A 57,671-nucleotide genomic window follows, 5' to 3' on the forward strand; every position below is an offset into this window, starting at 1 on the left:
CAGTGAGATCATGGCGAATACGGTCCCTGCCCGGCGGGTCGAGAAACTGCCGATGATGAAAGCAAACACCAAGCCAAACAGACCGCCGACTATCGGCAGCAGAGGCAGGGGCAGCCACAGGCCGTCCTCGACCATATTCATGACGTGCATAGCAAAGAACCCGCCCAACCCCATGTAGACCGCATGGCCGAAGGACAGCATCCCACCCTGCCCCAGAAGCATATTGTAGCTAAGCGCAAAGATGATAGTGATTGCCATCTGGTTCATGATCGTCAGCGCCGAACTGGTTTGGAAAACAAACGGCAGGCACAGCAAAAACAGGACGGCAAACGCCCAGGGCATCGTGTTGGACAGCGACACCAGCCGGGTTGTGCCCGCTGTCAAAGGTGTCTTGCTCGCAATACTCATGATTCACGGTTCCCCATAAGACCCTGCGGGCGCAGGACAAGCACGATGATCATCAACAGATAGGGCAGGATCGGCCCCAACTGCGGCAGTGTCAGCGTCCAAAGATCCTGCAGCGGGTGATCCCAGATGAGCTCGGGTTTGGTAAAGCCGATGGCGGTCAGCACCTGCTCGGCCGTCACGTCATAAGCGGTTGCGAAGGTCTGCATCCAACCGATTATCAACGAGGCTACAAGTGCGCCCCAAAGCGACCCAAGCCCGCCGATCACAATGGTCACGAACACGATTGAACCCAATTGCACGGCCATACCCGGGAAAACCCCAAGGACCGGGCCCGCGATCACACCGGCCAGACCAGCCATCGCAGTGCCGACACCAAAGACACACATAAAGACCAGCGGGACATTGTGACCAAGGTTCTGAACGGTCTCAGGGTAGCTGAGCGCCGCTTGGATGGTCATGCCGATGCGGGTCTTGGTGAGGATGTACAACAGTGTCAGGAAGATCCCCATGGCTACGGCGATCATGAAAACCTTGTAGGCCGGGAAGGCGTTACCGGCGATCGAGAACGCTGCGAAATCCAGCGCTGCGGGCTCGGAGAACGGTAGTTGGCTTTTACCCCAGAAAAACTGAATTGCCTCTTCGATCAGCAGGGCCAGACCAAAGGTGAAAATCAGTTCGGGAACGTGGCCGTATTTATGGACCCGCCTCAGACCGTATCGCTCGATCAAGGCTCCGATGATTCCAACGATAAGCGGCGCAATGATCAAGCCCGCCCAAAATCCAGTGACGAGGCTGATCTGATAGGCGAAGTAAGCACCCAGCATGTAAAAACTGGCATGGGCAAAATTCAGAACGCCCATCATGGAAAAGATCAGTGTCAGACCGCTGCACAGCATGAACAGCAGCAATCCGGTGACGAACCCATCCAACACGTTCACGAGGAACAGCGCCATTGTTGTCTCCCTGCATTGATAAAGTGGTGGCCTTGCGGGCCATCTGTTGCCAGAAGGCCCGCAAGATTTGTCAAAGGGTTAGGGGCGCTTCATTTCGCATGATGTGGCCGAGTCCTTGGACGCCATCTCAACGATCGTTTCGGCATTCATACCGCGACCCGATTTGTCATACTGGAACGCGACGTCTGGCGTCTGGCCCTGAACAGTCACTGTTTGGATCGCTTGGTGATCGCTTTCGCGCATGACTGTTTTTCCGGTGAGAATGCCGTCGTGCTCCATACCTTCAAGCGCGTATGCAATCGCCTTGATGTCCGTGGCATTGCCAACTTCGTTGATTGCGGCAGCCAGCATCGGCGCGACATTCGCCATCTGAGGTTGCCCGAGGTCCAGATCCGGGAAGCTTTCGTAGAAAGACTCGATAAACGCCTGAGCATCCGGAGACGGCGCAGGGTTCACCTGGCCCGCACCAACCAGCTTGACGATGCCGTCGCCTTCTTCACCGAAGGCCGCCGTGATACCCGAGGTTGCGCCATAATAAGTGTAGATCGGCTTGTCGAAGCCGGCCCCCATCACGGCCTTTCCCAGACCAACCATATCGCCGCCCCAATTGCCGGTGATCACAGCATCAGCGCCCGAACCAACGATCTTGCGCGCGTAGGGCGTGAAGTCTTTGACCTTTCCGATCGGATGCAATTCGTTCCCGACGATCTCGATATCAGGGCGTTTTTCTTTCAGGAAGCGTTCAGCAGCGGCTGCGACGGCTTTACCAAAGGAGTAGTCCTGCCCGATTACGTATACATTTTTGATGTCGGGATTGGCGGCGATATCGTCGGTCAACGCGTCCATCTTGATATCCGAGTTGGCGTCGAACCGGAAGTGCCAGAACTGGCATTTGTCATTCGTCAACGCCGGATCAACGGCCGAGTGATTGAGGAAGATGACCGGGTCATCCGGGTTACGCCGGTTGTGCTTGGCAATAGCCTCGGTCAACGCACTGGCCACGCCGGATGACGCACCCTGAGCAATGATGCGGATACCTTGGTCCATGGCAACTTGCAGCTGGATGAGAGATTCCTTGGCACTGATCTTGTTGTCGAAAGGCACCATTTCGAACTCGGCCTGCCCATCCAACAAAGCGTCGGGCTCGTTCACCAGTTCGTTGACCGTGTGGCGATAGATGGCCAATCCCTGCGTGCCGGTCGTCGCAAACGGGCCAGACAGCGGGTCGATAAATGCGATTCGCACTTTTTCTTGCGCCGCTGCCGTCCCTGCAATCAGACCAGCAGCAAGCGCGGTCGCCATCATAAAGTTCAGTTTTTTCATTTCTTCCTCCCTATTGTCACCAGGCGGTGGGTTTCAGCCTGCCAATCGATCCACATCGAGGTGAGTGATCGATCACTATATTCATGGGCGCTCGTTAGTGTGTCAACGAATTACTGCAGATTTTGAAAACTTCCGGTCGTGTTTGAAAACAAGTCCAGCAAAGTGATGAAAATCTGCCCGAACGGCTCGACCGTGACGCTGCCAATCAAAATTTTTCTTTGAAAATAAAGCCAAAGCCTACGGTCAAGTAGCGTTTCGCCCAAACCAATCTTCCTGCATTTCGTTTACAGAAATCCGGGAAAACAAATCGTTGACATTTTTTTTGGTCACGTAATACCATTAGTGTACTAACGAGAAATTTCTCTGTAGGAATAGACACTTTGCGGTATCTAACACCCAGCACGCTTGACGACGCATTCAATTTGCTGACCACCCATGATCTGGCGATTGTCGCGGGTGGCACTGATTTTTTCTCATCCAGACAACGTCATGAGCTGTGTACAGACATTCTGGATGTCACCCGTATTGCCGGACTTTCAGGAATCGGAATCACTGAAAACCGCTGGAAGATCGGAGCTGCAACAAGCTGGACAGATATCGCACGGGCGGAACTACCCGCAGCCTTTCGAGGACTGCAAATGGCGGCCCTCGAAGTGGGCAGCCTGCAAATTCAGAACAGCGGCACGATTGCAGGCAACCTTTGCAACGCGTCACCGGCCGCTGACGGTGTGCCCCCCCTGCTGACGCTCGAAGCCTCAGTCGAGCTCGGTTCTGCGCGCGGTTTCCGGGAGGTTCCGTTGTCGGACTTCATAACAGGCGTGCGGCAGACACAGCGTGCGAGCGATGAGATCGTGACTGCAATCTATCTGCCTGCCCCACCAGACGGGGCTATCGGGCATTTCGAGAAGCTGGGCGCGCGCCGGTATTTGGTCATTTCGATCACAATGACTGCGGCTATTATCAACCTCGATGCGCGGGGCTGTATCTCACATGCGCGGATCGCGGTGGGGGCGGCTTCGGCTGTTGCACAACGCTTGAAAGCTCTGGAAACGGACCTGATCGGGCAAAACCCCGAAACCGTTGAAATATTGCACCGGCATTTGGCACCGCTCAGCCCGATTGATGATGTACGCGGCAACGCGGATTTCCGGCTTGAGGCCGTTGCAGAACAATGCCTACGGGCAGTTAAAGAGGCGGGCCAACGTCATGGATAAGCGCGCGGACGAGATAACGACACAGTTTACTCTGAACGGGAATCCCGTCAGCGCGGCCCCACGCGCTGGCGAACGCCTGTCCGAAATGCTGCGCGAACGGCTGGACACTCGCGACGTCAAGATCGGCTGCAATGCGGGCGATTGCGGTGCCTGTACCGTTTTGCTTGATGGCGCTCCGGTCTGTGCGTGCCTTGTGCCCGCGCAACAGGCTGCGGGACGGTCCGTGGAAACGGTTGCCGGGCTAACTCGTGACGATTATATCGCCCAAAATCTGGCCGACAGCTTTCAGAACCACGGCGCGGCGCAATGTGGGATCTGCACACCCGGCATGATGACCGCTGCGGTCGCGTTACTGCGCGAAACGCCTCAGCCGGACATAGAGCAAGTTCAGGATGCCCTTGGCGGCGTTTTGTGTCGCTGTACCGGGTATCGCAAGATCATCGACGCTGTCGTTGCTGTTGGTGCGGCCACTCAGCCCGCTGCAACAGCGGGCCATGCCGGAGAGGCCATCTGGCGCGTGGACGGGCTGGACAAGGTGACTGGGGCAGAACGGTTTGGCGACGACGTGGCCCCTGCGGGCACTTTGGAAATTTTCGTCATTCGATCCCCCTATCATCGCGCAGGATTCACGTTTGGCGATCTGGACGCATGGGCGCAGACAACCCCGAGTATCGAGGCTGTTCTGACTGCAGCGGACATTCCTGGACAGAATGTTTTTGGCGTCATCCCGGATTTTGCGGATCAACCTGTATTTGCCGAAACCGAGACCCGGTTCCGCGGCGAAGCAGTCGCTGCCATAGTCGCCCCGCCCGAGTTTGTCGCGACATTTGATCCGTCCAGCTTCCCGGTCACCTGGGACGAACGCCCTGCTGCACTGGAAACTCATAACGCCCTGACGCCCGAGGCGGCGCAATTGCACCCTGACCGAAACAACAACGTAATGTGCGGTGGTTTCGTGACCTGCGGCGCCCCAGAAAGCGCGTTGTCCAGCGCGGATGTCGTTGTCGAAGGCCGCTTCCGCTCGGGGTTTGTCGAACACGGCTATATCGAGCCCGAAGCGGGCTTCGCTGAAGTCGTCAATGGCCGGGTCGAAGTACATGCCTGTACGCAGGCCCCCGTGATGGATCTGGACGCGCTTGAGATCATGCTCGGAATGCCCCGTGACCAAATTCGCATTGTGCCAACCGGCGTCGGTGGTGGCTTTGGGTCGAAACTAGATGTGTCGGTACAGCCTTATCTGGCGTTGGCCACGCTCAAGACAGGCAAGCCTGTTCGACTGACCTATTCACGAACAGAGTCGATGCAATCGACCACCAAACGCCACCCCTCGGACCTGCGGGTTAAGATAGGGGCAAACAAAGACGGCACGATCAGCGGAATGACTTTTGACGGGCTGTTCAACACTGGCGCCTATGCCAGTTGGGGGCCGACCGTAGCTAACCGGGTGCCGGTTCATGCCTCGGGGCCGTACAGAATTGCCGATTACCGCGCTGAGGCCAAAGGCATCCATACGCATTGCCCGCCGTCCGGCGCATTCCGCGGGTTCGGCGTGCCGCAATCATCCATCGCTCAGGAAAGCCTGTTTGACGAACTGGCCGATCAACTGGATATCGACCCGCTGGATTTCCGCATCCGAAACGCCCTGGAAAACGGCGTGCCTACGGTTTGCGGCCAGGTCTTTGACCAAGGCGTCGGCATTCGCGCCTGTCTCGAGGCGCTTCGCACTGCATGGGTCGAGGAAAACGAAGCAGCCAACGCCTTCAACGCTCACAGCGATGCATTGAAACGCGGCGTCGGGTTGGCGGCAGGTTGGTATGGGTGCGGCAACACTTCTCTGCCCAATCCATCGACCATTAAGTCTGGTATCAAGGCGAATGGGACATTGGTGCTGCACCAAGGCGCGATGGATATCGGCCAAGGCGCCAATACGGTCATCACGCAAATATTCGCCACCGCGCTTGGCATTCCGGTTGGTCAGATTGAACGGATCGGGGCCGATACGGATGTAACGCCAGACGCAGGAAAGACCTCGGCCTCGCGGCAAACCTATGTCTCGGGCAGCGCAGCGCGTCTGTCGGGAGAAGCGCTGCGGGCGCAGATTTTGTCCCGCGTGAATGCCGGACCAGAGGCGGTGATATCGCTGAAAGCCGGTGCATTGGAGGTAAACGATCAGGGTCAGGCTCATGTTATCGATCTGGCCGCGCTGGAACCCGACGCCGAAGGCTATGTCCTGCGCGCCGAAGAAACCTATGACCCGCCGACAAAACCACTGGACGAAAACGGTCAGGGCGTACCCTACGCGCAGTTCGGATATGCCGCACATCTGGCCGTGGTCGAGGTGGATACCAAGCTCGGCACGGTGAAACCGATCAAATTCGTAGCCGCCCATGACGTCGGCAAGGCGATTAACCCGATGCTTGTCGAGGGTCAGGTACAGGGTGGCATCGCGCAAGGCCTCGGTATGGCGTTGATGGAGGAGTACCTGCCCGGTCGCACCGAAAACCTGCATGATTACCTGATCCCGACCATCGGCGACATCCCTCCGGTCGACACTATCATCGTCGAGGAAGCGGACGCCCACGGTCCGTATGGCGCGAAAGGTTTGGGAGAGCATGTGCTGATCCCTACCGCTCCAGCTCTTTTCAATGCAATCAAACGCGCCTGCGGCGTCCGGCTGACACAAGGTCCGGCCACGCCTGCCAAGCTGCGCGCGGCAATCAAGGAACAAACAGATGCCAACTGAACGCACAACACCGGAGAAGATCCGCTGCGACGCCTGCCCGGTGATGTGCTACATCGCGGAAGGCAAAGCCGGGGCCTGCGACCGCTACGCCAATCATGGGGGTGATCTGGTCCGTCTGGACCCGCTGACCATTATCGAAAACGCACAAGACGGGCAGCTTGTACCGTTTTTGAAAGATGGCAAAGATCCCGAAGACTGGGACGGTGACATCGTGCAGGGCACCCGCCCATTCGTCACCGCGGTCGGCGCGGGGACGACCTATCCCGACTACAAGCCTGCCCCCTTCATCGTCAGTCAGGACATCGAAGGCGTGGACATGGTTACTGTCGTGACCGAGGGGATATTCTCGTATTGCGGCGTCAAGGTGAAGATCGACACCGACCGCCATATCGGCCACGAACGCGATGTGGTCCGCGTGGATGGCGAGCCGGTCGGGCATGTGATGACATCCGAATACGGCTCGAAAATGTTGTCGCTGGGTGGTGTCGAACACCTGACCGGCGGCACCAAGAAAGAGGGCCGCGTGACTTGTGACGCCCTCTTGCGGCTGTGCAACCGCGAGGCCGTCGAGATGGTGATCGGCGATGACGGGCACGAGACGACCGTCATCGTACAAGCGGGCAAAGCACCGATTATCAACGGGGTCGAGGAAAAGCTGATGCGGGTAGGCTGTGGGTCGGCCACGATCGGTATGTTTGCCAAGCAATGGGTCGACCATGTGGACGACGTAGTGGTAGTAGACGACCACATCACCGGCGTTCTGTCCGAGCACCAGGCGGGCAAGATGCTGGATGTCGAACCTACAGGAATCAAGATCAACGGGCGGCGATCCACGCCCGGGCGTTACTTTCAGGTGGCCGAACCCGGCACCGGCTGGGGCGGTACGGATATCGAAGACCCCCTCAAAATTCTGGGCGATTTCAACCCAAAATTCGCGCGCGAAGGCCTGAGTTTGCTCATGGTCTCAACCACGGGCGAGCAGTATGGCTATTTCGAACTGGACGCTGACCTAAAGCCGCAACCAGCCGCGATACCTGCGGCGCTCAAGGCGTCGGCCGAACTGATTGCGGAAAACTGCGAACCGTCCGTCTGTTCGGTCCTGTTCATGGGTGGCGCTGGCGGCAGCCTGCGGGCGGGTGTGACCGAAAACCCGGTGCGGCTGACGAAATCCGTCAAGGACTCACTGACTTTCGTGTCCTGCGGCGGGGCCGAGGCCTATGTCTGGCCCGGCGGCGGCATTACCGTGATGGTGGACGTGATGGACATGCCGACGGGCTCTTTCGGATACGTGCCCACCCCGGCGCTGGTCGCCCCCATCGAGTTCACAATGCGCGTCAGCGATTATGACACCTTGGGTGGGCATATGGATGAGATCAAGCCGGTCTCTGACGTCGTCTCTGACGAGACGCGCAAAGTGGATCAGTTCGAGAACCAGCCAAACCCCATGGCATCCGCCAATTACCGCTGGGCAAAAGGAGCGTAACGTCCCTTGCATCCCACTTCCGCCATATCGCCTTGTGGTCGCAGGCTACACCTGCAACACGGCCCCATCGACCTGATCGTCGAGGCGGAAGGCGCGCGAGAGGTCGCGTTTGAGGCCGCACTGGCTCGGTTCCAGACCATCCTGCAGGGTTTGGTCGACGAGCTCCCACTGCTGAAAACGCCCATGACGCCAGACAGCCCGCAACCGCAAGGGCCGGTGGCGCTGCGCATGGATGCGGCCGTGCGCCCGCATTCGGGCGTATTCGTAACCCGTATGGCCGCAGTTGCAGGGGCAGTTGCTGACGAAGTTCTGGCGGCAATGTTACAGGCCACGCCGCTGGACCGCGCTTCGGTCAACAACGGAGGCGATATTGCCCTGCATCTGGGGCCGGGTCAGACCTTCTGCATCGCTATGAGTAGTCTCGACGGGCGTGATCTTGGCCGCATCGCCATTTCCGCTGCGGACGGGATCGGCGGCATCGCAACCTCGGGTCGAGGTGGGCGCAGCCTGAGCCTTGGTATCGCCGACAGCGTCACTGTACTGGCAAAAACAGCAGCGATGGCCGACGTTGCCGCAACGCTGATTGCCAACGCGGTTAATCTGCCGGGCCATCCCGTAATCCGACGCCGACCTGCCCACGACCTGCGCGATGACAGTGATCTGGGCGCGCTGCTTGTACCCGTTTCAATCGGCCCTCTCGCAGCCGAGGACACAAATCTCGCCCTGTCACGGGGCCTGAATACCGCCAAACAGATGCAAGCGAGAGGGCTAATCACCGCCGCCCATCTGTCGCTTGGTTCTCAATCCTGCCAGACGGGTGCCGCTCGGCTGGTGACCTCTTTTACTCAAAAGGTTTCTGAATATGCCTGATGTTCAACTGCGAAAAAAGCTGTTTTCGCTAGAAGAAATTTATCATGAGGGCGGGCCGGTCTCTGATAAGCCCCTACAGCGTGTCGCGGCGCTTGCTGTGATCGCAAACCCGTTTGCTGGCCGGTACGAACCTGAAATTCAGGGCTTTATGGACGACCTCAAACCGCTAGGGCTGGAACTTGCGCAGACCCTGATCGATATGCTGGGCGGGCCTGAGAACGTCGAAGGCTATGGTAAGGGCTCTTTGGTCGGCGAAGGCGGCGAGCTTGAGCATGGTGCCCTTTGGCACGCGCCCGGCGGTTACGCGATGCGGCAGCTTTTGGGCACGGCCAACGCGATTGTGCCATCGTCCAAGAAGGTCGGCGGCGTAGGCGCGCGGTTGGACGTACCGATCACGCATATCAATGCTTCGTACGTGCGCAGCCATTTCGACAGTATGGAAGTTGGTTGCAATGACGCTCCGCGCGCGGGCGAGTTGGCATTTGCATTGGTCATGACAAGCGGACCGCGGGTGCATTCCCGGTCTGGCGGGCTTGAGGCCTGGGACATCAAAGGAGAGGACGGTCTACGATGACAAAGATCCGCAAAATTGCCGTCAATGTCGAAGAAACACATATCGAAGCGGGCCGAGAGATATCACCCGCGACCCGCAAAGCCGTGGCCGTTGCGGTGATCGAAAACCCCTTTGCCGGGCAATATGTCGAAGACCTGACACTGTTGATGGACACCGGTGCCGAACTGGGGGCCTTGCTGGGACGCCGCTGTGTCGAGGCTCTGGGGATTACACCTGAACAGGCCGAAAGTTACGGCAAGTCCGCCATGGTCGGCGAAAATGGCGAGCTGGAGCATGCCGCCGCCATCCTGCACCCCAAACTTGGTGCCCCTTTGCGCAAAGAGGTCGAGAAAGGGGCCGCGTTGGTGCCTTCATCCAAGAAGATGGGAAGCCCCGGTCAGGTGTTAGACGTACCACTGGGCCACAAGGATGCCGCATATGTGCGCAGCCATTTTGATGGGATTGAGGTGCAGTTGAACGACGCCCCCCGCGCGAACGAAATCATGGTTGCTGTTGCGGTCACGGACAGCGGCAGACCCTTGCCGCGTGTCGGCGGTTTGACCACCAAAGAGGCAGAAGGCAAGGACGGGCTGCGCTGAATGAGAAAGGTGCGCTCTTTAGGGCTGACAATACTTTAAGAAGCCGGGATAACTGGCCGTGAAAAATGATCATCGGGAGGAATTTGAAATGAATCTGATCAGACGCACGGTTCTCGGTGCGCTTGCAGCGTTGCCTCTGGCCGGAATTTCGGCAGGGACCAGCTTTGCCCAAGACACAATCGTGCTGGGCGAAGTAAACAGCTACACCCGCCTGCCCGCCTTCACAGAGCCTTACAAGAAAGGCTGGCAACTGGCCGTTGAACAGATCAATGCGGCTGGTGGGATCGATGGCAAACAGCTTGAGGTGATCAGCCGCGACGATACCGGCGATCCTGCTACAGCCATTCGGATCGCCGAAGAGCTGGTGTCAAAAGACGGTGCCGTTCTGATCTTTGGCACTTTCCTGTCCAATATCGGCTTGGCGGTTTCGGACTTCGCCAAGCAGAAAGAGGTTCTGTTCCTGGCATCGGAACCCCTGTCCGACGCTATCGTCTGGTCCAAGGGCAACAAGTACACCTATCGCCTGCGCCCCTCGACCCATATGCAAGCCGCGATGCTCGCTGAACAAGCGGCCAAACTGGACGCGGTCAAATGGGCCACAGTCGCCCCGAACTATGCCTATGGTCAGGATGCGGTGAAGGCGTTCAAATCCGAGCTGACCAAACTGCGCCCGGATGTGGAGTTCGTTGAAGAGCAATGGCCGCCTGTTTTCAAAATCGACGCAGGTTCAACCGTTCGCGCGCTTGAGGCCGCGAAGCCCGACGCGATCTATAACGTGACGTTCGGAGGTGATCTGGCGAAATTCGTCCGCGAGGGCTCGCTACGGTTCCTGTTCGAAGACCGCGATGTGGTGTCTCTGCTGACGGGTGAGCCCGAGTATCTGGACCCGCTGGGTGCCGAAGCACCCGTGGGCTGGATTGTGACCGGCTATCCATCGACAGATATCGAAACGGATGAGCACAAGGCCTTTGCCGACGCCTATATCGAAAAATTCGGCGAAGCGCCCAAGACCGGTTCCATTGTGGGCTATAACTCGATCCTCGCCATTGCCGCTGCCCTTGAAAAGGCAGGCTCCACCGACACGGAAGCTCTGCTGGCGGCTATGGAAGGATTGGCTATCGACAGCAGCCCAACCGGGCCGTTCACCTTCCGCGCGGCGGATCATCAGTCCACGATGGGCGCTTATGTCGGCAAAACCGGCATGGTCGAGGGCAAGCCCGTGATGGTCGGCTGGGCCTATGCTAATGGTGCGGACTATCTGCCCAGCGAAGACGAGGCTGCAGCCTTGCGTCCGGCGGAATAAGCCGAACCGGCGGGGCAGTTCATGCCCCGCCGCCCAAAAAGAACAAGGGACGGTGGCCCGATGGGGTTCTATTTTGCACAGCTTCTGACCGGACTGGCGAATGCGTCTTCGCTGTTTCTGATCGCCTCAGGGCTTTCGATCATCTTCGGCGTCACGCGGATCGTGAATTTTGCCCACGGGTCATTCTATATGGTGGGCGCGTACCTCGCCTATACGCTGGTCACGCTTTGGAGCGGCAGTATCTTAGGTTTCTGGATCAGTGTCATTCTGGCCGCTGCCATCGTCGGGCTGATCGGTTTGGTGATCGAACTGACCATCCTGCGCCGTATTTATCACGCACCCGAACTGTTCCAACTGGTCGCCACGTTTGGCGTCGTTCTGATCTTTCAGGATGCGACGCTGGCCATCTGGGGGGCCGAAGACCTTCTGGGACCACGTGCACCGGGGCTGGATAGCGCTGTTCGCATCATGGGCGAGCCGATCCCGGAGTATGACCTCGCCCTGATCGCCATCGGTCCGGTGGTTCTGCTGGCCATCTGGCTGTTGTTCCACAAGACACGCTGGGGCGTTCTGGTCCGCTCCGCGACCCAGGACCGTGAAATGGTCGGAGCACTTGGCGTCAATCAGGCCTGGCTGTTCTCGGCGGCTTTTGTGCTTGGCTCATTCCTCGCAGGTTTGGGCGGCGCGCTGCAAATCCCGCGTGAGGCGGTGTCGTTGCAGATGGACCTATCGATCATTGGCGAGGCTTTCGTGATCGTCGTGATCGGCGGCATGGGCAGTGTATCCGGCGCGTTTGTTGCCGCCGTCTTGATCTCGGTCCTGAACGCCTTCGCCATCCTGATCTTCCCTCAGATCTCAATCGTTTTGCCCTTCATCATCATGGCGATTGTCTTGATCTTCCGCCCGCACGGCCTGTTTGGCAAACCCGGCAGCGAAAAAGGCGCGCCGGAAGAGCCCGAGCAACCACTGGCGCTCATGGATCAGAAATCTGCCATGGTTCTGATGGCAGCGCTGCTGGTTCTGGCGCTCAGCCCTCTGTTCACCGCCGACTTCACCTCGGTACTGATGGTGGATGTGATGGTTGCGACCCTGTTTGCGGTGTCCCTGCACTTTATGATGGGGGTCGGCGGGATGGTCAGCTTTGGCCATGCCGCCTATTTCGGCGTCGGGGCCTATGGCGCTGCGATGGCAGTCAAGCTCCTTGGGTTCGGGATGATCTCAGCGATGATATTTGGCCCGATCTGCGCGGCCACAGCCGCGCTATTTTTCGGCTGGTTCTGCGTTCGGTTGTCAGGTGTTTATCTGGCCATGCTGACACTTGCGGCGGCCCAAATCCTGTGGGGTGTCACCTTCCAGTGGCAGGAATTCACCGGCGGTGATGACGGCATCCTTGGCGTCTGGCCAGCCAAATGGGCCAGCGCGGACAAGGTCTATTTCTACATAGCCTTCGTCCTGTGCATCGGTGGCATCTGGGCTTTGCGCCGGGTCGCGTTCTCTCCGTTCGGGTATATCCTGCGCGGCGTCCGCGACAGCCAGACCCGAGCCGAATCCATCGGCATCGACACACGGTTTCATCAATGGATGGGCTTTGTGCTGGCCGGTGGGTTTGCAGGACTTGCGGGGGTCGTTTTCGCCTTTTCCAAAGGCAGCGTCTTTCCCGACAGCCTCAGCATCGCGCTCAGCATTGATGGCCTGATCATGGTCCTACTGGGCGGCATCCACGCGTTGGCCGGACCGATACTTGGGGCCGGAGCCTTTGTTTTGATCGAAGACTGGGTCACGCGGCTAGACTATTGGCGCTTTATCTTCGGAGCCATGATTCTGATCGTCGTGCTTCTGGCACCTGACGGGATCGCGGGCGGCGTGCAGCGTCTGTTCCGTGTGCTGAAAGGAGGGCAGGCATGACCAATGTTCTTGAGGTGCGGAACCTGTCCAAATCCTTTGGCGGTGTTCAAGCGGTCAAAGATGTAAACTTCGATCTCAAGGAAGGAGAGTTCCTGGCACTCATCGGGCCCAACGGTGCGGGCAAGACAACGTGTTTCAACATGCTGAACGGGTATCTGAAGCCCAATTCAGGCTCGGTTTCGCTGCGTGGGCAAGCTTTGATCGGACAACCTCCCCGCAAGATCTGGCGCTTGGGGGTTGGTCGCACGTTCCAGATTACAGCGACATTCCTATCGATGACCGTTGTCGAAAACGTCCAGATGGCCCTGATCTCGCACCAGCGGCGGGTGTTCGACCTGTTTTCGCGAGCAACCCGTTTGTACGTGGACCAGGCGATGGCGTTGCTGGAATTGGTATCGATGCAGGATCAGGCAGGCCGGGCCTGTTCAGAACTTGCCTATGGCGACTTAAAACGCCTTGAGCTTGCAATCGCGCTGGCCCACGAACCCGCTCTGCTGTTGATGGACGAACCGACCGCAGGCATGGCCCCGTCAGAACGGCTTGCCCTGATGGCCCTTACAGCAGAAATCGTGGCCAAAGGCGGCGTCAGCGTCGTGTTCACCGAGCACGATATGGACGTGGTTTTCGCACATGCACACCGTATTCTGGTCCTCAACCGGGGTGAGTTGATCGCCGAAGGAACAGGGTCGGAAATCCGCACAAACCCACTGGTCCAGGAGGTCTATCTGGGCGGCGGCACAGTCTTTGAAGCGGAGAGCGCCCATGCTTGATGTCCAAAATCTTGGGGCCTGGTATGGGCGCGCGCAAATCCTCAACGGCATCTCGCTGAGCGTGGGTGAAAACGAGGTCGTTGCTCTAATGGGTCGAAACGGTGCTGGGAAATCGACCACCATGAAGTCCATCATGGGGTTGGTGCGCCATATCGACGGCACCATCCGCTATGCTGATCGTGATATTCAGGGCAATGCGCCCCATGTGATATGCCGCGCTGGCATGGGCTACGTCCCGGAAGACCGCCGGATTTTCGGCGACCTGACCATCGAGGAAAACCTTGAAGTCGGGCGGCGTGCACCGCGCCCCGATGCCCCTGAATGGACACAAGAGCATCTGTTCGAACTGTTCCCCAACTTGGCCGAGCGACGCAAGAACCTGGGCAAGCAACTATCCGGCGGAGAACAGCAGATGCTGACCATCGCCCGGACCCTGATGGGCAATCCAAAGCTGGTTCTGCTGGATGAACCCTCAGAAGGCATCGCGCCTGTGATTGTCGAGCAAATGGCCCGTGTCATTGCCGAGCTAAAGCGCGAAGGCTTGTCTGTTTTGATCAGCGAACAGAATCTGCACTTTGCGCGGATCGTGTCGGATCGTGCCTACATCATCGAAAAAGGTGAGATGCGGTTCGAAGGCAGTTTTGCGGATCTTGATGACAATCCCGATATTTCAAACACTTATCTAGCGGTCTGACGGGTTGGTCTTGTGGGGCGCGCGCCTTTGTTTATTATAGTACAAACAATTAAATCAGGCAGGACGATTCATGACGGAGTCCATTGAAAGCTACGCGCTGGACGAACAGGTCGGCTATCTTTTGCGACTGGCAAACCAGCGCCATGCGTCGATCTTCCAGTCGCATACGCTTGAGGGGCTGACACCCACACAATTCGCTGCGTTGATCCGCATCGCCGAACTGGGCAAATGCTCGCAAAACCGGCTGGGACGGCTGGCCGCTATGGATGTGGCGACAATCAAAGGGGTTGTTGACCGACTTCGTCAAAAAGGGCTGACCGTGGTCGAACCGGACCCGGATGATAAGCGTCGCACGCTGATCTCTCTTTCCGCCGAAGGCGAAGCTTTGGTGAGCCGGATGAAGGACGTGGGTCAGAAGATCACCAACGAAACACTCAAACCTCTGACAGCTGCGGAACAGCGCAATCTGATCCGCATCCTACGCAAAATCTCATGAGCGCACCGGCCGCTTGGCCGATGCTTTATCCAAGCTCAACGCGGACCTCGAAAACCGAATAGGTGTCCGCAGACCCGGTACGCCTTCAGGGGAGATCTGCATGCCCCGATGTTGAATCTGCGGATCGCTAAGCGCCTCTTGAACCGAGTTGATGGGACCACCGGGAACGCCGTTCTGTTCCAAGGCTGCCAACAGATCCGCTTTGGACCATTTCTGACAGGCCTGTGTCAGCGCATCAGTCAATTCAGCGCGATTGACCACGCGATCCGCGTTTGAGCCGTATCGCGCATCGTCAATCAACTCGGTCAAACCCAGAATCCGGCATAGGCTGGCATATTGGCGGTCGTTGCCACAGGCGATGATGATATGACCGTCGGCCACGGGAAACACTTGGTAGGGCACAATATTGGGATGCGCATTGCCCAAACGCGTCGGGCATTGGCCTGAGGCAAGGTAGTTCATAGCCTGGTTGGCCAAAACGCCGGTCATGCAATCCAGCAAGCTCAGATCAACGTGTTGGCCCAGGCCCGAACGTTCACGCTCGGCCAATGCTGCCTGAATGCCAATCACTCCGTAGAGGCCAGTGAAAATGTCGGCGAAGGCAACACCAATCTTTTGTGGCTCACCCTGCGGGTCCCCGGTCAGGTCCATGATCCCGCTCATGCCCTGGATCAGAAAGTCATATCCTGCGCGATGCGCGTAGGGTCCATCCTGCCCGAAACCCGTGACCGAGGCATAGATCAATCCGGGATTGATCTCTTTGACGCTGTCGTAGTCCAAACCAAACTTTTTCAGCCCGCCGACTTTGAAGTTCTCGATCAGCACATCTGCTTCACAGATCAGCTCCAGCAGCTTGGCTCGGTCGCCCTCCTCCCGGAAGTCCAGAGCTATGCTGTCCTTGCCCCGGTTGGCGGCGTGGAAGTAAGCGGCGGTTCTGTCTCCGTCACGCTCAATGAACGGAGGACCCCATTTGCGAGTGTCATCGCCTTCGGGGCTTTCGACTTTGAGCACCTCGGCGCCAAGATCGGCCAATGTCTGCCCGATCCATGGCCCGGCCAGAATGCGGGCCAGTTCGATCACTTTCAAACCTTGCAAAGGTGCGCTCATGGGCTGAACCTCTCAAAATTCTCCGCGCTGGACCGGCCTGCGGAGGGGACAGTTCGGAACGTAATAGTATCAGCTGACGACGTTTGGCAATCGGGTCGCAGGGGGCGTATTGCGGCTGCGTTCGGATCGAACCACCCCGTCGATGATCGTCATCCCGACGCCCGGAAGATTGCCCAGTTGCACTGATTCCAGAATGTTCTTACCCGGCGCATGCTGTGCCTGATCCATCAGGACAAAATCAGCGCAATACCCTTTTTCGATCAGACCCGTATCCAGCTCGCGTTGGCGCGAAGTGTTGCCGTTGGCAAAGCAGAACGCGATTTCGGCCGGGACATTGCCCAATGCCGACAGCATCGCCACCATCCGCATGATGCCCAAAGGCTGCACGCCTGAACCCGCCGGGCCGTCAGTACCCAGAATGATCCGATCCATCTGCTTTAGCTCGCGCGCCGTGTTCAACGTCAAAAGTGCGGCGCGTTCGTTGCCGTTATGGACGATCTCAAGACCCGCGGTGCAGCTTTCGCATAGGCACATGATCTGATCGTCGGGGAGTGCCGAATGGCCGCCGTTGATATGCCCGATCACGTCCGTCCCGGTTTCCAAAACCATATCTGCGTCGATCAAACCCGAGCCCGGGATCGAGGGTCCTCCGGTATGGATCGTGGACTGAATGCCGTATTTTCGCGCCCAGTCGACCATCTGCTTCGCAGTCTTGCCGTCCTTGACGGTGCCCAGACCCACCTCACCCAGCAGTTTGACACCGGCATCGGCCATCTCTTTGAAATTTTCCTCGACCATGCCGTGTTCGATGACCGGTGCACCGGCATGAACCTTGACGCCCGAAGGGCGGAAGTTCTCGTACCAACGTTGCGCCGCGATCGCCATCGCCTTGAGCCCCACCACATCCTTGGGGCGGCCAGGCATATGCACCTCACCCGCTGAAATCAGCGTTGTCACCCCACCGTGCAACGTGGAATCGATCCAATGAAGCTGTTGCTGACGGGGCGTGTAATCCCCGACAACCGGGTGGATATGGCTGTCGATCAAGCCCGGTGCCAAGGTAACGCCATTGGCGTCCACTACGGTATCGGCACCTTCGCAATCCAGGTCCTTTTCATATCCCCACTCGGCAATCTTCCCGTCTATTGCGATCAGGCAATCGGCCTCCAGAATCGGCTCCTCCATCTTTCCTGACAGCATGAGCCCGATGTTTTTGATGACCAGTTTTTCTGCCATTTCGCCCTCCCGACGCAGCACGGATATTGTTAGCACACTAACTTGTTATGGTATTTGGTCAAGTCCCGACAATCGCGAAATTTCATTCGTATAGAAACATGTTGACAGGCCTGGCACTTCGGTAATACTCATTCGTATACTAACAGTTAGGCCGATCCATGACCTATGTCGTCACCGAAAACTGCATCAACTGCAAATTCACCGATTGTGTGGAAGTTTGCCCCGTGGACTGCTTCTACGAAGGGGAAAACACATTGGTCATCCATCCCGATGAATGCATCGACTGCGGTGTGTGTGAACCGGAATGCCCCGCTGACGCAATCCGACCGGACACCGAGGATGGGATGGCGAAATGGGTCGAGCTAAACGGCAAGTACGCAGAGGCCTGGCCTGTCATCACCGAAAAGAAAGACCCGATGCCCGACGCAGACGACTGGAACGGCAAGGACGGCAAACTGGAGCTTCTGTCCGAAGCCCCGGCAGAATAGGAGATCAAGATGTCGCTGGATGCCACGACCAAGACCGAGTCCCCCATTCCGGCGGGTGTGTTCGCCGAAACCGTGACCGAGGTGAAGCACTACTCCGACCGGTTGTTCAAATTCCGCATCACCCGCCCGTCATCCTTTCGGTTTCGATCCGGTGAGTTTGTGATGATTGGCCTGCCCAACGCCGAGAAACCCGTGTTCCGCGCCTATTCCATCGCCTCCCCCAGCTGGGACGAAGAGATCGAGTTTTACTCGATCAAAGTCCCCGGCGGCCCACTAACCGAACACCTGCAGAAGATTCGCGAAGGTGACACGGTTTTGATGCGCAAGAAGCCGACTGGGACGCTGGTCAATGACGCGCTATTGCCGGGCAAACGGCTATGGATGTTCTCGACCGGCACCGGCATTGCGCCTTTTGCTTCGCTGATGCGCGATCCCGAAACCTACGAGAAGTTCGACGAGGTGATCCTGACCCATACCTGCAGGGAGCTGGGTGAGCTGGACTATGGCAAGGAGCTTGTCGCCGCGCTCAAGTCGGATCCGCTGGTCGGCGAGATGGCGCAGAATTTGCGGCACTATTGCACCCTCACGCGTGAGGATTATCCGTTCAAAGGCCGGATCACCGATCTGATGGCATCCGGCAAAGTGTTCGATGATCTGGGCCTGCCGCCGATCTCACCAGAAACGGATCGCGGGATGATCTGCGGCTCGATGGCGATGCTGCAGGATACCAAGGCCGCGCTGGAAAGGTTTGGGCTGGAAGAAGGCGCGAACAACAAACCCGCAACTTTTGTGGTCGAACGCGCCTTTGTCGATTGACCAACCGGGGCTCTGCCCCGGCCCGACACCGGGATCTGGTGAAACGCTCTCACACCGGATCCCGCGTGTCTCGGGACTTACTGATTGTCCCGCTTTCCCGTCTTGTTCAGAAATGCCTCCATCCCAGCCCGCGCTTCGGTTGAGGATTGGGCAATCGCCGCCGCAAGGCTTTCGGTAAAGAACCCATCGCTAGCCGACATGTCGTTGATGCGCGTAATCGCCTGCATCATCATGTAATTGGACAGCGGCGCATTCTCGGTCACTCGCATAGCCAGTTCCATCGCCTTGTCGAACACGGTTCCGTCCGGCTCGACATAATGCGCCAATCCCAGTTGCAACCCTTCGTCCGCGCCGTATCGGCGACCGGTCAGCATCATCTCCATCATCCGGCTGGCTCCGATGATCCGCCCAACGCGAACTGTTGCGCCGCCGCCGACAAAGATCGCACGGCGGCCTTCAGGCAGCTCATAGAACGTGTCCTGCTGCGAGACCCGGATATGCGCGGTCATCGCCAGTTCCATCCCGCCACCCAGCACACCGCCGTTCATTGCAGCCACAACCGGAACCCGGCCATATTCGATCTTGTCGAAAATCCGGTGCCACAGGCGGCATTCGTGCATCGCCCCAGCGGCATCCCGCATCGAGTGCTCCAACAGGTCCAGTCCGGCGCAAAAATGCTGACCAGAACTACGGATCACCACCGCGCCGATCTCATCAGGAAGGGTGTCGAAATAGTGCTCGATCTCGAACAGGAGCCCGTGATTGATCGCATTGAACTTGGCAGGTCGGTCCAGTGTCAGGACGCCGATCGCACCGTCGATTTCCGTACTTATATGTGTGTATTCCATTGCCTAGCCTTACTTGGGTTCCAGACGGATCGCGCCATCCAGACGCACGCATTCTCCGTTCAGCATTGTGTTTTCGATCATATGCCCTGCCAGCCGTGCAAATTCGGCGGGCTGTCCAAGACGGGACGGAAAGGGCACCTTGGCCCCAAGACTGTCCTGAATTTCTTGCGGCAGCAAATCCATCATGGGCGTAGAAAATATGCCCGGGGCAATGGCCATGACCCGCACGCCCGAGCGGGCGAATTCCCGCGCTGCGGGCAAGGTCAGGCTGGCCACGCCCCCTTTTGAGGCCGAATAGGCCGCCTGCCCGATCTGCCCTTCGAACGCTGCCGCAGAGGCGGTGTTGATGATGATTCCACGCTCATTGTCTTCCAGCGGGTCGTTCTGCATGATCCGTTCGGCTGCAAGGCGCATCACGTTGAAGGTCCCGATCAGGTTGATTTGAACCGTCCGCGCGAACCCCTCCAACGAAGCCGGACCGTTACGCCCAACAATCCTTTCTCCATGGGTGACGCCGGCACAGTTCACCAAGATTCGCGGCAAACCATTGGCCGCAGTCGCCGTCTCCAATGCCTTTTGCACCTCTTCCTCGCTGGTCACATCGCAGGGGGCAGCGACGGCCCCAAGACGCGTGGCCGCCTCTTGCAGCTTGTCACCCGGCAAATCAAAAAGAGCCACTTTTGCGCCTTGAGCGGAAAGAAACTCTGCCGTGGCCAAGCCCAGCCCCGAGGCACCACCGGTCACAATTGCGGACGCGTTTTCAATTCTCATGTGTTGTCTCCCTGTCTGGCCACAGCGCGGTGACGCAACGAAATCAAGCGATGATCTTGCGGCATCTCGTGTTGCGCCTTACCCCTTTGGCTTAACTTTAGTGAACGATCAATAATACATTTGCACACTAACAATTAATTGGGTAGCCTGATTTTGCAATTCGCATCGCGCCGCAGACAAATTGGCCGGATGACAGGGAGAGGAAAATGAGCAGTTCAGCCCAGCAAAGCGAGACGACCTTGTCACGCACGGCCAAGTTCGCGCCAGCCAGTGTGCTTCGCGAAGACCTGGGCGGTGGTGCATTCGTTCTGCGAAGCTCTTATCCGCTGGACATGAACGTGGGCTGTTTGTCCGAATATTTGGAACGATGGGCCATAGACGCACCGGACCGACTGTTTTTGGCCGAGCGCGGAGCCGATGATCGCTGGGTCAGCGTGACCTATTCAGAAACCCTGGCACAGACCAAGGCCTTGGCCGCCTTTTTGCTGAGCAAAGGGTTGAACAAGGACCGTCCACTGCTGATTCTGTCAGGTAATTCGGTGCGGCACGGATTGCTCATGCTCGCGGCCATGCATGTGGGTATTCCGGTTGTACCGGTTTCAGTTCCTTACTCACTGTTCGACGAGTCGCTGGCGAAGCTGCGCCATATCGTCAAGACGACCAATCCCGGGATGGCTTATGCCGATGATGCCTCAGCCTACGCGCGGGCCTTTGACTATCTGGCCTCGGAAGACATCGAACTGCTGTCAGACAACGGCGCACAGACCTTTGATCAAGCCCTGCAATCCGCAGCAGGCAGTGCGGTAGATCAGGCAAGAGCAACCGTCAACAACGACACGATCGCTAAGATTCTGTTCACCTCGGGATCTACTGGGATGCCCAAAGGGGTCATCGTTACCCAGGCCATGATGCTTGCCACGCAAGAGGCCGTGGTGAAAATCTGGCCATTTCTGGAAAGCGCGCCACCAGTCATCGTGGATTGGCTGCCGTGGAACCACACGTTCGGTGGCAACTTTAATTTCAACATGATGCTGCGCAACGGCGGCAGCTTTTACATCGACGACGGCAAACCTGTCCCGGGCGAGATCGAAAAAACGATCCGCAACGTGCGCGAGGTGTCACCGTCTCTGTTTTTCAACGTGCCGCGCGGCTTTGACATGTTGCTGCCCGCCCTGCGCGAGGATGCAGCCTTGCGCAGCGCGTTCTTCAAGCGGCTGGATCTGATCTTTTTCTCAGGCGCCGGACTGCCGGACCATCTGTGGGAAGGCCTTGAACAACTGGGGCTTCAAGAACGCGGCGAGAAAATCCCGTTTGTCAGCGCCTGGGGCCTGACCGAGGCGATGATGGCCACGTGTGTCCATTTCCCCATCGACAAGGCCGGCGTGATCGGCGTGCCAGGACCGGGGTCTGAAATCAAATTTTTGCCCAATGGTGGCAAGCTGGAAGTGCGGGTGCGCGGGCCTCATGTCACGACAGGCTACCTGAACAATCCTGAAAAAACGGCCGAGGCCTTCGACGAAGAGGGTTACTTTCTGACCGGCGACGCCGGACGGCTGCAAGATCCGGACGATCCGTCCAAAGGCATCGTGTTCGACGGGCGGATTTCCGAGAATTTCAAGCTGATGACCGGAACCTGGGTCGCAGTCGGCAATCTGCGCGTGAACCTGTTGCAAGCCCTCAGCCCGATCGCTTCGGATGCGGTCATCACCGGGCACGACCGGACCGAGATTGGCGCTTTGTTGTTCCTAAACGCCGATGAGTGCAAAACGCTGACAGGACGGGATGATACGCTGGCAGGCTACGCAGATGATCCCGCGGTACGGACCTTTATCGCCGAAAAGCTGGCCGTCTTTAACGCAGATCAGACTGGCAGCGCCACGCGCGTCAAACGTGCCCGCATAGAACGCGACGCCCCGTCGGTCGAAAAAAATGAGATCACCGACAAAGGCTATATCAACCAACGCCTCGCGTTGGAGCTGCGGGCTGACGCGGTGCTCGAACTTTATGCCGGGACCGGCGACGTCATTCTGTCCGGAAAGGCAACCTGATGATCGACTACACCGCCTCTGAGGCCGAGATTGCGTTTGTCCTGAAGCATATCGGCCGTCCCGACCGCCTGCCCGACTGGAGCGATGATCTGGCCGAGGCCGTGATCCCCGCGCTTGCTCGATTTATAAACGCCGAAATCGCTCCTTTGGACATGATCGGCGAAGATCAGGGCGCGCGGCTCGAGAACGGCCGTGTTCGTATGCCGCCTGAAATGGTGGCCGCATATCGGCGCTATTCCGACGCGGGGTGGCCGGGGCTGTGCGCGCCTGAATCCCATGGCGGCCAAGCCCTGCCCCATATTCTGGGCGCGGTTCTGGCGGACATGTTGGCGGGCGCGTGTATCTCGTATGAAATGGTGTTGAGTTTGGCGCAAGGTTGCATCCGAACCATCAGCGCATCGGGCCGTGACGATCAAAAAGCGAGGCTACTGCCGCCGTTGGTGTCGGGCGAGTGGCTGGCGACAATGTGCCTGACCGAACCTGAAGCGGGCTCGGATCTGGGTCGCATCAAAACCACAGCAACACCGGACGGCGACGGGTATGCTCTGAGCGGCACCAAGATTTTTATTTCCGGTGGTGATCACGACTATACGGATAACATTCTGCATCTGGTACTGGCGCGCACACCCGGTGCGGCTCCGGGGGTGCGAGGTGTGAGCCTGTTTGCCTGCCCAGCCGTTTTGCCGGACGGGAAACGTAACACGGTCCAGACCTTGCGCATCGAAGACAAGATGGGCATGCATGCCTCACCCACATGCCAGATGGCTTTTGAAAATGCGCGGGGCGAATTGCTGGGCGAAGAAGGCAAAGGCCTTGCCGCAATGTTCACCATGATGAACGCCGAGCGGCTGGACGTCGCCCTGCAGGCCGTGGGTCAGATGGACGTCGCGTTTCAACGCGCCCGGACACATGCGACCGGTCGGCGACAAGGCACGACAGCCGAAGGGACCGCTCTGATCACCGAACATGGGGATGTGCAGCGTATGCTGCTGGATATTTACGCCCACACAATGGGCTGCCGGGCAATGGTCTATCGCACATTCGTGGATATGGAGCTGGGGGCCGATCAAGCTCTGTTGGATATTCTGACGCCCACCTGCAAGGCCTTTGCGACGGACGCGGTGAATGTAGCTTCAAGCCAGGCGGTGCAAATCCACGGCGGCTATGGGTTCTGCAAAGAGTACCGGGTCGAACAGATCATGCGCGACAGTCGCATCATGGCGATCTACGAAGGTACGAATGGCGTCCTTGCAAACGGCATTGCCCGTCGCGCGATCCGCGCCAATGGTGGCGCGGCAGCCGAGGCGTTTGCCGAGCTCGTTGCAAACGGGCCCAGCTCGATGGAGCTCGCCGATGCGATTGACGCCTGGAAGGCTGCCACCATTGCGATGCAGGGTTCCTCGGATATTGGCCCCTCGGTCGCCGACTACATACGTCTGACCGGGCTGGTCTATTTCGGCCGTGTCTGGGCCGATATGGAAGCTGCGGCAGACGCCGCACCGCAACCCGAATTGCTGCGCGCGGCTGCAGCCCATGTCCGATCCCGCATCCTGCCAGAGGCCGGATTGCTGCGCCACCGCATTCTCAATCCTGAACCCACACATTCCGCGGCAATCTTTGCCGCCTGAAAACCAAGGACCACAAATGACCGACTTTACCCTCCCCGAAGCCAGCCCACAGGCCGACGCGGCGTTTCGCGCCGGTCTGACCGCTGGGAAGTTCCTGATCCAACGGTCCAAAACGACGGGCGAATACAACTTTTTTCCTCGGGTCCTGTCACCCACCACCGGCGCCGATGATCTGGAATGGGTCGAAGCCAGCGGCAAAGGCACGGTCTATGCATCGACCATCATTCGACGCCCCGAGAAGTTCGGCGGTGACATCAATAACGTTCTGATCGACCTAGACGAAGGGCCTCGAATGTTCAGCCGGATCGTCGACGTGGACAACGAGGCGATCACCATCGGGATGAAAGTGCAGGCTGTTGTCATGACCCCCGACTTTGGCCCCAACGCAAAATCCGGCGAACCCGCCGTATTCTTCAAGCCCGCGGAATAAGGAGACCAAACATGGCACACGCACTTCGCGGCAAATCCGCAATCGTCGGCAAAGGCTATTGGGGTCTGGGAAAAACGCCCAACACGTCGCCCATGGAACTGATCGCCAAGGCCACGCAAAACGCGCTGTCCGATGCCGGAATGGACCTGTCCGAGATCGACGGTGTTTGCGGTGGGACGTTCTATCACTTCTTCCCTACCCTCTCGATTGCCGAGTATCTGGGGATCAAACCGACATGGGCCAACTCGGATATGGTGGGCGGATCTTCTTTCATGTCCTACCTGGTCGAAGCCACCATGGCGATTCAGGCAGGCCTGTGTAAGAACGTTCTGATCTGTTACGGCTCGAATGCAAAATCCGCCCGTGATCTCAACGGCCTGATCGAAACCCCGCAATGGGAACGTGCCTATGAGCCGATGGTTCCGGTGCCGGGCTACGCCTTCACTGCGCAGCGGTACATGCACGAATTCAACGTGCCCAAAGAGCATTTTGGCCACGTTGCAATCTCGGCCCGGAAATGGGCGCAGCTGAACCCGGATGCCACCATGCGGTCTGAGCTGACGATGGAAGAGTACCTGAATTCGCCTAAGGTTGCGGATCCGCTGGCTGTTCTGGACTGCTGCCTGATGTCAGATGGCGGCGCCGCGATCATCGTGACTTCGGCGGAGCGCGCAAAAGACTATCAGGAAAAGCCTGCCTATTTCCTGGGTGGCGGCAATGCTATTTCACATCGCGAAATCAGTCAGGCACCTGCACTGACAACGACCTGCGCTGCTGAAAGCTCGAAACGGGCGTTCGAAATGGCCGGGATTACCACAAAAGATGTGGACGTGGTCGAGTTGTACGACGCCTTCACCATCAATACTCTGTTGTTCCTTGAGGACATGGGTTTTGTGAAAAAGGGCGAAGCTGGTGTATTTGTGGCCGACGGCAACATCGCGCCGGGTGGATCGCTGCCGGTGAATACCAATGGCGGCGGTCTCAGCTTTGTGCACCCCGGCATGTACGGATTGTTCTGCCTGATCGAGGCCGCGACCCAAATCCGGGGCGACGGCGGCGACCGCCAGATCGAAGACGTGAACATCGCGATTGCCCATGGCAACGGCGGCACATTCTCGAACGAATTCACCACCGTCTTGGGTAGCGAAGCCGCGCTGTAAAGAAAACAAGGATTGGGGGGCATTTGCCCCTCAACCATCCAACGATTTGACGTTCCTTAGTGACGGATATAGCTGGGCGATTTCATGATCGCCTTTAGCTCTTCCCGGAATCCGAAATAACCGTTGCGGCTGCACAAATCCAACAGGTCAACCGATAGCTCTTCGGCTTCCAGACGCCGGCCTTCTTCCAGCAGAACCTGCAACTCAGCCGTCAATAGCCAGGCTTCGAACGCGTCCATTTTCATGAGCTGAGCCAGAGAAAGGCCTTTGTTTAGAATGGTCCTGGCTTCGGCGAACTCGTGTTTTTGAGCCAACATGCGGGCCAGCGGCGCGGCAGCGAAACAACACAGTACATCCAGCCCTGCATACTCCGCAGTGCGAAGCGCTTTCCGAAGCGCCGCGATACCGCTGTCCAACCTGTTTTGCACGCAGCACTTTATACCCCTGGCCACCAGCGCGAAACAAAGGTCGTAGGCCTTTCCGGTTTCCTCGGCGACCGCGAGCGACGTATTGATATCGTCCTCGGCGGCTTCGAAACGTCCCGCCATGCTGTGCGCATTGGCCCGTGTCGCCAGACCCAAAACCGAGATCGACCCCGTAGTTCCAATATCCTCGGTTCGGAATGTTTCGGCAAACAGATCAACATGGCGGTCGATCGCCGACGCTGCGCCAATATAATCACCGTTGAACCAGGCTGCTTGTGCAAGGGCGAATGCGGCCTTGGCCTGTAACTTCGTATCACCGCACGCCTCGGCATTGACCAACGCGAACCGCGAGACGCGCGTAGCCTCTCGCACGTCCGAAAGGACCGTCATCATGATCCCCTGATCAATCTGAGAGGCAATACGCGCAGCCGTGTCTCCGATCTTCTGGCACAGCTCTTCAGCTTCGCGGGAAATGGTCAGGATCCTTTCGAAATCTCCACTGGCCACCAGTGAAACGCGCAACCCCTGGCGGGACCTCAATCCCAGCCTGGCCACATGGAATTCGTCCGTTTCATGGCGGATCTTGCCGATACAGCGCAACGCATGCTCAAAGAAAGACACCGCCGCGTCGAACGAGAACAGCTTGACCGAAAGGTGGCCGCAATGATTATAGGCTTTTGCCGCCTCTAACCACAACTCACCCCCATCCGCGTGCCGCGCAACTGACTGCATGATGTCGAGATTGTCGGTGTATCCACCCCCATACAGGGTCTCATAAATCGCGCGATGATGTTTGGTACGGCGTAACCGGGGAATGCTGCGATAGCCGACCTTCTGCATCAAGGCATGGCTGAACCGGATGGTCTGCGACTTGTCACCGGCAGTAAACTCCAGCAGACCTTGCTCGATCAGGCTGTGAATGCGTTCCTGTGCATTCTGAAATTGTCCGCTCAGAGTGCGCAAAAGAACCTGATGGTTCCATTGCAGGCCGCCAACGGCCACGACTTGCAAGGCCCTACGGTCTTCGGGATCCAAAGCGTCTATGCGCGCCGCGATCAGCGGCTGAACGCGGGCCGGTATGTCGATGTCTTCCAGGATTTCCGGCAATTTGTTCAGATAGTTCTCTTCGGACAACCGTTCGCGGATGTTATAGACAAACTCTTCGACAAAAAGCGGCGTTCGATCACTGAGGTCTTCGATATACGCCGCAACCATCTTGTTGACAGCGGCATCGTCCACCAACAGCCTGATCAGATCCCTGCAGGCCGCAGTTTCCAGAGGGGAAACATGGATAACCTCCAGCAAGGGTTTCGGATCGGTCGACACGAAATCGGCATTCCGCGACGTCAGAAGGATCAGTGTTCGCGTCGAAGAAACCCGGTCAAGTAAGGCGTGCACAACATCAAGGGTGCCCTTGTCCGCCCAATGCAGATCCTCGATGATCAACAAAAGTGGGTCGCCGGCGTCCAAAGCCAGAATGATCCGCGCCAAGGCATCAACCAAAAGCCGTCTTCTGCGCATTGGGTCCGCGGCACTGGGTTCGGCTGGAGGCTGAACACCAGTAAACAACGAAATCAGCGCATGATGCGTTGCATCGTCTAAATCCGAGTTATCGCCCAGCAGTTCAGTCAGTTGATCTTCCAGCGAAACATCCAACCCAGCGACCGAATGCTGAAGATGCGATGTGATCGCACGCGTGATTGGCAAGAACGCGGCATCCTGATCCAATGAGATGCAGTTGAATTCAATCGCCTGATACCGGCCCAGAAGGATCTTGTCGGCAAACTCGTGCAGCAACCTGGATTTACCGATCCCGGCCGTACCAATCAGCAACGCGGCATTCCCCCGCCCGCCGACTGCGCTGTTCCATGCGCTTAGCAGTTGCTCAAACTCTCCGGCCCGACCCACAAACGGAGAGCGGCTCCGACGCACGCGAGAATGCCAGCGAGAGGCCTGATCCTTGCGCGCCTGAATTTCATAAAGCCCAATCGGCTCGGCAAGGTTGTCTAGCACAAGCTCTCCAACGCGCTCATGCTCGAATATCCCGCCCGCATGTTCGATCACGGCACCGGACACGGTCACGACATTGTGCCGGGCGCGGCTTTCGATCGTACCCGCGATATTCATCACCGGGCCCAGAAAGGCTTGTTCTTCGCCCAACGTGTGCTGCAAATGGCCGACCAACAACTCGCCACAATGCAAACCAATGCGCACGTCGGGTTGTTTACCGTCCATCTCAGAAAGCCGCTGAATGATCTTGCGCGCGCTTGCGATGGCTTTGATCGCATGATCTTCGTCCGCATGCGGCGAGCCAAACACCGCCAGCGCACCGTCGCCGGTAAACAAGGTTGTTGCACCATTACTCTCGCAGGTTGACATGATCAATTCGATCGCTGGCCCAACCTGATCAATGGCATCCTCGGGATCCAGCGAGCCAATCATCATGGTTGATTTGACAATATCGACGAACATGACAGTACACATCTTGCGTTCTGTCGGTTCAATCTGGACGTTGCCTATCATTCTTTCGAGTTCCCGTTTCGAAATGAGTATGCCGTTTGAATGTGAATTTTGCCAGTCCGTAAAAGCATGTTGCAGGTTTGGACGAGCCGTTATCCGGTAAATTTCGCGTGTCAAATTCGTTGAAACGACACAATAAATGAATTACGCGTAAAGATACATTTTTAAAGAGGTATGATCGTGACTGAAAAGCATAAACACGGCCTGACGCTTGAGGATGTTCAGACAATCATCGGGCGAGGCGTTCTTGATGAGGCATTCCGGCAAGCTTTTGTTCAAGACCCCGAGACAGTTGTTAAACGTCTTGGCATCTCTGTTGAAGATGACGGCAACGCGCGTGACCTGCTGAAATCCATCGGCGAAGTTTTGGAAGGCGGTTCCGACGTTCAGTCCGCAATGGATAAAATCAGATCAGCATACGAAGACTCTTCGGACGGCGTAATCCGGCCCCGCTGCGCCTAACGCGAAATGAGCGAAGCGGCGTTAAGCCAGCCCAAGACCCCAGGCGCGGACCATCACCGCCTGTGCCTGGTATCTATGCCGTTTTCCTCGCTACAGCATCCGGGGTTGGGGTTGGCTTTGCTGGCGCAGCTGGCCCGACGGGCGGGCGCGACGACGACCGAAAAATTCTTTAGCTTTGACTTTGCCGAAGTGATCGGGCTGGACAGGTATTCGCTGCTGTCCGACGGCAGGTTCTATCAGGCCCTTTTGGGCGAGTGGGTTTTCAGTGACCTTATCTACCCACGTGAGGAAGCTGTTGCATTCGAATACCTGACCACTGTTCTGGCGGACCACGTGTCAGGCGTGGAATGGCTGACCGTCATGCAAGACGCTATTTCCGCCCGAAAAGCGGCCAAGGAATTCGTTGACCGCTGCGCTGACGACATTCTGCGGGACAATCCCACCGTCGTGGGTATTACGTCATCTTTCCAGCAGGTTATGTCGTCATTGGCCATCGCCAAAGCCATACGGCACAGGTCGGACGATGTGGTGATCGTGATGGGCGGCGCAAATTGCGAGGGACCGCTGGGACAGACCCTGCTGCAGGCACATCCCGAACTGGACGCCGTTTGTATCGGCGAAGGGGACGAAGCGTTTCCTGAGTTTCTGAGCAAGTTGCAATCCCGCGATGCCTTGCCCGAAACGTCTGGCATCTTGACCCAAACACACAACTCCCGATCTCTTGAGGATGCGAAGGCGCCCCTGGTTACTGATCTGGACGCGTTGCCGGTGCCAGACTTTTCCTCGTTTTTCGACCGGTTTCACAACACCCCCGGGTTACCGGACCTGTTCCAGCCTTCGCCGACAATCGAAACCTCGCGCGGGTGTTGGTGGGGGGCCAAGCATCACTGCACTTTCTGCGGCCTGAACGGCCAGTCGATGACCTATCGCAGCAAATCGGCCGAGCGTGCCTTTGCCGAATTCAGCGAACTGGCGGATCTTTACGGCCCTGATCTGGTCGTCGTCGACAACATTCTGGACCACCGGTACCTCAGAACGTTGATCCCCAAACTGGCCCAGGACGAACGCCCGTTCCTGATGCATTATGAGGTCAAATCCAACCTGTCACCTGCGGTGATTGCGTCACTGGCCAATGGGGGCGTCCGCAAGGTTCAACCCGGGATCGAGACCTTCGACACCAAAACGCTTGCCCACATGCGCAAGGGCGTTTCCGGCATCCAGAACATTCAAACCCTGAAACTATGTGCTGAGGCTGGCGTGTTCGTCGAATGGTGTTTTCTCTATGGTTTCCCCGGCGAAGAACCTGAAGGTTTCAATCGGATGGCGACACTGATCCCGCACCTGCACCACCTACAACCTCCGGGATCGATTGGACCGGTACGGGCAGATCGATTCAGCCCCTATTTCGACTACCCCGAGGCCTATGGCATTCAGGTTCGCCCGGCAAAACCGTATGGCTATATCTTCGACGTGCCGAACGAGGATCTTGCGCAGTACGCCTATCACTTTGACATCGTGGATGGGGATCAATCGGCGGCCCAAGATCGCGCCGCGCCCACGCTAGATGCATTGTCGATCTGGCAAAACGATGCGGGCACTGCGGAACTGTATTTGGATGGTGATGTCGTGGTGGATACGCGCGACCCGGATCAGCCTCTCAAACACCAACTTTCGTCGGCTGAAATCGCAGTTCTTGACCAAACGCCGACTATTGTGGGTCGCACCCAGTTGGGGGACCGGTTGGCACCTGCCTTTGGACAGGACGCCGTTCGCGATGCGGTTCAGCGCCTGCTGGAACTGAACCTTCTATATTCCGAAGAGGACGCCATGCTTTCCCTGGCACTCAGGACACCGGGTTTCACGCGTGCGCCGGAATGGAGCGTGATCCGATCGAACCCGGAACTGGCATTCTCAGTTCAACGCAGCGACCAATTTTGCTAAAAAATGAGATAGGGGCCAAGGCCCCTATCTCCGGACTCGGTCACGAGAATGCCTTGATAACCTTGGCGTAGTTGTCCAACATCTCAAGTTCTTCTTCCTGCGTGAAGTAACCAACGTGGTGCCAAACCACGAACTCCTCGGTGTTGTACTTCTCTTTCAAGGCACCCACCTGATCGATGGCCTGATTAACGGTACCCTTCCAGACGCGACCCATCGGTACGTGATATGGCGGCGCGTTATACGCGAAATTGAATAGCTCTTCGAAATCGCGATAGTGCTGTTCGGCTTGCGCCTCGGTCGAGCCAATGGTCAGGTGCCCGCCAAGCACCAGAGTGTTGCCAACGGTCAGATCGGTGTGACCGTGGTGATGGGCTTCCTCAAGGTAGATGGGCATGGTCATGTCCATGAACTCGTCCTTCGAGACGAACGACACCAGTTTCGCACCTTCCTTGGCCCAGAACTTCGCCGTTTCCATTGACCACGAAAACGGTACATACAGCGGCGGGAAATCGCGGCCGTCGGTCCGTCTACGCGGACGCGGCACGATGCCCATCTTGCGCAGTGTGCCGTTTTCATCCACCGCGCCTTCGCCGCCATATTTTGCGGTCGGCGGGAAGGGCCAGGTGATGTTATCCGCCGGAATATTCCAGAACTCGCCATGATGACTGAAAGTTTCGTTGGTCCAGGCCTTTTTGACCACGGCCCAGCTTTCCTCCATCAAACGGCGGTTTCGGGCGTCTTCTTTCGACCGGTCGGATTGGGTTGTCGTGATGTCCAGATGCTGCGCCAGCGGGGCGTGTTCCCCCGGACAAACCCACAGAACAAACGGCCGCCGGACATATGGTCAATCATCGCCATATCCTCGGCCAGCCGCATCGGGTGGTGCGCCGTCAGCGCCATACCCACCTGACCAACCATCAGGTTCTTGGTATTGGCTGCGATATGCATGTTCCACAACAGCGGGTTGGTGGTTGTTTCAATACCTTCGACCTGAAAGTGGTGTTCGGTCATGCAGAAGCCCGCATATCCGTTTTCATCCGCGAACTGCATCTGCTCTGTTGTCCGCTGCAACAGCGTATCGTAGCGATCCGGGTCAGACCCCGGCAGCGTAACGTCTTCGCCTTTTGACCGCATATAGGGCTGGACAAGGATATGAGTTTTCATCTGTTTGCCTTAGGTGAGTTATCGTTCACTTATCTTAACAACTCGCTTGGCCCTGAAATTTGATTTGAGTCAAAGAATGCAAAAAGGGCGCCCGGTTTCCGGGACGCCCTTCCGTGCCGCTGTCTGTGTAGAAGGAGGAGGAGTTACAGACAGCGATCAGCCCGAGATACAACACCGGGTTCACCGGCTTGCATAATCAGTTCGTGACTTACGGCCCGCGGCAAGGCCCGCGCCATAAAGGCGCGCGCCGCATCTACGCGGTCAGCGTAGTAATCAGGCGATTGCGCACCGGTGGCTGCCTTGGCAACCCGCGCAATCCGGGCGGACATCCATGCCGAAAGGCTCAGCGCCACGATCTCCAGATAGTCGCATGCGCCAGACAGGACATCGCCCTGAGCTGTTCCCAGAACCCAGTCGGTCGAGCGCCCAAGACGGGTTGCCGCATCACGCAGGTTCTGCTCGACGTCAGCAAGGTCCGCGTCCAAACGGCCCGCCTCGTCCAGCATATCGGCGATGAACCCTTTGATGACGGCCCCATTGTCGCCGCGCACTTTGCGCATCACCAGATCGCGCGCCTGAACGGCACTTGTGCCTTCATAAATCTCGGTGATCCGGACATCGCGGACCAATTGCTCGACCCCGTAATCCTTGATGAACCCGTGGCCGCCGTGCATCTGAACGGCCTCATTCGCCATGCGTGACCCCATTTCGGACAGATAGGATTTTATCACCGGAGTCAGCAGCGACAGGCGCGCATCTGCTTCCTTGCACTTCTCAGGGGTCTCGGCGCGATGGGCCACGTCCAACAAACCTGCACCGAAATAGGCCAGCGCACGTCCAGCATCCATTTCACCTTGCGCAGTCAAAAAACGACGGCGTACGTCCGCATGGGCAATCAGCGGATCAGCCGGGCCAGTCGGATTCAAGGGTTCCCCGTCCGCGCGGCCCTGAAGGCGTTCGTGGGCATAAGACGTCGCGGTCTGAACTGCCGCTTCGGCCACGCCCAATCCCTGCAGTCCAACGGAAAGGCGCGCCGCGTTCATCATCACGAACATCGCGGCCAGGCCTTTACCCTCTTCACCAACGATCCAGGCTTTGGTGTCCTCGAACGAGATTGCGCAGGTGGGCGATCCATGGATACCCATCTTGTTCTCGATCCCGGCGATGGTGATCGTGTTGCGTTCGTCGGTCGTGTTGTTATCGGCGTCCAGCATATATTTCGGAGCTAAAAACAGCGACAAACCGCGTGGTCCCGGCTGTGCACCTTCGACCCGAGCCAGGATCAAGTGGGCGACATTCTCCGACATGTCGTGATCGCCCCAGGTGATGAAGATCTTGTTGCCGGTGATAGCATAAGACCCGTCCTCATTGCGGACAGCCTTGGTACGGATCAAACCCAGATCGGTGCCGCAATGCGGCTCGGTCAGGTTCATGGTCCCGGCCCAATTCCCGGATGTCAGCTGCGGGCAATAGACGGCCTTCTGTTCGTCCGAACCATAGGCCATCAACGCCTCGACAACACCGAAATTCAACTCGTGGATCAGGGCAAAGGCCAGGTTGGTGCCCGCCATGCCCTCACGCAGCGCCGCATGCAGGACAAATGGCAGTTGTTGACCGCCATATTCTTCCTCCAATGCCAGCGCGTTCCACCCGTCTTCGCAAAACACCTTGTAAGCCTCGCCAAAGCCGGGGGCGGCATAAACCTGACCGTCCTCAAGCCGCGCGCCGGGGCTATCGCCCGCCTCGTTGCAGGTGGCCAGGTTGTCCCGCACGAAGCCGTTGATGGCATCGACCACAGCAAAGAACGTGTCCTTGTCGCAATGCTCGTACCCTGGAAGAGCGAGGGTCTTGTCGAGGTCAAGAACCTCGTCCAGCAAAAATGTTATATCCCGCTGAGGGAGCTGATAATCCATGTCAATGTCCCTCAGTTTTTCAGTGGCTTCCCGGTGGTCATGGTGTGGCGCATCCGCTCGATTGTCTTGTCCTGTCGGATCAGACGCATCATGCCTTCGGCCTCAAGCCTGTGCAGCGCTTCTTCGTCCAGAACGCCGCCTTCGCCCCCGGCCAGAACCTGCGCCGTCTCGCGTGCAATCTCGACCGTGTACGGAGCATCTGCCATCGCCTCTGCCAAGGCCTTGAGTTTGGGTTCCAGTGCGGCGTTGATCGCGGCCGCGTCCAGCGCAATCTCGGCCTTGGCAGGTGCCTGATAGCCATCCGCCAAAGCCAGAGCAGCCGCCTTTGCTTCGGCCAACAAACGATCGCGGTTCATGACCAAGCCATCTGCCCGTCGCAAATAGCCAGCATGCTGCGCCAGCGGCGCAGAGCTGGTCATCAGCGCCGCCGAGATCACGTCAAACGCTGCGACGGCACCCTGGGTTGGATCTCCCAACTCGGCCGTCTTCCGCAACAACAAAGCAGTCGTTCCGCCCCAAGCTGGCAGCAGGCCAACATTGGCCTCAACCAAGCCGATATTGCTTTCCAACGCGGCCATGACCCGATCCGAATGCATCAGGATTTCGCAACCACCCCCAAGGGCCAGCCCGCACGCAGCCGACACAACCGGGAACGACGCGTATTTGATCTTGCGCATCGTCGCCTGAACGATGGCAAGTTGCCCTTCGACCAGGTCCAACTCGCCCGCATCGGCACGATCCAGCGCCTTTTTCAGGTTTGCACCAACCGAGAAGTGATTTCCGTCCGAGCCAATGACCATCGCCTTGAAGTCTCGGCCCACGACGTCCAACGCCTGGCTGACGCCGGTCATCACCAGGTCGTCCAGCGCCGCATTTGGCGCAGTAATGGTAAGCAAAGCAACGCCATCACCCATGTCCCGCAGCGCGACAGAGTCGGTTGCAAAGACCGGGCCACCCGTCAAGTCCGAGGCAAAAATCACACCCGGGCCGCGCGGCACGTCCGCCTTTTCGCCGAACGGCAGCAGCACTTTCCGCGCCAGACCTGCGCCAGAGTAAATTCCACCACGTTCGGCTGCCAGCGCTAGCAAGGGCGGCACATCCTGCCCTTCGGACTTCAGACGTGCAACAATCCTGTCCGCACCAATCCTGTCAATCAGCTTGAACGGGCCCATTCGCCAGTTATAGCCCAGCTCCATAGCGGCATCGATATCCGCCGGGTTGGCAGTGATTTCAGGAACGCACCAGGCCGCGTAAGACAACGTCGGGCCCATGACGGCCCAGGCATAATCGGCCAGCCGGTCCCCCGTTTGATCGAGGAAATCAGCGCCAAATGTCTTAGCCAGTTCAGGTCCCTTAACCTGCAGGCGATAGTCAAGCGTGGCCAGATCAATCGCCTCGGCCTTGGGCTTGCCATTTTCATCCTTGGACCGGCGATAGAAACCGGCACCAGCTTTACGACCGGCCAATCCCTTGGTCGCCATCTTGTCGAAAAGGTCCAACCCTTCGGTATGGGTCTGCTGCGGGTCGTCCACCTCAAGCAGGTTGCGCATCGACAGGCGCGATTTGCCCATCAGGTCGATCCCGATCAGATCCATCAGCGCAAACACACCTGTGCCGGGCACGCCGAAGGGACGGGCCAGCACTGTGTCAGCCTCTTCCACCGTGATACCACGCGCCACAGCCTCGCGCGCGGCGGCGTTCATCCACAGCCCGCCCAGACGGTTGGCGATAAATCCGGGACGGTCGTTGCACGGTACAACGGTCTTGCCCAAACGCTCATCGCTGAAGGCACGCGCGCGCTCGGCCGCGGCCGGATCGGTATCGGGTCCGGTCACAAGCTCGATCAGTCGCATGTAGCGCGGCGGGTTAAAGAAGTGCACGATGACGAACCGCTTGCGCAGACTCTCATCCATCGGGCTGACCAGATCCGCCAGGGGAATTGTCGACGTATTCGAGCTGAGCAAGGCGTCATCGCGCAGGTAGGGCGTGATTTTGGCATAGAGCGTGTGCTTGATGGCAAGGTCTTCCAAAACGACCTCAACCACCCAATCGCAATCGCGCAGCTGGCCCAGATCATCCTCAAGATTGCCTGCCGTCAGGCGGTCGGCATAAGCCGGATCGGCCAGCTGCGGCGCGCGACCCTTGGTCATGCGTGCGATGGCACCCTTGGCCAGCATCGTGCGGTCTTCGGCATCCTGGGGAACGATGTCCAGCAGAACAACCTCGGCGCCTGCATTGGCGAAATGGGCGGCGATGCCTGCCCCCATCACGCCCGAGCCGATGACGGCAACTTTATTGATTGCAGTCATTTACAGCACCTCGAACAGGCCAGCCGCGCCCATGCCGCCGCCGATGCACATGGTGGCAACGATGTATTTGGCACCGCGTTTCTTACCCTCGATCAACGCGTGGCCGACCATGCGGGTACCAGACATGCCATAGGGGTGACCCACCGAAATCGCGCCACCATCGACGTTCAGAATTTCGTCCGGGATGCCCAGCTTGTCGCGGCAGTAAAGCGCCTGCGACGCGAATGCCTCGTTCAACTCCCACAGGCCGATATCGTCCATTTTCAGCCCATTGCGTTCCAGCAGCTTCGGGACGGCAAAGACCGGGCCGATGCCCATCTCGTCGGGCTCACACCCGGCGACGACATAGCCGACATAACGGCCCAGAGGCTCTAGCCCGCGCTTTTCTGCCAGCTTCTCTTCCATCACCACCTGCGCTGATCCACCGTCGGACAATTGCGAGGCGTTTCCGGCGGTGATCCACTTGTCCTCACCCATGACCGGAGCAAGACCAGCCAGACTTTCCAGCGTGGTGGAAGGCCGGTTGCATTCGTCTTGGGTCAGCGTGACCTCTTCGTAGGTGATCTCACCGGTTTCTTTGTTCTTGTTGGCCTTCGTGACAGTGATCGGAACGATCTCATCATCGAATTTTCCTGCAGCCTGAGCGACGGCGGTGCGTTGTTGGGATTGCAACGCGAATGCGTCCTGCGCCTCGCGGCTGATGCCGTACCGTTCTGCTACCGTATCAGCGGTTTTGATCATCGGATCGTAGAAGCCGCGGACATTCTGTTCGATCCAATCCTCTTTCAGCCGGTACGTGTTGTCACGGCCCATCACCAAAGAGATGCTTTCCGCACCTCCCCCAACGACAACGTCACAACCATCCACCATCACGCGCGAACAGGCGCGGGTCAGGGCCTCAAGACCCGAGGAACAGAACCGGTTGATCGTCTGGCCGGACGCCGTCACCGGCAGACCCGCGCGCATGGCGACCTGACGGCCAAGGTTGCCGCCATTTGCACCTTCGGGGACGGCATTGCCGATGATCACATCCTCAATCTCGGCAGGATCAACCCCAGCGCGCTTGACCGCTTCGGCTACGGCATGACCGCCGTAAACAGCGGGATGTGTGTCGTTGAAGGCACCGCGGAAAGCTTTGCCAATGGCGGTACGAGCGGTCGAGACGATGACGGCAGAACGCATGATTATGATCCTTGAAAGGTGAGTTAGTTGTCGGAGGGCAGCTTGTAGTCGGCGTATTGCTCACGCAGATGCAGCTTTGAGACTTTGCCGGTTGCGGTGTGTGGAAGCTCGGCTTGGAACACCACGTCATCGGGCGTCCACCATTTGGCAATCTGGCCGTTGTACAGAGCCAGAATATCTTCGCGACTGACATCCGATCCCTCGCGCTTGACGGCAACGATCAGCGGGCGCTCGTCCCATTTACGGTGCTTGGCGGCGATACAGGCAGCCTCAAGAACGTCCGGATGGCTCATCGCGATGTTTTCCAGATCGATCGACGAAATCCATTCGCCCCCCGACTTAACGACATCTTTGGTTCGGTCTGTCAGACGCAGATAGCCCTTTGGATCAATTGCGGCGACATCCCCGGTCGAGAACCAGCCGTCCTCGGTGAACGCATCGGCACCGGCCCCGCCCCAATAGCTGCTGGCCACCCAATGGCCGCGCACCTGCAACATGCCCGACGCTATTCCATCGTGAGGCAGCAAATCGCCTTCATCATTCACGATGCGCATCTCGACGCCATACAACGCCCGGCCCTGTTTGGTCTTAATCTGCAACTGCTCATCAATTGGCAGCTTGTCCTCGCCCCATTTGAGCATCGCCAGCGAGCCGACCGGTGACAATTCGGTCATGCCCCAGCCGTGAACAACTTCGGTCTCGTGACCTTTCTCGATCTTTTCGATCAATGACAGCGGTGCGGCCGAACCGCCCATCATGGCACGCTTGACGGTTTTCAACCGTTCGCCACGCTGGTCGAGGTATTCATAAAGGCCCAACCAAACCGTTGGCACGCCCGAGATCATGCTAACCTCTTCGTTGTCCATCAACTCCTGCAATGGTGCGGGATCCATGCCCGGTCCGGGCAGAACCAATTTGGAACCATTCATGATGCAGGCATAGGGCAGACCCCACGCGCAGGCGTGGAACATCGGAACCACAGGCAGCACCGCCTCGCGCGCGGTCAGGGCCAACCATTCGCCGCCCGAAACGCCCATCGCGTGCAAAACTGTTCCGCGGTGGGAATACAGAACGCCCTTTGGATTGCCGGTGGTGCCAGAGGTGTAACACAGAGCCATTGCGGCGTTTTCGTCCAACTCAGGCCAATCATAGACGTCCGGCTTACCTTCTATCAGACTTTCGTAGTCACTGACCGGCGTCTTCATTTGCGGCACCTGATCCTGTCCGGTCAGGCTGTACCACCCTTTGACAGTCGGGCAACGACCAGACACTGCATCGATCAGCGGTGCAAAAGTCGTGTCGAAGAACATATGCGTGTCTTCGGCGTCGTTAACGATAAATGCGATTTGGTCCGGGTGCAGGCGCGGGTTAATCGTGTGACAAATCGCACCAATGCACGCCAAAGCGTAATAGAGCTCCAAGTGCCGATTGTTGTTCCAGGCCAGCGTTGCAACACGATCGCCAGGCCCGACGCCCAGCTCGGTCAGCGCATGGGCCAGTTGCTGGGTCCGCCGCCCCATGTCGGCAAAGCTGTAACGATCAATTGTCATGTCCGAGTTGCGCCAGACGATCTGCGCCTCGGGGTGCGCGCGCATGCCATGACGGAAAATGCTGGTCACGGTCAGCGGCATCGTCATGATTTGCCCGGGGATTGTTTTTGTTTCTACGCTCATTTTGCCTCCCAAATTCTTCTGCTGTGCACGTTTGTGGGGTCACAACGGTGCAGGCGACATTTCTCCGATTTCCTGTTCAACCCGCCACGACATCTGCAATACGCCCAGATCATCGAAACGTTTCCCGACCAATTGAACGCCGATTGGCAGACCATTGCGGTCCAGCCCGGTCGGGATGCTGGATGCGGGTTGTTCCGTCAGGTTGAACAGGAACGTATTCGCCCAGCTTTCAAACGGCTTGGCCGGGTTCGATCCCGGCAATTCTGCAGCAAAGGCCGTGTCAGGTGTCGATGGCAGCAGGATGAAGTCATACCCGTCGATCAAAGCCAGCGCGCGTTCACGCAGAGCTTGGGTGTGGTCGAAATTGCGCTGATGCTCGACGGCGGACAAACTGCGCCCATCTGCGGTCCAGTCGCGGATAAACGGCGTTTTGTCCTGCTCGGCATCCGGTTGGCGCATCAACTCGGACAAGGTGCGAATTTTGTAAAACGCCTCAGCCAGTTCCCAGTCGGAGCGACTGAACGGAGCCGTATCCATAGATGTCACTTGGACGCCCAGGTCCCGCAGCACCTGCGCAACCTTGTTCACCGCATTGCGAACGTCTGTGGTGACGGGTTCACCCAGCCCAAGTTCGGGAATGACCAGAACTGACAGCCTGTCAAAATCAGAACGCCTCAGGCGGGATACGTAGTTCACGTCGTCCCGGGCCAAGGCAGCGAAATCGCGGACGTCCTCACCGGTCAGCACGTTCATATGCAGCGCAACATCGCTGAAGTTCCGCGCCAAAGGGCCTGCAGTGATCGCAGGACTGTTGCAGACGTAGTAAGGCACACGGCCCTGGCTGGGCTTCAGACCCGCCAACCCGCAATATGAGGCGGGCAAACGGATAGAGCCAACGATGTCGGTCCCGATCGAGACCGGCTCGATCCCGGCCGCAACACTTGCTGACGCGCCCGAAGACGACGCGCCGGTTGTACGCAACAAATCCCAAGGGTTGCGGGTCACGCCGTGTTTCGAACTGACTCCCCCGGCAAGAATCCCGTAATCGCACATCGTGTTCTTGCCGAGGATGACGGATCCGGCCTCGCGCATCCGCGCAACTGTCGGATGATCGGTGGTGCTGATCGACGCAGACCCGGCCGCCGAACCGCGATAGGCAGGCATGCCGATACAATCCAAGGCGTCCTTCGCCGTGGTTGGCACACCGTCTAGTGGGCCCATCGGCGCATTGTCGTGCCAGCGTTGTTCTGACGCCTTTGCGGCCTCAAGCGCGCGCTCGGCGTCTGTATAGTAGATCGCGTTGATCTGCGGGTTGACCGCGTCAATCCTGTCCAGCGCAGCCTGCGTGACCTCGACCGGAGACAATTCCAGCCGGGCATAGGCCTGCACCATGGCAAGCGCCGAGAGTTGCGAATAGGGGGCCGTCATGCGCGCACCGTTGATAGGTAGAAAGGGATCAGGCTTCGGTCCGTTGGACGTAATAGACCTTGGCGGCAATCCGCCAGCCGGCCCCGGTGCGGACCAATGAGAGGTAATCGACGAAATAGCGCGGCTGCACGGCGCAGTCGATCTTGACCATGGCCGTGTTGGGACCTGACTGGTCGATCAAGATCGTGTGGCCATAAACCGGATAACCCTTGGATTTGGGGCTTTCGCGACCGCCAATGACTTCTTTGTACTTGTCCAGCGTCATGTGGATGTAGCTGCCGTCCTCATTGGCGCAGGTCAGGTCACATTCCGGCAGGAACATCTGGTCTACCTTGCTGATGTCACCATCATGCAGGTTTTCGATATAGGCCTGCATCAGGGCTTCGATATCGGCGAATGCGGTCATTGAGTGTCCTCGGTCGTAAGTGTCTTGAGACGCAATTTATGTCTGGGTCAGGCTGCTTTGCTGGCAAGCAAGGCCTGGCGGTGGCGTTTGAGGTCTTCGATCGTGCCGACCTTAAGGCCGTGGCGGGCACCAAATTCCAACAGATCCGGCAAGCGTGCCAATTCACCATCATCATTCATGATCTCGCAGATCACACCGCCATCGCCCTGCCCCGACAGACGAGCCAGATCGACTGCGGCTTCGGTATGGCCCTCGCGTTCGAGCACGCCATCTGGCTTGGCAACCAGCGGAAAAAGGTGACCGGGCGAAACGAGGTCTGCAGAAGACGCCGTGCCAGATGCCAAAAGGGCAATGGTCCTTGCCCGGTCGCTGGCCGAGATGCCAGTGGTGGTGCCCTCTTTCGCATCCACCGAGATGGTGAACGCAGTGTGATGGGGATCGGTGTTCAACGCTGCCATCGGCCCAAGGTCGAACTGCGCAGCCCGTTCCTGGGTAATCGCCATGCAGATCAATCCGCGACCGAACCGAGCCATGAAGTTTACGGCAGCAGCATCCGCGCAAGCGGCAGGGATCACTAAATCCCCCTCGTTTTCGCGGTTTTCGTCATCGACGAGAATGACCATGCGGCCCTGCGCGCAGTCCGCGATGATGTCTTCGATGGGCGACAGCCGATGGACCTCGTGCAGGTCGAACATGATCTATTCCCTTACCCGTTGAGAGGTTTGATGACGCCTTCGGCAAATTCGATCAGCGCTTCCTGCTCGATCTCGTCGCCAAAGTAATTCACGTGGTGCCAGACAAAGAATTCGTCGATCTGATAGCGTTCGGCCAATTCGCCGACCTGATCCAGCACCTGCTGACGTGAACCATCCCAGACACGACCCAACGGAACGTGGTACGGCGGGGCGTCGTAGGCCGAGAACCACAGCTTGTCGAACATCTCGCGGTACTGCTTGGTTTTCGCCGGTGTCTTACCCATCATCAGATGAGCGCCTAGAGCCAGAACGTCATTGTTGGTGGTATGCGTCAGCCCGTTTTCATGAGCGGCATGCAGGCAGTTCTCCAGGATAACCGGCATGAATTCTTCTTTGTCGGCTGTTACGAAAGAAACCATCTTGGCACCTTCCGAGGACCAGAACTTGGCGGTTTCCATAGAATACGAGAACGGCGCATACACTTTCGGGTGGGGTTTCTGCAGCGGGCGCGGAACGATGCCCGACTTCCGCAGGATCTTGTTTTCGTCAACCGGGTTCTCACCGCCCCAAAGTTTTGTGGGGTTGAACTCCCACTCGACATTCGACGGGAAGTTCCAGAACTCTCCCTGATGCTCGGTCAGGTCATTGGTCCAAAGCGATTTGATCAGGCGCCAGTTTTCATACAGTGCGCGGCGGTTGCGCTGGTCGGCTTCGGACTTGTCGGACTCGGCCGAGGTGATGTCCAGATGCTGACCCATGGTCGCCGTCCAGCGCGGTGTATTCCCGCGCGAGAAGCCCGCAAAGACACGGCCGCCGGTCATGTGGTCCAGCATGGCGATGTCTTCCGCGGTTTTGATCGGATTCATCGCGGTCAGGTTCATCCCCAGCTGACCGACTTTGAAGTTCTTGGTGTGCTGGGCGATGTACATGTTCCAGAACAACGGGTTGGTGGTGCATTCCACCCCTTCGACCTGCATGTGGTGTTCGGTCAGGCAGAACCCGTCATACCCAAGCTCTTCGGCCAGAACCATCTGATCACGCAGCTTATGCATCATCTTGTTGAACCGCGCAGGATCACGCCCGGCAAGCTGGGTGTCCTCGCCATGCTGGCGCGCGAATGGAATGGCGAGAATCTTGAACTTCATGCAGGCATCCTCCGGTGTGTTATTGAACGTTCACTAACATTCTCATGCGAGCACGGAAAACGTCAAGCCCAGAAATATGTTTCCCTGCGTCGCGACATGGCTGCGACGATTTCCAACTGGACAAGACACTGAGATTTCAACATTTTACCGTAACGCAAAGAAGCAAGGGGCAGGCCGGGTGTTTTTGTATTCCGCAGCACAAGTCGATGAATTTATTCAGAAATCGCAACTTGATGGTGTCTGCCTTGCCTTGGCGATTGATGCGGCGCGGGACGAACTCAAACGCCTCGGGGACACGCCGCATCCGGTTTTGATCAACACATCTGCCACGAATCTGGCAGCCCCCGGAAAAGGTCAGATCGAGGCGCAGGCTGTCCGAATGTCACCCGAGGATTCGCCGCTGACCTCGTACCGGGTTTCAATCGTTCAGGCCGGAGCCAAACCGGGCGACACCGCGACGTTGATGGAAGTGACCTGTACCTTCTCTGTTGATACCGAAATGGCGGACTCAACGAAAACGACACAGGTCGAAAAAACCGAACGCCCCTTGTCCGACACAGCCGAAGAACGGCGGCGGCAAATCTTCGAAGGGGCCTGCACCGTTATCGCAAAGCACGGGTTCGGTAACGCCTCAATGCGCGAGATCGCCAAAGCATCCGGCCTGTCTGTTCCCCTGATGTACAAGTACATCAAGGACAAGGACGACATTTTGCACCTGATCACCACAATGTGCATGCAGGACATCATCGACTTTTTCGATACCGGAGAACTGTTCACCGGACCCGCAGATCAGAACCTTGAGAAAGCTGTGGACCGGTATATCGATTACGTTGGTGAAAACCGCCGCTACATAAACCTCGTCTACTCGGAGACACGTTCTATGTCCGCGGAAAACCGAGCTCGGGTTTTCGACATGGAACGTGAGTTCATGGGGCGCTGGAAAGCGATCCTGGACAAAGGCGTTGAGCAAAACGTGTTCCGCCCGATGAATACGGAATTGATGGCCAACTACTTGTATTTCCTGTGCAACGTGTGGTCCCTGCGGCATTGGAGCATCGGGAAATTCCCCGAAAGTGAGATCCGGTCCAGCCTGAAAGCGTTGATCATGGATGGTGTTCTGACCGAAACTTCGGCGGCAAAACGCGCTGCCAAAGCGTCGTGATCCACGGGCCGCGTGGCCAAAAGCCCTGACTGACCACCTCAGTTTTTTGTCGCTTATAGGCCAGTAAGTCGCAAACCAACTTGAGTCGTCAGATACCGCCGGTGATACTGGCAGAATGAACAAAAACAGCTCGCCCATTCGTTTGGATCGTCGCGCAACCGGTTGTGACCTCGTCGTCAGCATGTGACCGCAGGGGCCGTGCGCCCTTTGCCCTCTGCTTAGACTACGGACAATTCGGACAGTTTCATGACATCGCAACCCTTGCGCCTGGCCATCGATATTGGCGGCACCTTCACCGATACGGTTCTCGTTTCCGGTAATGAGACCATTCTGGCCTCTACCAAGACACTTACGACCCACCAGAACCCCGCCGATGGCGCGATGGAAGGTGCCCGGCGCGTCATGGACCAATCAGGTCGCGCGCTGAGCGAGGTGACCGGGTTTATCCATGGCACGACATTGGCGACAAATGCACTGATCGAACGACGCGGAGCCACAGTGGCGACCGTAACGACGGAAGGGTTCCGCGATATCCTCGAAATCGCCTATGAACGGCGCTACGCTCAATACGACATCAACCTTGAAAAGCCCGATTTGCTGGTGCCGCGCGAACGGGCGCTGACCATCCGGGAACGAATGGCCGCAGATGGCAATGTGCTGATCCCGCTGGAAGACGATGCTATAGACGCGCTGTTGGCCGATCTGGACGCCACTGGGGTCGATGCGGTTGCGATCTGCCTGATGCACGCCTATGCCAACCCTTCGCATGAACGCAGACTGCGCGACGTGCTGACTAAAAACCGCCCCAAACTGACCATATCGATCTCCTCGGACGTTAGCCCGGAAGCGCGGGAATTTGACCGGCTGTGCACAACGGTCGCCAACGCTTATATCCAGCCACTGATGGAGACTTACCTGGCGCGGTTTGTGGCGCAGTTCCAGGCCGCGGGCGTCGGCTGTCCGATCCTAATGATGACAGCGGGTGGCGGTATGTGCACTGTACAGACCGCCTCGCGCTTTCCGATCCGTTTGGTCGAAAGCGGCCCCGCCGGTGGCGCTGTTCTGGCCGCGCGCATCGCTGCACGGGCGGGTATCGACAATGTGTTGTCTTTCGACGTTGGCGGGACCACTGCCAAACTCTGCCTGATCGACGACGCGCGCCCCCAAACCTCGCGTCAGTTCGAAATTGCCCGCGCGGCACGGTTCATCAAAGGTTCGGGAATGCCGGTGCGTATTCCCGTGATCGAGATGATCGAAATTGGCGCGGGCGGAGGCTCAATCGCCGGGGTGGACCGGCTGGGGCGGCTGACCGTCGGACCCAAATCCGCCGGGTCAGAACCCGGCCCCGTGGCTTTTGGCCGGGGCGGCACCGAACCAACAGTAACCGACAGCGACATCACCTTGGGCTATATCGTACCCGACACCTTCGCCGAAGGGTTTATCCAGATCGACCCCCAAGCGTCCAAAGTAGCGCTGGCCAGAGTCATCGGCACAAGGTTGAACACGGATGCTATCGGCGCAGCAGACGGCGTCAGCCGGATCGTCGATGAAAGCATGGCCAGCGCGGGCCGGATGCATGCGGTGGAATCTGGCAAGGACCTTGGGCCACGCACGATGATCGCGTTCGGCGGCAACGGCCCGTTGCATGCCAGCCGAGTGGCCCGATCCGCCGGGGTCAGCCGCATCGTGATCCCGCCCAACCCGGGCGTCGGATCTGCGGTTGGCTTCCTGTTCGCTTCGGTCAGCTTTGAAATTGTCCGGTCCCGCTATTCCCTGCTGGAAACGTTGGACCTGGACGGGATCAACGCCCTGTTTGCCGACATGATCGCCGAGGCCAGCGACGTCGTAGCCCAAGGCGCCGGTGACGCGCCAACTGAAACACAACGCACAGCCTTCATGCGCTACAACGGCCAAGGTCATGAGATCGAAATCGCCCTGCCCGATCGCGACCTGACGGCAGAGGATATCCCACCGCTGATCGCCGCGTTCGAGGCGGAATACCGCAAGCAGTTCTCGCGCCCCGTGCCGGGGATGCAGATCGAGATCCTGAACTGGGCAGTACGTGTTGCAACTCCGGATACAGATGTGCCTGAGTTACCGGAAACGCCACCCCTAACTACGATCACCCCCGGCCAGACCCGCCCGATCATATGTGACGTGGATGGCCACCAAAAACAGGCCGGTTTTGTACCACGCGATACCCTGAAGCCGGGCGACCGCGTCCGCGGACCGGCGTTGATCACAGAACCGCAGACCACCACTTTGGTTTCGGCCGATTTCTCGGCACATGTTGATGCCATTGGAAACCTTGTCCTGATCCAAGACCAGAAAGGAGGCGCATAATGACCGCCGACATATCTGCCGCCCGCCTACAAGTGATGTGGAACCGCCTTCTTGCGGTGGTCGAAGAGCAAGGCCAAACCCTTATCCGGGCAGCGTTTTCGCCCATTGTGCGCGAATGCGGTGATATCTCAGCCGGGATCTTCGACGCCTCTGGCCGGATGCTGGCGCAAGCGGTCACCGGCACGCCCGGCCATATCAACACGATGGCCGAAGCCGTGATGCACCTGCGCGACCAGTTCCCTGTTCAGACAATGAAGCCCGGCGATATCTACATGACTAACGACCCTTGGCTAGCTTCGGGGCACCTAAACGATTTCCTGCTGATGATGCCAGCGTTCAAAAACGGCAAGGTCATCGGCTTTACCTCGTGCACCTCGCATCTGGTGGACCTTGGAGGACTGGGCATGGGCCCTGAAGGCTCGGATATCTACGACGAGGGCCTGCTGATCCCTCCCTGCAAACTGGTCGACGAAGGTGTGCCCAACGCCCTGCTGCTGGATATCGTCCGCGCCAACAGCCGCGAACCGATTGCGAATGAGGGTGATATCTACGCTCTGATCGCCTGCTGCGAGGCCGGAGTGACCCGCCTGCTGGATATGATGGAAGAATTCGACATCGACGATCTGGATGCGTTGGGCAGTTACATTATCGACACGTCCCGCCGCGGCACGCTCGAGGCCATCGCCGAGGTGCCGGAAGGCATCTACAAGAACATGCTGAAGATGGACGGTTATGAGAACGAGCTGGAGCTGCATGCGACCCTGACTGTCAGCAAACAGGGCATGCATGTGGATTTCACCGGAACCTCGGGCTGTTCGCGTAAGGGTATCAACGTACCGCTCAACTATGCCACGGCTTACACCGTCTTTGCCCTGCGTTGCATCGTTGGTTCGGACATCCCCAACAATGCCGGCTCACTAGAGCCCTTTACCGTCGATGGTCCAAAAGGCTGCATTCTGAACGCGCAGCGCCCTGTACCGGTGGCGATGCGGCATACATTGGGACAAGTGACACCCGATCTGGTTTTGGGATGCCTGCATCAGGCCCTGCCTGACGAGGTTCCGGCCGAAGGCGCGTCCTGCATGTTCGATTTGCCAATGCGCCACGCGCCCGAAGTGGCCCGTGACGGCGGACGTGAGTTTGCCGTTGAACCCGTCCACAACGGCGGCACCGGCGCGCGACCACATGCGGACGGCCTGTCGGCCACTGCCTACCCTTCCGGCGTGTTTGGATCACAGGTCGAGATCACCGAAAGCGTGGCCCCGGTCACCATCTGGCGGCGCGAGCTGCGTCCCGATTCCGGCGGTGCAGGCAAGTATCGCGGCGGGCTGGGTCAACGGATCGAGATGACCTCGGCCAATGATGCCCCCTTCCTCGTGTTCCTGTCGGTCGAACGCCTGAAGTTCCCCGCTCTTGGTCGTATGGGCGGACAGCCCGGCGCACCCGGGCGCATTCGCTTCCGCGACGGTGAAAGCGACATTCCCGGCAAAGGTGAACTGCGCGTCGAACCGGGTGACTACCTTATCTTTGAAACTCCCGGCGGCGGCGGCTTTGGCGACCCGGCCGAGCGTGATCCCAATGCTGTTGCGCTGGACCTCAAACGTGGGCTGATCAGTAACGCAGGTGCGAAATTCTACGGAGATGTCTCATGATCCGCCCTGTTCCCCACGTCGGTGCGATGGCGGCCTATGCACTGGCTGATCTTGGCGACCACAACACGATCTCGCTGGCGCAAAACGAAAGCGCGTTTCCGGCAAGCCCTGCAGCCATTGCGGCGGGAAAGGCCGCTATGGGCGAACTGCCGCTGTATCCCGACCCTGATTGGCCCGACCTGCGCGCGGCGATCGCCCAAGTGCATGGGCTGGACGCCGCGAGAATCCTTTGCGGCGCGGGCTCGATGGAGCTGATCGGCTGTCTGATCCGCGCCTATGCCGGACCGGGTGACCGGGTACTGGGTACTGACTATGGCTACGCTTTCGTCGCCTCGGCATCGGCCCAGGTGCAGGCGGATTACGTCAAGGCGCGCGAAGTCGACCTGACCGTTTCGATTGACGATATTCTTGACGCGGTTACTCCAGAGACGCGGATCGTCTTTGTCTGCAATCCCGGCAATCCCACCGGCACGTTGATCCCGAACTCGGACATCCGGCGACTGCGGGACGGACTGCCCGCAGATGTGATGCTGGTCGTGGATCAGGCCTATGCCGAATTTTCTGACCAAACCCATAACCCAGCCGAGATTTTCGCGCTTGCTGATCGGGGCGACACGGTAGTCCTGCGCACCTTCTCTAAGGCTTACGGTCTTGCCGGTGCGCGCGTGGGTTGGGGTTACTTTCCGGCTGAAATCGCAAGTGAGTTGCGCAAGCTGCTTAATCCAAACAATATCTCCATCGCTGCCCAAGCCGCAGCATCTGCCGCGATGCGCGATCAGCCCCACATGAAGGATGTGGTTTCCCGGACCGCCGAGATCAGAGACCGGTTTGCCCAAGACTGTCGGGCTTTGGGTCTGGGGGTTCCTGAAAGCCATACCAATTTCGTGCTATTGCGCTTTGCTTCTGCCGACGACGCGCAACGCGCAGATGCAGCCCTGCGCGCGGATAACCTGTTGATGCGCGGCATGGGTGGCTACGGCCTGATCGACTGCCTGAGAGCCACGATCTGCCAAGATCCAATCATGGATCGCTGCCTGACCGCCCTGAAAGGAGTGTTGAGATGACAGAAACACGAACCGCCGCCAAAATCGGTGTCCTTGTGCCCTTCACCAACACTAACCTTGAACCGGATATGGAGCTGCTGCGTCCTCCGAACACAACGATCCATTTCCAGCGCATGGGCGGCTATGACGTGGACGAGATTCCCGGCTCGGATCAAATGGCGGGTCTGGGGGCCTCGGATATCAGCCATGACCTGCGAATGATCTCAGGCGTGCGTCCGGATGTAGTGCTGTATGGTTGTACCTCGGCCACTCTGACCCACGGCCCCGCGTTTGACATGGATCTGGCGGATCAGATCAAAGCGGGCTCGGGCGCGATTTCCCTGACTGCGGCGGGCGCTCTGATTGAGGGGATCAAGGCAATCGGCGCAACACGTGTCGGTTTCTCATCCCCCTATCTGGGTGAGATCAATGTTCAGGCCATCGATTTCATGGCCCTAAATGGAATTGAAACCGTCAGATGCGCCGATGTGGGCCGCGAGTTGGGCAACTATGGTCAGGGCGAACTGACCCCTGACGAGGTCTTCGATCTGGCTTGTCAGGCCGATCATCCCGACGCGCAGGCGATTGTCCTGAGCTGTACCGATATGCGTTCGGTCGAGGCGATAGCCCGTATCGAGGCCACTTTGGACAAACCGGTCGTCACGTCCAATCAGGCAATGATGTTTGGCTTGATGAAGGCCCTGAACCTGCCGCGTCACGATGCCCTGCCCGGGCGTCTATTCGATAGGTTTTGAAGCAGAGCGGGGCACGGAACCACCCCTGCCCCGATCAGCCCTAGGGTTCTCCGCTGCCAATTTCTTCGCGGCGTTTGGCGATATAGGCGTCCAGTTCTTCGCGTATTGCGGGGTCCATTTCTGGTGCCCGATACTCACGCAAGGCCTGCTGCCAGATATCCGTCGCCCGCTGTAGCGCGTCCTTTGCTCCCGCGGCTTCCCAGTTTTCATAGTTCTGCCAGTCAGACAGCATCGGGCTGTAGAACGCGGTCTCATACCGGGCCATCGTGTGATCGGTACCAAAGAAATGGCCACCGGTCGGCACTGATTTGATAGTGTCCAGACCCAGTTCTTCGGCGTTGAACTTCATCGGCTTGAGGAACTCCATCATGTTTTGGATGATTTCGACGTCCATTATGAATTTCTCATACGAGGCAGTCAGGCCGCCCTCTAGCCAACCCGCTGCGTGATAGACGATATTTGCGCCGCCGAGAACCGCGCCCCAGGTGGCCATCATCGTTTCATACGCGGCCTGCAAATCCACCACATTCGACGCGTTGGCATTTGAGGTCCGATAGGGAATCCCATAGCGCCGCGCCAATTGACCGCCGACGATATTGGCCTTGGCGTTTTCCGGTGTGCCGAAAGCCGGCGCGCCAGACTTCATGTCCACGTTCGACGTAAACGAACCATACATGACCGGCGCACCCGGATTGACGAGCTGCGTCAGAACCACCCCGAACAAGGCTTCGGCATTCTGTTGCGCCAACGCGGCCGGTAGAGTGACCGGCGTCATCGCACCCATCAGAGTAAAGGGCGTCACGGTCACAGGCTGGCCGTATTCCGCCATCGCAATCAGCCCGTCCCCCATCGCGTCATCGAACAAACGCGGAGAGTTGACCGAAATGATAGTAATCACGCCCGGATCGCCCTGCATCTCTTCGGGTTTTTGACCGCGCGAAATAGCCATCATTTTGATGCCATCCATTGCCCGGCCGCGACCGATGGCAGTGCAGTGAAAACTCAGGTCACTGTAGGTCAAATTGGCGTTGTAGGTATCGAGATGGCGGTTGTTGGCAGGCATCTCAATCGGGGCCATCACCTGATTTCCAATCAGGTGGATCGCGTTGAAATGGTGGGCCAACCGGATAAAGTTGCAATAGTCCTCATAGTTTCCCTGACGACGACCATTGATGCAGTCATGAACGTTCGGAGGCCCCGCTACCAATCCAAAGTTCACATGATTGCCGCCCAATGTGATCTGCTTGGACCGATTCCGGGACGTCAGGGTGAATTCACGTGGCACCGTTTTCAGCGCTTCGAAAACAAGGCTTTCATCTATGCGGATGGTTTTGGTGTCCCGGTCAACTATTGCTCCGGCACGTTCGAACAGGTCGATCACGTTGTCGCCCATAACGCGGATGCCTGCCTCGGACAGGATCCTGATGGATGTAGCGTGCAACTGATCTATCTGCTCGGGGTTCAGTATCTGGAACGGAGGGTACTCGTTGCGAATTTGCTGCCATGGCAGTTGGTCGATACCGGCTGTGCCACGCCCGGATTTCCCCCGTCGCCCGCCTCCACGTCTGTCCCGTGCCATGTTCTGTCTGCCCTCGTACCGGATCTGATTTAGTGCCTTACACAGGCTGCAAGGTAGCAGCCTCAGATCGCCATTTTTGTCACTTGCCGACGCTTCTGTGTCGCAAAAGGAACATGATGGGTCGGAGGAATGATACGGCTGCCGTTTGGGATAGTGGCTCCAGAATTTGCGCCTCCACCCGAAGCTCTGTCGCATATGATACCTTGCGGATGTCGTTCGCGGACAAGATGCACTCCTGCTGTGTTTCCTATGGAGTCTTCAGACACACGGAGACAGCCCGCTGATGATGCACCTGCCCCACCTCACCTTCCTTCGGTCGTTCGAGGCCGCCGCCCGGCATCTGAGCTTTACCAGTGCCGCCGAAGAACTGAACTGCACACAATCAGCTGTCAGCAACCATGTGAGATCGCTTGAAGAGTTCATTCAACGCCCTTTGTTTGTCCGCCACGCCCGCTCACTGCCTTTGACGAACGTGGCCGAGGCTTACTTGCCGTCCGTACGCCACGCCCTGCAGGAAATCGATGTTGCCACTCGATCTGTAAGTCAACGACCGCACACCCGGAAAGTGGTGATCTCGTGCCCCTTCAGCCTGGCCGAGAACTGGCTTCCCGATGTGATCCGCGATTTCAATACGACGCATCCTGACATTGATTTGACCGTCCACGGAACCGTTTGGAGCGACGTCGAGCCCAGCGTGTCGGATCTGTCGATCACGATCCACCATGTTGACGAAGCGTCTCCGGACATGACCAAGCTGTGGACAGAAAAACTGACGGTTGTCTGTGCACCAGACTACCAGGTCAACGGGAAACCGCTGCGCGATCCCAATCAGCTGGGGGATGCCCATTTGATCCACATCCTTGGGAGACCTGCTTATTGGGAACTGGTCCGAACCTATTTCGGCCTGACCGAACTGAGCCTGAACCACGGGCTGCGAACAAATGCCTCAAACCTGGCGATGGAAATGGCGTCGCGCTCTGTAGGCTGCGTGGTCTTACCAAAGTCCCTGACCCGGTCGTTTATTGACCGGGGCCTTTTGATCGAGCCCTTCGACATCGAAATCACCAGCCCATGGGCCTATTACTTCGCAGCACGCGAGAAGTTCCCAACGCCTTCAGTTCAACTCTTTCAGAACTGGGTTCTCAAGGCCGCAGCAGACCTGAAACAGGTGCGGGTTTAAGAAACACCGCCCCGTTGCCTCAAAAGCGCCGATAGGTCTTACGTCAAATTCTGGTCTGGCGTTGCCACCCAATCAGGCTGAAACAGGCAAACAGAATGGCGGCAACGCAAACGATGGACGGGCCTGCGGGCGTGTCAAAGATGTATGCCCCTCGTAGCCCAGCCACGGCCGAAGTTGCGCCTATTGCGGCCGCGATCAGAGCCATCGATTCCGGTGATCGCGCCAGACTGCGCGCGGCCGCCGCCGGAATGATAAGCATTGCCGCGATCAGCAAAATCCCGACTACTTTGATTGCAACGGCCACCGTAATCGCCAGGGCCAGAGTCAGGATCAACTGCTCACGCTTGGGGTCGAACCCACTAGCATAAGCCAGCTCTTCGTTCAGTGTTGCCGTCAATAACTGCGACCATCGCCATGCAATCAATGCAACGACCAAGGCAGCGCCGCCCCAGATTACGATCAGATCCGAACGAGATACGGAAAGAATGTCGCCGAAAAGGTAGGCCATCAAATCGATGCGAATACCGGACAGGAATGAAACAGCTACAAGGCCAAAAGCCAGCGCCGAATGGGCCATAACGCCAAGCAACGTGTCCATCGCGTACCCTCGGCCACTCAACAGCGTCACAGTCAGCGCCATCACGAGTGCAATCGCCAGAGCACCCGGAAAGATGGGCACCTGAAGGGTCAACGAAAGTGCTACCCCTAGAATTGCGGCATGCGCCGTCGCATCCCCAAAATACGCCATCCTGCGCCACACGACAAAGCAGCCCAAGGGCGCGGCGGCAAAGGCAACACCCACGCCTGCCAGCGTGGCTCGGGTCATAAAATCATCAAGCATTATTCAGCCGCTTCCTGAGGGTTTGAACCATGGTCATGATCGTGGTCGTGATCATGATCGTGCCGGTAAAGAGCCAGCGCGCCGCCTGTGCCGGTGCCGAACAGAGCCCGATACTCCGGAGCCGAGGCCACGACTGCCGGCGATCCTTCGCAACAGACGTGACCGTTCAGACAGATTACCCGGTCCGATGCGCTCATCACTACGTGGAGTTCGTGGCTGATCATGATAATTGCGCAGCCGGTCTCTTGCCGGACAGCTTCGATCTGACGGTAGAACGCCGCCGAACCGGGTTGGTCCAGCCCTTGGGTCGCCTCATCCAGCAGCAGGATTTCAGGTCGATTGATCAACGCCCGCGCAAGCAGCACGCGCTGGAATTGTCCACCCGACAATTGTGACATCTGCCGTTTCAGCAAATCTGGCACACCGGCTGTTTCCAAAGCATCCGCACAGTCTTTTTGCGATGCCCGATGAGTCAGCCGCATGAAGCGTTCGACCGAAATTGGCAGAGTTGGATCGATATGCAGCTTTTGCGGAACGTACCCGATTTTCAGACCCGGCTTGCGCGTCACCTGCCCAGCCGATGGTTTCGTCGCGCCGATGATGGCGCGCAACAGGCTTGTCTTGCCTGATCCGTTCGGGCCGACAATGGTCACGATCTCACCGGGCTCGACCCCCATGTTGACACGTTGCAACACGGTATTGGCCCCATAGCTCACGCTGAGGTCTTCTACGGTAATCAGGTTCATTTCTACGCCTTTTCGGTGCAGTCGGGGCAAACACCTTCGGCTTCTACAACTGTCCGTTCGATCTCGAAACCCACAGCTCGCGCGGCCGCACCCAATGCACCTTTGGCAGGAGTGGAATGCGCCTCGGCCACGGCGTCACATTTTCTGCAGATCATGAAGGCCGGGGAGTGCGACGCGCCCGGATGCGAACAAGCCACAAAGGCGTTCAGGCGCTCGATCTTGTGGACAAACCCGTTCTCGACCAGAAAATCCAGCGCGCGGTAAGCAACCGGCGGCTGCGAGCCAAATCCGGCGTCACGCAACCGATCAAGGATCGCATAGGCACCGAGCGCGCGATGTTCCTGCAGCAGCATTTCCAACACTTTGCGACGCACGGGCGTCAGGCGCAGACTTTCCTCTTTGCACCGCGCTTCGGCGATGGACAGGCTGCTTTCGACACAATGCGTATGGTCATGCTTCTGAAACCCGACCAGGCCGGTGTCCTCAGAAATCGCAGGGGTCGTCTCACTTGTCATGTTATTCCATATCATGTATGCCGCTCGCAACGTTATAAAATCACACAGAGGGTTAGATGTCCAGAAAGCTTCTTCCTGTTTCGATCACGGCTGCGTTGTTGGGCGGCACAGCAGTGGCGGATGTTCCGAACGTTGCGGTTGATATTGCGCCAGTTCACTCACTGGTCGCGCGCGTGATGGAAGGTGTCGGCACACCGAACCTGATTGTGCAACCCGGTGCCTCGCCGCATGAATACAACCTGCGCCCCTCTGAGGCGGCAGCGCTGCAGGATGCGAATCTGGTGTTCTGGGTTGGCGAGGATCTGACACCTTGGATGGAAGGTGCGATCGAAACGCTAAGCGACGGCGCAACGGTCACTGCACTGCTTGAGGCAGACGGCACAACTCTGCTGGACTTCCGCGAAGGCGCGCTGTTCGAAGCGCATGACCACGGCGATGATGATCATGACGATCACGGGCATGACGAGCATGCCGAAGGCGAAGATCATGACGATCATGACCACGCTGAAGACAAAGACCACGACCACGCTGATCATGATGACCACGACCACGGTGACGAACATGCCGAGGGCGAGGACCACGATCACGAGGATGAACACGGCCACGACGATCATGCCGAAGGTGATGACCACGATCACGAGGACCATGAAGACCACGCTGGTCACGATGACCACCACGGTCATGACCACGGGGAACATGATCCCCACGCCTGGTTATCCCCAGAGAATGCCAGCGCCTGGCTGAACGTTATCGCCGCACAGCTTTCCGCAGCGGACCCAGACAACGCGGGGGCCTATTTTGCAAACGCGGCAGCCGCGCGTGAAGAGATGGCCGCCCTGTCTGCCGAGGTCGCCGCAACACTGGATGCGGTGCGCGGTGGAAACTTTATCGTGTTCCACGACGCGTATCAGTACTTTGAAAACGCTTTTGACTTCCCCGCATCCGGCGCGATTTCGATCGCAGACGCATCCGACCCAAGCCCCGCACGTATCGCAGAGATTCAGGGACGCATCCGCGAGGAAGGGATCAAGTGCGTCCTGTCCGAGCCGCAATTCAACCCCGGGCTGGTTGCAACTGTCATGGAAGGGACCGAGGCGAATACAGCTGTGATTGACCCATTGGGTTCGGACCTGGAAACTGGCCCAGCCTTGTACCCTCAGATGATCCGCAACATCGCGACAAACCTGGCCGAATGCCTCTAACCAAACTAGTAAGCTCGTTTGGTGTGGAAATCAGGAACGGGCTGAATATCGCCGGGAACAACGGGTGACCGAAAAATTGTTCCCGGCGTTCGACTATGGTGGCCGTTGACCTAGGCTGCCAAGGTCTTCATCGCGCCCAGGAACTGCGCGACTTCGGCAACACTGTTGTAGTGACACATAGACACACGAACGCAGCTATCCATGCCCAGTGGCGTCAGGATATTCCCTGAATAATGGTCAGCCTTTCGCAGATGAGTGCGGATGCCCTGCTCATTCAATGCCCGCACAACGTCGGCAGATGGCACGCCATCGACCACCAGAGACACAAGACCTTCGCGCGCCGGATTGTCGACACCGCCCAGAATGGTCACCTTCTCCATCTCGGCCAGACCGTGCAGATTGCCGGTCCCGTGGATCATTGCATCAGTCAGCGCCTTTTCCTGTTCATGAATCGCTTCGCCCGCTGCTAGGAACCGCTCTCGCCGATCGGTCGAGTCGGTGACCTGCGACCCCAACCATTCGAAATAGCTGACAACATCAGACATGGTCGCGTATGAACCAGTGTCGCGTGTACCCATCTCCCAGTTTTCGGCTGGACCATCGATCAAGCTGTTGTGCGGCAACGCCGTTAGCCGGTCCGAGATCCAGGCCACCCCGTAGCCATGGCGCGAAAACACCTTGTACGGCGAAATCACATAACCATCGACGTCATACGCAGTCAGGTCGATCCGGCCATGTGCCGCGTGCTGGATACCGTCCACGATGATGTAGCAATCAGGCGACACGGCCCGGATGGCCGCCGCGACCGCTTCGACATCAACGCCCATCCCGGTGACCGGCGATGTATGGACGACGGTTGCCACTTTGGTATCTGGCGTGACAAGCGCGGCATAACCTTCGGCCGATACCGTGCCGGTTGCGTCGTCGTGCTCGACCAGAACATGGCTTTGGCCAGCGATCCCCGCCCAACGGGCGCAGGCGCTGCGGGTCGCTGGATGCTCTAGCGAGGTGCCCAGAACCTGCCCCGGCCCGGTTGCCAGACAGGCGTTCATGATCAGGCGGAACAATAGTTCTGTTCCGCTTTCGCCCACAAAGAACTGGCCGCCCGGCGCGTTCATGAACGCAGCCATGTCAGCCTTGGCCTGATTGATAACCCGAACCAATTCGTGGCTACCCGGATTGTCGCGCCCCTGATTGTCGGGGATTGCCGCATAGGCCTGCGAGGTTTCAACCACGGAATTCAGCGTCAACGCGCCACCGGCATTTTCAAAGAAAATGCGTGGCCCCTGCTGCGGGCAGTGGTCTATCTGAGCAAACCGGTCACGGATTTGCTGAAGCAATTCGTCATTGATCTGGGGCATTGGGGCTCACGCGTGCAAATGTTCTGTTTCGACAACGTATATGTGAACCAGCACTGTATTCGCACAAAGAATTCGGGGGCTGAGCGGTAAATTTTTGTTGTAGCTTGCGACAGTTGGGTGACACCAACGCGTAACGTGGCTGCCGGATTCGCGACGTGAGGTCATCGGCTTGATTTATTGACG

49 protein-coding genes (1 of these 49 running past the window's edge) are annotated in these 57,671 nt (G+C 58.2%); 26 read left to right on the forward strand and 23 right to left on the reverse strand.

Annotated features, from left to right (window positions below):
- The 3 genes from ACR0MV_RS07460 to ACR0MV_RS07470 all read right to left on the reverse strand — a co-directional run.
- Positions 1 to 408: the start of a branched-chain amino acid ABC transporter permease gene (locus tag ACR0MV_RS07460; RefSeq protein ID WP_480701609.1), read on the reverse strand. It extends 879 nt beyond the left edge of the window; only the first 408 of its 1,287 coding nucleotides appear in the window; it begins with the start codon at positions 406 to 408; the stop codon falls past the left edge of the window.
- Complete coding sequence (locus tag ACR0MV_RS07465) at positions 405 to 1,361, reverse strand: branched-chain amino acid ABC transporter permease (RefSeq protein WP_170423700.1); 957 nt, start codon at positions 1,359 to 1,361, stop codon at positions 405 to 407. Before ACR0MV_RS07465 ends, ACR0MV_RS07460 begins: the two co-directional genes overlap by 4 nt.
- 78 nt (positions 1,362 to 1,439) lie before the next feature.
- Positions 1,440 to 2,684, reverse strand: a complete 1,245-nt coding sequence (locus tag ACR0MV_RS07470; RefSeq protein ID WP_480701610.1) for a branched-chain amino acid ABC transporter substrate-binding protein — start codon at positions 2,682 to 2,684, stop codon at positions 1,440 to 1,442.
- Between the two features lie 380 nt (positions 2,685 to 3,064).
- Between ACR0MV_RS07470 and ACR0MV_RS07475 the strand changes: the two genes are divergently transcribed.
- The 11 genes from ACR0MV_RS07475 to ACR0MV_RS07525 all read left to right on the forward strand — a co-directional run bounded on the left by ACR0MV_RS07475 (position 3,065) and on the right by ACR0MV_RS07525 (position 15,314).
- On the forward strand, positions 3,065 to 3,898 hold the full coding sequence (locus ACR0MV_RS07475; RefSeq protein WP_480701611.1) for an FAD binding domain-containing protein: 834 nt from the start codon (positions 3,065 to 3,067) through the stop codon (positions 3,896 to 3,898).
- Positions 3,891 to 6,641: a molybdopterin-dependent oxidoreductase gene (locus ACR0MV_RS07480; protein WP_480701612.1), complete on the forward strand. Its 2,751-nt coding sequence runs from the start codon at positions 3,891 to 3,893 to the stop codon at positions 6,639 to 6,641. The genes ACR0MV_RS07475 and ACR0MV_RS07480 overlap by 8 nt, the downstream gene beginning before the upstream one ends.
- A complete protein-coding gene (locus ACR0MV_RS07485) occupies positions 6,631 to 8,124 on the forward strand; it encodes a 6-hydroxynicotinate reductase (RefSeq protein WP_480701613.1) in 1,494 nt (497 codons plus the stop codon). The genes ACR0MV_RS07480 and ACR0MV_RS07485 overlap by 11 nt, the downstream gene beginning before the upstream one ends.
- A 6-nt stretch (positions 8,125 to 8,130) precedes the next feature.
- Positions 8,131 to 8,994, forward strand: a complete 864-nt coding sequence (locus ACR0MV_RS07490; RefSeq protein WP_170423710.1) for a UPF0280 family protein — start codon at positions 8,131 to 8,133, stop codon at positions 8,992 to 8,994.
- Positions 8,987 to 9,568, forward strand: a complete 582-nt coding sequence (locus tag ACR0MV_RS07495) for an amino acid synthesis family protein (protein ID WP_170423712.1) — start codon at positions 8,987 to 8,989, stop codon at positions 9,566 to 9,568. The genes ACR0MV_RS07490 and ACR0MV_RS07495 overlap by 8 nt, the downstream gene beginning before the upstream one ends.
- A complete protein-coding gene (locus ACR0MV_RS07500) occupies positions 9,565 to 10,146 on the forward strand; it encodes an amino acid synthesis family protein (RefSeq protein ID WP_480701614.1) in 582 nt (193 codons plus the stop codon). Before ACR0MV_RS07495 ends, ACR0MV_RS07500 begins: the two co-directional genes overlap by 4 nt.
- An 88-nt stretch (positions 10,147 to 10,234) precedes the next feature.
- Positions 10,235 to 11,449, forward strand: a complete 1,215-nt coding sequence (locus ACR0MV_RS07505; protein ID WP_170423716.1) for an ABC transporter substrate-binding protein — start codon at positions 10,235 to 10,237, stop codon at positions 11,447 to 11,449.
- Positions 11,450 to 11,509: 60 nt separating this feature from the next.
- A complete protein-coding gene (locus ACR0MV_RS07510) occupies positions 11,510 to 13,354 on the forward strand; it encodes an ABC transporter permease (protein ID WP_170423718.1) in 1,845 nt (614 codons plus the stop codon).
- Complete coding sequence (locus ACR0MV_RS07515) at positions 13,351 to 14,124, forward strand: ABC transporter ATP-binding protein (protein WP_480701615.1); 774 nt, start codon at positions 13,351 to 13,353, stop codon at positions 14,122 to 14,124. The genes ACR0MV_RS07510 and ACR0MV_RS07515 overlap by 4 nt, the downstream gene beginning before the upstream one ends.
- A complete protein-coding gene (locus ACR0MV_RS07520) occupies positions 14,117 to 14,818 on the forward strand; it encodes an ABC transporter ATP-binding protein (protein ID WP_480701616.1) in 702 nt (233 codons plus the stop codon). Before ACR0MV_RS07515 ends, ACR0MV_RS07520 begins: the two co-directional genes overlap by 8 nt.
- Positions 14,819 to 14,888: 70 nt before the next feature.
- Positions 14,889 to 15,314, forward strand: coding sequence for a MarR family winged helix-turn-helix transcriptional regulator (locus ACR0MV_RS07525; RefSeq protein WP_170423724.1), 426 nt, complete (start codon positions 14,889 to 14,891; stop codon positions 15,312 to 15,314).
- On the opposite strand, the gene ACR0MV_RS07530 is transcribed toward ACR0MV_RS07525, so the two are convergent.
- Both ACR0MV_RS07530 and ACR0MV_RS07535 read right to left on the reverse strand, forming a co-directional pair.
- The gene (locus ACR0MV_RS07530) at positions 15,309 to 16,421 is read right to left on the reverse strand and encodes a CaiB/BaiF CoA transferase family protein (protein WP_480701617.1); all 1,113 of its coding nucleotides are present in this window, start codon (positions 16,419 to 16,421) and stop codon (positions 15,309 to 15,311) included. The genes ACR0MV_RS07525 and ACR0MV_RS07530 overlap by 6 nt on opposite strands.
- 69 nt (positions 16,422 to 16,490) lie before the next feature.
- On the reverse strand, positions 16,491 to 17,657 hold the full coding sequence (locus ACR0MV_RS07535; protein WP_480701618.1) for an amidohydrolase family protein: 1,167 nt from the start codon (positions 17,655 to 17,657) through the stop codon (positions 16,491 to 16,493).
- 158 nt (positions 17,658 to 17,815) lie between these two features.
- On the opposite strand from ACR0MV_RS07535, the gene fdxA reads away from it, so the two are divergent.
- On the forward strand, positions 17,816 to 18,145 hold the full coding sequence (gene fdxA, locus ACR0MV_RS07540; RefSeq protein ID WP_170423730.1) for a ferredoxin FdxA: 330 nt from the start codon (positions 17,816 to 17,818) through the stop codon (positions 18,143 to 18,145).
- A 9-nt stretch (positions 18,146 to 18,154) separates the two neighbouring features.
- Positions 18,155 to 18,961 (forward strand): ferredoxin--NADP reductase, encoded by an 807-nt coding sequence (locus ACR0MV_RS07545; protein ID WP_170423732.1) that lies wholly within the window; start codon positions 18,155 to 18,157, stop codon positions 18,959 to 18,961.
- A gap of 77 nt (positions 18,962 to 19,038) precedes the next feature.
- On the opposite strand, the gene ACR0MV_RS07550 is transcribed toward ACR0MV_RS07545, so the two are convergent.
- Both ACR0MV_RS07550 and ACR0MV_RS07555 read right to left on the reverse strand, forming a co-directional pair.
- Positions 19,039 to 19,809: a crotonase/enoyl-CoA hydratase family protein gene (locus ACR0MV_RS07550; protein ID WP_480701619.1), complete on the reverse strand. Its 771-nt coding sequence runs from the start codon at positions 19,807 to 19,809 to the stop codon at positions 19,039 to 19,041.
- A gap of 9 nt (positions 19,810 to 19,818) precedes the next feature.
- Complete coding sequence (locus tag ACR0MV_RS07555) at positions 19,819 to 20,580, reverse strand: SDR family NAD(P)-dependent oxidoreductase (RefSeq protein WP_170423736.1); 762 nt, start codon at positions 20,578 to 20,580, stop codon at positions 19,819 to 19,821.
- Positions 20,581 to 20,786: 206 nt separating this feature from the next.
- Here ACR0MV_RS07555 and ACR0MV_RS07560 point away from each other — a divergent pair, with 206 nt between their 5' ends.
- Genes ACR0MV_RS07560 through ACR0MV_RS07575 form a run of 4 tightly spaced genes read left to right on the forward strand, consistent with a single transcriptional unit; the run spans position 20,787 to position 25,846 of the window.
- On the forward strand, positions 20,787 to 22,628 hold the full coding sequence (locus ACR0MV_RS07560; RefSeq protein WP_480701620.1) for a feruloyl-CoA synthase: 1,842 nt from the start codon (positions 20,787 to 20,789) through the stop codon (positions 22,626 to 22,628).
- The gene (locus ACR0MV_RS07565) at positions 22,628 to 24,256 is read left to right on the forward strand and encodes an acyl-CoA dehydrogenase family protein (protein WP_480701621.1); all 1,629 of its coding nucleotides are present in this window, start codon (positions 22,628 to 22,630) and stop codon (positions 24,254 to 24,256) included. The genes ACR0MV_RS07560 and ACR0MV_RS07565 overlap by 1 nt, the downstream gene beginning before the upstream one ends.
- A 16-nt stretch (positions 24,257 to 24,272) precedes the next feature.
- Positions 24,273 to 24,686 (forward strand): Zn-ribbon domain-containing OB-fold protein, encoded by a 414-nt coding sequence (locus ACR0MV_RS07570; RefSeq protein WP_480701622.1) that lies wholly within the window; start codon positions 24,273 to 24,275, stop codon positions 24,684 to 24,686.
- An 11-nt stretch (positions 24,687 to 24,697) separates the two neighbouring features.
- Positions 24,698 to 25,846: an acetyl-CoA acetyltransferase gene (locus ACR0MV_RS07575; protein ID WP_480701623.1), complete on the forward strand. Its 1,149-nt coding sequence runs from the start codon at positions 24,698 to 24,700 to the stop codon at positions 25,844 to 25,846.
- A 56-nt stretch (positions 25,847 to 25,902) separates the two neighbouring features.
- Here ACR0MV_RS07575 and ACR0MV_RS07580 read toward each other — a convergent pair whose 3' ends face one another.
- Complete coding sequence (locus ACR0MV_RS07580; RefSeq protein ID WP_480701624.1) at positions 25,903 to 28,794, reverse strand: ATP-binding protein; 2,892 nt, start codon at positions 28,792 to 28,794, stop codon at positions 25,903 to 25,905.
- Between the two features lie 177 nt (positions 28,795 to 28,971).
- Between ACR0MV_RS07580 and ACR0MV_RS07585 the strand changes: the two genes are divergently transcribed.
- Positions 28,972 to 29,253: a hypothetical protein gene (locus ACR0MV_RS07585; protein ID WP_170423748.1), complete on the forward strand. Its 282-nt coding sequence runs from the start codon at positions 28,972 to 28,974 to the stop codon at positions 29,251 to 29,253.
- A gap of 6 nt (positions 29,254 to 29,259) precedes the next feature.
- Positions 29,260 to 31,194 (forward strand): RiPP maturation radical SAM C-methyltransferase, encoded by a 1,935-nt coding sequence (locus ACR0MV_RS07590; RefSeq protein ID WP_480701625.1) that lies wholly within the window; start codon positions 29,260 to 29,262, stop codon positions 31,192 to 31,194.
- Positions 31,195 to 31,234: 40 nt separating this feature from the next.
- Here the strand turns inward: ACR0MV_RS07590 and ACR0MV_RS07595 are convergent, their stop codons facing one another.
- The 10 genes from ACR0MV_RS07595 to ACR0MV_RS07640 all read right to left on the reverse strand — a co-directional run bounded on the left by ACR0MV_RS07595 (position 31,235) and on the right by ACR0MV_RS07640 (position 43,109).
- Positions 31,235 to 31,894: a hypothetical protein gene (locus ACR0MV_RS07595; protein WP_480701626.1), complete on the reverse strand. Its 660-nt coding sequence runs from the start codon at positions 31,892 to 31,894 to the stop codon at positions 31,235 to 31,237.
- A 17-nt stretch (positions 31,895 to 31,911) separates the two neighbouring features.
- Entirely contained in the window at positions 31,912 to 32,358 is a 447-nt protein-coding gene (locus ACR0MV_RS07600) for an LLM class flavin-dependent oxidoreductase (protein ID WP_480701627.1), read from the reverse strand.
- 143 nt (positions 32,359 to 32,501) lie between these two features.
- Positions 32,502 to 34,271 (reverse strand): acyl-CoA dehydrogenase family protein, encoded by a 1,770-nt coding sequence (locus ACR0MV_RS07605; RefSeq protein WP_480701628.1) that lies wholly within the window; start codon positions 34,269 to 34,271, stop codon positions 32,502 to 32,504.
- An 11-nt stretch (positions 34,272 to 34,282) separates the two neighbouring features.
- Complete coding sequence (locus ACR0MV_RS07610; RefSeq protein ID WP_480701629.1) at positions 34,283 to 36,580, reverse strand: 3-hydroxyacyl-CoA dehydrogenase/enoyl-CoA hydratase family protein; 2,298 nt, start codon at positions 36,578 to 36,580, stop codon at positions 34,283 to 34,285.
- Positions 36,581 to 37,762: an acetyl-CoA C-acyltransferase gene (locus ACR0MV_RS07615; RefSeq protein ID WP_170423758.1), complete on the reverse strand. Its 1,182-nt coding sequence runs from the start codon at positions 37,760 to 37,762 to the stop codon at positions 36,581 to 36,583.
- A 23-nt stretch (positions 37,763 to 37,785) separates the two neighbouring features.
- A complete protein-coding gene (locus tag ACR0MV_RS07620; RefSeq protein WP_480701630.1) occupies positions 37,786 to 39,435 on the reverse strand; it encodes a long-chain-fatty-acid--CoA ligase in 1,650 nt (549 codons plus the stop codon).
- Between the two features lie 39 nt (positions 39,436 to 39,474).
- The gene (locus ACR0MV_RS07625; RefSeq protein WP_480701631.1) at positions 39,475 to 40,863 is read right to left on the reverse strand and encodes an amidase family protein; all 1,389 of its coding nucleotides are present in this window, start codon (positions 40,861 to 40,863) and stop codon (positions 39,475 to 39,477) included.
- Positions 40,864 to 40,891: 28 nt separating this feature from the next.
- A complete protein-coding gene (locus ACR0MV_RS07630; protein WP_480701632.1) occupies positions 40,892 to 41,269 on the reverse strand; it encodes a nuclear transport factor 2 family protein in 378 nt (125 codons plus the stop codon).
- Positions 41,270 to 41,316: 47 nt separating this feature from the next.
- Positions 41,317 to 41,964: a 3,4-dihydroxy-2-butanone-4-phosphate synthase gene (gene ribB / locus ACR0MV_RS07635; protein ID WP_480701633.1), complete on the reverse strand. Its 648-nt coding sequence runs from the start codon at positions 41,962 to 41,964 to the stop codon at positions 41,317 to 41,319.
- A gap of 11 nt (positions 41,965 to 41,975) precedes the next feature.
- The gene (locus ACR0MV_RS07640) at positions 41,976 to 43,109 is read right to left on the reverse strand and encodes an LLM class flavin-dependent oxidoreductase (RefSeq protein WP_480701634.1); all 1,134 of its coding nucleotides are present in this window, start codon (positions 43,107 to 43,109) and stop codon (positions 41,976 to 41,978) included.
- A 178-nt stretch (positions 43,110 to 43,287) separates the two neighbouring features.
- Here ACR0MV_RS07640 and ACR0MV_RS07645 point away from each other — a divergent pair, with 178 nt between their 5' ends.
- The 5 genes from ACR0MV_RS07645 to ACR0MV_RS07665 all read left to right on the forward strand — a co-directional run bounded on the left by ACR0MV_RS07645 (position 43,288) and on the right by ACR0MV_RS07665 (position 50,064).
- The gene (locus tag ACR0MV_RS07645) at positions 43,288 to 44,271 is read left to right on the forward strand and encodes a TetR/AcrR family transcriptional regulator (protein WP_480701635.1); all 984 of its coding nucleotides are present in this window, start codon (positions 43,288 to 43,290) and stop codon (positions 44,269 to 44,271) included.
- A 246-nt stretch (positions 44,272 to 44,517) separates the two neighbouring features.
- Positions 44,518 to 46,614, forward strand: a complete 2,097-nt coding sequence (locus ACR0MV_RS07650; protein ID WP_480701636.1) for a hydantoinase/oxoprolinase family protein — start codon at positions 44,518 to 44,520, stop codon at positions 46,612 to 46,614.
- The gene (locus ACR0MV_RS07655; protein ID WP_480701637.1) at positions 46,614 to 48,266 is read left to right on the forward strand and encodes a hydantoinase B/oxoprolinase family protein; all 1,653 of its coding nucleotides are present in this window, start codon (positions 46,614 to 46,616) and stop codon (positions 48,264 to 48,266) included. The genes ACR0MV_RS07650 and ACR0MV_RS07655 overlap by 1 nt, the downstream gene beginning before the upstream one ends.
- A complete protein-coding gene (locus tag ACR0MV_RS07660; RefSeq protein WP_480701638.1) occupies positions 48,263 to 49,330 on the forward strand; it encodes a pyridoxal phosphate-dependent aminotransferase in 1,068 nt (355 codons plus the stop codon). Before ACR0MV_RS07655 ends, ACR0MV_RS07660 begins: the two co-directional genes overlap by 4 nt.
- Positions 49,327 to 50,064 carry a maleate cis-trans isomerase family protein gene (locus ACR0MV_RS07665; protein ID WP_480701639.1) on the forward strand — a complete coding sequence of 246 codons (738 nt, stop codon included), beginning with the start codon at positions 49,327 to 49,329 and terminating at the stop codon, positions 50,062 to 50,064. The genes ACR0MV_RS07660 and ACR0MV_RS07665 overlap by 4 nt, the downstream gene beginning before the upstream one ends.
- A 40-nt stretch (positions 50,065 to 50,104) precedes the next feature.
- On the opposite strand, the gene ACR0MV_RS07670 is transcribed toward ACR0MV_RS07665, so the two are convergent.
- Positions 50,105 to 51,643: a trimethylamine methyltransferase family protein gene (locus ACR0MV_RS07670; protein WP_480701640.1), complete on the reverse strand. Its 1,539-nt coding sequence runs from the start codon at positions 51,641 to 51,643 to the stop codon at positions 50,105 to 50,107.
- Between the two features lie 283 nt (positions 51,644 to 51,926).
- Between ACR0MV_RS07670 and ACR0MV_RS07675 the strand changes: the two genes are divergently transcribed.
- Complete coding sequence (locus tag ACR0MV_RS07675; RefSeq protein WP_480701641.1) at positions 51,927 to 52,823, forward strand: LysR substrate-binding domain-containing protein; 897 nt, start codon at positions 51,927 to 51,929, stop codon at positions 52,821 to 52,823.
- Between the two features lie 43 nt (positions 52,824 to 52,866).
- On the opposite strand, the gene ACR0MV_RS07680 is transcribed toward ACR0MV_RS07675, so the two are convergent.
- Genes ACR0MV_RS07680 through ACR0MV_RS07690 form a run of 3 tightly spaced genes read right to left on the reverse strand, consistent with a single transcriptional unit; the run spans position 52,867 to position 54,925 of the window.
- The gene (locus tag ACR0MV_RS07680; protein WP_170423783.1) at positions 52,867 to 53,664 is read right to left on the reverse strand and encodes an iron chelate uptake ABC transporter family permease subunit; all 798 of its coding nucleotides are present in this window, start codon (positions 53,662 to 53,664) and stop codon (positions 52,867 to 52,869) included.
- Positions 53,664 to 54,410: a metal ABC transporter ATP-binding protein gene (locus tag ACR0MV_RS07685; protein ID WP_480701642.1), complete on the reverse strand. Its 747-nt coding sequence runs from the start codon at positions 54,408 to 54,410 to the stop codon at positions 53,664 to 53,666. Before ACR0MV_RS07685 ends, ACR0MV_RS07680 begins: the two co-directional genes overlap by 1 nt.
- Positions 54,411 to 54,412: 2 nt before the next feature.
- Positions 54,413 to 54,925: a transcriptional repressor gene (locus ACR0MV_RS07690; RefSeq protein WP_480701643.1), complete on the reverse strand. Its 513-nt coding sequence runs from the start codon at positions 54,923 to 54,925 to the stop codon at positions 54,413 to 54,415.
- Positions 54,926 to 54,981: 56 nt separating this feature from the next.
- Here ACR0MV_RS07690 and ACR0MV_RS07695 point away from each other — a divergent pair, with 56 nt between their 5' ends.
- Positions 54,982 to 56,127, forward strand: a complete 1,146-nt coding sequence (locus ACR0MV_RS07695; RefSeq protein WP_480701644.1) for a zinc ABC transporter substrate-binding protein — start codon at positions 54,982 to 54,984, stop codon at positions 56,125 to 56,127.
- Positions 56,128 to 56,237: 110 nt separating this feature from the next.
- Here ACR0MV_RS07695 and ACR0MV_RS07700 read toward each other — a convergent pair whose 3' ends face one another.
- Complete coding sequence (locus tag ACR0MV_RS07700; RefSeq protein WP_480701645.1) at positions 56,238 to 57,488, reverse strand: aminotransferase class V-fold PLP-dependent enzyme; 1,251 nt, start codon at positions 57,486 to 57,488, stop codon at positions 56,238 to 56,240.
- Positions 57,489 to 57,671 lie beyond the last annotated feature (183 nt).

Source organism: Ruegeria sp. BC3 (assembly GCF_056539265.1).

Excerpts from the sequence above, each read along its gene's own strand:
- ACR0MV_RS07465 (WP_170423700.1), bottom strand. The coding sequence starts at position 1,361 with ATGGCGCTGTTCCTCGTGAACGTGTTGGATGGGTTCGTCACCGGATTG.
- ACR0MV_RS07470 (WP_480701610.1), bottom strand. The coding sequence starts at position 2,684 with ATGAAAAAACTGAACTTTATGATGGCGACCGCGCTTGCTGCTGGTCTG.
- ACR0MV_RS07480 (WP_480701612.1), top strand. The coding sequence starts at position 3,891 with ATGGATAAGCGCGCGGACGAGATAACGACACAGTTTACTCTGAACGGG.
- ACR0MV_RS07485 (WP_480701613.1), top strand. The coding sequence starts at position 6,631 with ATGCCAACTGAACGCACAACACCGGAGAAGATCCGCTGCGACGCCTGC.
- ACR0MV_RS07495 (WP_170423712.1), top strand. The coding sequence starts at position 8,987 with ATGCCTGATGTTCAACTGCGAAAAAAGCTGTTTTCGCTAGAAGAAATT.
- ACR0MV_RS07500 (WP_480701614.1), top strand. The coding sequence starts at position 9,565 with ATGACAAAGATCCGCAAAATTGCCGTCAATGTCGAAGAAACACATATC.
- ACR0MV_RS07505 (WP_170423716.1), top strand. The coding sequence starts at position 10,235 with ATGAATCTGATCAGACGCACGGTTCTCGGTGCGCTTGCAGCGTTGCCT.
- ACR0MV_RS07510 (WP_170423718.1), top strand. The coding sequence starts at position 11,510 with ATGGGGTTCTATTTTGCACAGCTTCTGACCGGACTGGCGAATGCGTCT.
- ACR0MV_RS07515 (WP_480701615.1), top strand. The coding sequence starts at position 13,351 with ATGACCAATGTTCTTGAGGTGCGGAACCTGTCCAAATCCTTTGGCGGT.
- ACR0MV_RS07520 (WP_480701616.1), top strand. The coding sequence starts at position 14,117 with ATGCTTGATGTCCAAAATCTTGGGGCCTGGTATGGGCGCGCGCAAATC.
- ACR0MV_RS07525 (WP_170423724.1), top strand. The coding sequence starts at position 14,889 with ATGACGGAGTCCATTGAAAGCTACGCGCTGGACGAACAGGTCGGCTAT.
- ACR0MV_RS07530 (WP_480701617.1), bottom strand. The coding sequence starts at position 16,421 with ATGAGCGCACCTTTGCAAGGTTTGAAAGTGATCGAACTGGCCCGCATT.
- ACR0MV_RS07535 (WP_480701618.1), bottom strand. The coding sequence starts at position 17,657 with ATGGCAGAAAAACTGGTCATCAAAAACATCGGGCTCATGCTGTCAGGA.
- fdxA (WP_170423730.1), top strand. The coding sequence starts at position 17,816 with ATGACCTATGTCGTCACCGAAAACTGCATCAACTGCAAATTCACCGAT.
- ACR0MV_RS07545 (WP_170423732.1), top strand. The coding sequence starts at position 18,155 with ATGTCGCTGGATGCCACGACCAAGACCGAGTCCCCCATTCCGGCGGGT.
- ACR0MV_RS07550 (WP_480701619.1), bottom strand. The coding sequence starts at position 19,809 with ATGGAATACACACATATAAGTACGGAAATCGACGGTGCGATCGGCGTC.
- ACR0MV_RS07555 (WP_170423736.1), bottom strand. The coding sequence starts at position 20,580 with ATGAGAATTGAAAACGCGTCCGCAATTGTGACCGGTGGTGCCTCGGGG.
- ACR0MV_RS07560 (WP_480701620.1), top strand. The coding sequence starts at position 20,787 with ATGAGCAGTTCAGCCCAGCAAAGCGAGACGACCTTGTCACGCACGGCC.
- ACR0MV_RS07565 (WP_480701621.1), top strand. The coding sequence starts at position 22,628 with ATGATCGACTACACCGCCTCTGAGGCCGAGATTGCGTTTGTCCTGAAG.
- ACR0MV_RS07570 (WP_480701622.1), top strand. The coding sequence starts at position 24,273 with ATGACCGACTTTACCCTCCCCGAAGCCAGCCCACAGGCCGACGCGGCG.
- ACR0MV_RS07575 (WP_480701623.1), top strand. The coding sequence starts at position 24,698 with ATGGCACACGCACTTCGCGGCAAATCCGCAATCGTCGGCAAAGGCTAT.
- ACR0MV_RS07580 (WP_480701624.1), bottom strand. The coding sequence starts at position 28,794 with ATGATAGGCAACGTCCAGATTGAACCGACAGAACGCAAGATGTGTACT.
- ACR0MV_RS07590 (WP_480701625.1), top strand. The coding sequence starts at position 29,260 with ATGAGCGAAGCGGCGTTAAGCCAGCCCAAGACCCCAGGCGCGGACCAT.
- ACR0MV_RS07600 (WP_480701627.1), bottom strand. The coding sequence starts at position 32,358 with ATGAAAACTCATATCCTTGTCCAGCCCTATATGCGGTCAAAAGGCGAA.
- ACR0MV_RS07605 (WP_480701628.1), bottom strand. The coding sequence starts at position 34,271 with ATGGATTATCAGCTCCCTCAGCGGGATATAACATTTTTGCTGGACGAG.
- ACR0MV_RS07610 (WP_480701629.1), bottom strand. The coding sequence starts at position 36,580 with ATGACTGCAATCAATAAAGTTGCCGTCATCGGCTCGGGCGTGATGGGG.
- ACR0MV_RS07615 (WP_170423758.1), bottom strand. The coding sequence starts at position 37,762 with ATGCGTTCTGCCGTCATCGTCTCGACCGCTCGTACCGCCATTGGCAAA.
- ACR0MV_RS07620 (WP_480701630.1), bottom strand. The coding sequence starts at position 39,435 with ATGAGCGTAGAAACAAAAACAATCCCCGGGCAAATCATGACGATGCCG.
- ACR0MV_RS07625 (WP_480701631.1), bottom strand. The coding sequence starts at position 40,863 with ATGACGGCCCCCTATTCGCAACTCTCGGCGCTTGCCATGGTGCAGGCC.
- ACR0MV_RS07630 (WP_480701632.1), bottom strand. The coding sequence starts at position 41,269 with ATGACCGCATTCGCCGATATCGAAGCCCTGATGCAGGCCTATATCGAA.
- ribB (WP_480701633.1), bottom strand. The coding sequence starts at position 41,964 with ATGTTCGACCTGCACGAGGTCCATCGGCTGTCGCCCATCGAAGACATC.
- ACR0MV_RS07640 (WP_480701634.1), bottom strand. The coding sequence starts at position 43,109 with ATGAAGTTCAAGATTCTCGCCATTCCATTCGCGCGCCAGCATGGCGAG.
- ACR0MV_RS07650 (WP_480701636.1), top strand. The coding sequence starts at position 44,518 with ATGACATCGCAACCCTTGCGCCTGGCCATCGATATTGGCGGCACCTTC.
- ACR0MV_RS07655 (WP_480701637.1), top strand. The coding sequence starts at position 46,614 with ATGACCGCCGACATATCTGCCGCCCGCCTACAAGTGATGTGGAACCGC.
- ACR0MV_RS07660 (WP_480701638.1), top strand. The coding sequence starts at position 48,263 with ATGATCCGCCCTGTTCCCCACGTCGGTGCGATGGCGGCCTATGCACTG.
- ACR0MV_RS07665 (WP_480701639.1), top strand. The coding sequence starts at position 49,327 with ATGACAGAAACACGAACCGCCGCCAAAATCGGTGTCCTTGTGCCCTTC.
- ACR0MV_RS07670 (WP_480701640.1), bottom strand. The coding sequence starts at position 51,643 with ATGGCACGGGACAGACGTGGAGGCGGGCGACGGGGGAAATCCGGGCGT.
- ACR0MV_RS07675 (WP_480701641.1), top strand. The coding sequence starts at position 51,927 with ATGATGCACCTGCCCCACCTCACCTTCCTTCGGTCGTTCGAGGCCGCC.
- ACR0MV_RS07680 (WP_170423783.1), bottom strand. The coding sequence starts at position 53,664 with ATGCTTGATGATTTTATGACCCGAGCCACGCTGGCAGGCGTGGGTGTT.
- ACR0MV_RS07685 (WP_480701642.1), bottom strand. The coding sequence starts at position 54,410 with ATGAACCTGATTACCGTAGAAGACCTCAGCGTGAGCTATGGGGCCAAT.
- ACR0MV_RS07690 (WP_480701643.1), bottom strand. The coding sequence starts at position 54,925 with ATGACAAGTGAGACGACCCCTGCGATTTCTGAGGACACCGGCCTGGTC.
- ACR0MV_RS07695 (WP_480701644.1), top strand. The coding sequence starts at position 54,982 with ATGTCCAGAAAGCTTCTTCCTGTTTCGATCACGGCTGCGTTGTTGGGC.
- ACR0MV_RS07700 (WP_480701645.1), bottom strand. The coding sequence starts at position 57,488 with ATGCCCCAGATCAATGACGAATTGCTTCAGCAAATCCGTGACCGGTTT.